Genomic DNA, 57,671 nt, shown 5'->3' on the forward strand with positions numbered 1-57,671 from the left:
AGGCGAAAAGGTATTTTGTTTCTTCATAGCTTCATTCTCTCAGGAAATGAAGCCTCCTCAAAACCCGGTTTGATTCACTAATCCGTGCCGCCATGTCCCGAAGTATCGGGAGGATGGCTCGACGCGGTTCATCACCAACAGTGAGCTTGCCCAACTTTATAAGTATCTCGACCGTGCGGACGAGGAAGGGTTGGAGCACCCAACAGTGATGTTGGCTGTTCGTTTGCAATTCGAGTTTTCGGCACGTATGTCGGAAATTCGTCTGTTGGAGTGGAAGTGGATCGACTTTGAAAACCGCCGCGTTGTCTGGCCGGACAGCAAGACAGGTGACATATCCAAGCCAATGAGCGAGGTGGCCTATCAGCTATTGAAGAATGCGTATCGCATTGATGATTCGCCTTATGTCTGCCCGGCCATTTTCGATCCTCAGACGCCACTGCCTAGCAGTACCTATTACAACGGATGGAAGCGCATCTTAGGTCGGGCCGGAGTGCCGCATGTCGGCACGCACGGCATCCGTCACCGTGCGGCAACCGATATTGCCAACTCTGGTACGCCGATTAAGGTTGGCATGGCATTGACCGCACATAAAACGGTGTCCATGTTCATGTCGTATGTCCATACGGAGGATGACCCGATTCGAGCGGCTGCGGAGAAGGTTGCCAATATGCGTCAGGAGACAATTGGTAATCAGAAACCTGCCGATACGCAAGCACCCGTTGCAGTGGAGGTCAACGAGCCGACCAAAACCAGCCAAGGCAACTACCGTCCATACCGACATCGCAAGCGCCCAACGCGCGCCGTACCACCAGGAACGAAGCGGGCGGCTGCGTCGTCTGAAGAGGGTGTGGTATGACAACGAGCAACAAACCAGCCCCTTCCAAACATGTGCGGTGCGTTTCAAAAGGTGCGGCCTGATGCAGTGGATACGCTATTTGCGGCAGGGCTTCATTGACGTTGCGTGCACCCGATATGATCTGACGCACATGCGTGGCCCTGTCTTTGAGCTTGCTATTGCCGCAACGACGCGTTATCCCGCTCTGACGCTGCGTATTGAAGTGGAGTTCACTTCGCATTGTGTGTCGTTTGGCCCCAAGCCAGGTGAAACGCTGGACTTCGATGTGTTGGGGCATGATCGGCTGATACTCGATCATCGAGCTGTCGCCCGCGCTTTCTGCTTCGACCGTTACCGCTGGTCGCTATCACTGCCCGCTCTGGTGCAAACGCTGAATGACCACTATTGCAACTTTACCGGACATGGCAATTGGCTGGTCATCCGCAGTATCGACGATCAAGGGCAAGCGGTGGACTATGAAATTTACTTTCGGCTACGTCGCCATGAAGGCAACACGCTACGGATGGTGGTTGAAAGTGCTTACGTGCGGTTGGCTGGGACGCCAGGGCCAGGGGTGCCTCACGAACGCAAGGGGCGTGTGCGCTTTCAGGTGATGGCGGCCAAGGTGTTCCGAGGGGAGCCGGTGCGCGATCCGAGTCGACAGCGCCGATAGTCGGATTTCGAGCGTTGAAAAAGATGAAGCCCCGTAGAACGGGGCTTCATGTCGCGGGTGCTCTTTGGATACCAGCACGGCTGGACCCTGTTGCCAGGGGGCAGATAGACGCCTTTTCAGACCCCGATATATCTATCTGGCAACTAGCATACGCACTTTTGATCGCTTGGTCAAGATACTCCATGCTGACTTGCTCTTCTGGCGCCCCTGCGGTGCAGATCGCACTGCTCGTAGCTCACGCTCATCTGAGTGGGGGCAAGAAGATACCCACCCTACAGACATTTATATCAAATGGAGTTACGATATTTAACCATTAGAAAAATATCTATGGAGGTGACAGGTGGCGGAAAAGAGAAACGTGTTTATCAGCCATGTACATAAGGACGATCATGGGCTTCAGAAGCTCAAAGATCTCCTGGCTCCGAAGGGTCTGGATGTCAGAGATTCCTCGATCCATACAGGGAAGTTCAACAAGGCCACTGATGAGCATTACATAAAGACCCAAATTCTGGCACCTGCGATCAACTGGGCTGGTGTCTTTATTTGCTACGTTTCCCCCCAAACAAAAGACAGTGATTGGGTTAATTGGGAAATCGAATATGCCGCAAAGCAGGGAAAACGTATTGTGGGCGTTTGGGAACACGGCGAAAAAGAATGTGATATTCCCGATGCCTTGGGGGAATATGCGGATGCCCTGGTTGGTTGGAACGGCGACGCAATCATTGATGCGATTAATGGCAAAGACACATGGGAGAAGCCTGATGGTGGCCCTTGTGACATCGTTCATCTTAAGCGACACCCCTGCTGATGGCTCGAATTTACTCCTACGTGGTGCGCTACGACAGTGGTTTTGCACCCAATCCCTTCTATGGTCACTGCACGTTAGTAACCTGCAAGCCAGGCATTCGCCGTAAAGCCGAACCTGGTGACTGGGTAATCGGCAGCGGTAGCAATTCTCGCGGTGTGAGGCGGGGAGGATACCTTGTGTATGGTATGCGCGTTACTGAAGTGATGACAATCGACGAATATGCCGTGAGCCCCAAGTTCGAATCGAAAAAACCTTTTCGCAATGGGAGCCGAAAGCAAAGCTGTGGGGACAATATCTATTTTAGAAATGGGCCAGAGGCAGCCTGGCAGCAACGAGATTCTTTTCATTCCCAGGAAGACGGAACACTGAATGTTCGGCACGTACAGCGCGACACTAGGGTAAACAGGGTTTTGGTCAGCAATGATTTTGTTTATTTCGGAGGAGCGGGGCCAAAATTCCCTCCAGGTCTGCAAGACCGAAATGGCCGGCCCCTGTGCAAAAGTGGCATAGGGTTGACTTGCTTTGATGATCCTAAACTGGTTGCCAATCTAGAGCAGTGGCTACGTAGTTTGGGTGTTACCGGTTATCAAGGGCCTCCATTTGAATGGCTCACTCTCCGCGGATAATTTGACATGCAAAAAGAAGGGTCTATTCTGCTCTCGGATTATGCTGCAGAAATTGAGACTACCGATGTACTCAATTCGACCGATTTTTTCCCCGTTCTCCAAGGTTTATACGGGGAAGTGGGTGGAATTATGGCTACGGCCAAAAAACATATTCGGGAGACATCTGCTTATCCTGGATTTAAGAAAGCAGCCGAAGAAGAATTTGGAGACACGCTCTGGTATCTGGCTGCGCTTTGCAGGCGTATGCAAATTCCTCTGGAAGAGGTTTTCGCCGAGGCGGCGAACCATGGGAATTTTAAGAATGTTGGGGCCGCAAGCGACATGGCCGAGGGGGCGTTGGCGTACATTGCCATGCCGATCACTGAACCGGGTTCGGTGGATACCACGTTGGTCGTGCTAGGTCAGTCCGCCGCAGCATTGCTAGGCCACTCCCCTACGCGCAGTGATGTGGTTTCCTTTGCGCGTGCCTATTTGGATGCTATTCGTACTGCCGAATTGGTATTTTCAGATGTGGCGCGAGGCAACCTTCGAAAAGCTCGTGGAGCATTTTTAGATCCACAACCTGCCGACTTAATTGGTCTTGATTTCGATAGAGGTTTTGGCGATGAAGAACAACTGCCCCGACATTTCAAAATCAAGGTCAATCAACGAGGGAGTGGCAAGAGCTACCTTCAGTGGAATGGGGTATTTATAGGGGACCCTCTAACTGACAACATTGCTGACCGCGATGGTTATCGGTTTCATGATGTTTTTCATTTTTCTTATGCGGCCATACTACATTGGTCACCCGTGATTCGAGCATTGATCAAGCATAAAAGAAAAAGCAAGCCGAAGTACGATGAGGAGCAGGATGGCGGGAGGGCCATTGTTGTTGAAGAAGGTCTGACAGCCTGGATATTTTCTAAAGCAAAGGAATTGAATTTCTTCGAACATCAGGAGAAAATTTCTCTCGGGATTTTGAAAACGATTGGTGAATTCGTTAGTGGCTATGAAGTAGAAGCGTGTCCGCTGAAGTTATGGGAGAGAGCAATCCTTGATGGCTATGCCGTTTTTCGGCAGCTCAAAGAAAATCAGGGGGGCTGGATCATTGGTGATCGCGAACAGCGCACGATACAATATATGCCGCTGGAGCTTGAGAAATGAAGACTCACCCCTTTGTCGAGGCAGTGGCCTCGCTGCAGTTTGAAAACTGTTTTAACCCTTATTCAGATCGTTGCGAAGTGCATGATCGTCGTGATGCACCTCGACGCCGAGCTGCGGCGCTTTCAGCCATGCTACGTTCCGCGTTAGAGGAACCGGTCGATGCGATATGGATTGGTCGAGACCTTGGATACCGCGGAGGGCGCCGCACGGGGCTGGCCCTGACTGATGATGTTCACATGGTCCACCATGTCAAGCGCTGGGATCTCGATTCAATGGCAGAACGACCTACTGTAGGAAGTGCAGTGGCTGAGCGTACTGCTGCAGTCATATGGAACATGCTGGAGCACATTGATGCTCGTATCTTCCTTTGGAACGTTTTCCCACTTCATCCGCATGAATCGGGTGATCCGTTTACCAATCGGCAACACAACGCTCGTGAAAGACGTGCAGGCGAAAAATTGTTGCAGCAGCTCATCGACCTATTACGGCCATTTCGCATCGTTGCTATAGGAAATGATGCTGCTGCTGCGGCCCATCGCATCACGGATACTGTGCCCGTTGTTTGTGTGAGGCATCCGAGTTACGGTGGCCAAACACAGTTTCAGGCCCAAATTTCGGAACTCTACGGGCATTCACTTCGGACTCAATCACTTTTCTGAGCTGGCATTGGTAGTTTCTTCAACGAGCCGCAATTGATGCTGCGAATCAGCCGGTCACTGGTTGGTGCTCGTCAGCATCGCCTATTGTCTTGAGGTGAGAGTGAAAGAGCCGAGCGAAGTCCACGTCGGTAAGCGCTTCATCGGCGAAATAGCCCCGATCCTTGGCTAGATTCAACGCTGCTCCTCCCGGAGAAGGGACGGGCAATACTTTGGCTGTGGGGTGGAAGTGTCTGAACAGTTCATGTTCCTCCTCTATACCTTCCATTCCTCCGATGAACACTGCTGCAACTAAGTCCTCACGTGACAGCATTTGCTCGCGCATGGCCAACAGGCTTGCTCCCCGGTCATCGGGAATCGCGTCGGTATAGACAACATTCTGAAAATGCTTGTTCTCTTCGGGATAGCGATCTTCAAAGAATTTACTCTGATACAGAATTACTGACTGCGAGTAGTCCACACCCAAGTCTTCGCAGATTGTCCAGATCATTGGTGTGATGGCGGGATGGCCACCCCAGACGATTTTGTGCCGACGAATCACAGCTATAGCCAACTCGCGTACTGCACATTGGATAAGAAACGGATTAGCCGTTTCATGATAAGTGCCACGGCCAACAAGCGGCACACTGGCTGAAAGGAAGATGGCACTCATGCTCAAGCCTCCCAATCCGCAAATTGCCAACCCGCCTCGCTCGACTTGACCCATCGTGCGGAATGGATGTACCGGCCCAGCCAGTCCAAATGTCCTAGCCATCGGGGATGCAAACCGACGGGATCGTAGACAACGGCGACGGACTGATCGGGTGAATTTGTTGACGCCTCATGCAGTGTTGTCGATGTAGGAACACCGACGGTGGGATACACCACAACTGCCCGACCATCTGGCAATCGGATATGAACTGCTCTGTTGCTTCCCACCCCGATTATTTGACCGCCGATCGTCTCAATAGCGTTACGCAGATTGCTTACAAGATTGACGGAACGCACTGCATGGCTTTGACTGCGGATATCCTCAAGTTGCAAGCAGATGCGCTCTACTGCATCGTCAGCCAGCCGACCAGTGTGCGAGTCTACTTCCTCGGGCAACAACTCTGCTCGGCTTGCAGTAGCCGTGCGTGCGGAAGGCGTGGAGTCCGGCCAACCGACACGGAGAACGCTGATACCCTTGGCCAGCGCACGTCCAAACTCCGCACTCGTCCAGCGACTTTCGAAATAACCTGGTGTGTCCAGCATCACGAGCACATCGGAATCGCAGAGTCGGTGCCACAGCATGGTCTGGAAGTCCTCGGCAGGTGGGATGCCGTGCGTGTCGAGGAATACATCGAAAAGTCGAACTGACAAAGCGTCAAACAATTGCAAAGCAGCTTCTCGGGCTTCTCCTCGGCGGTAGCTTACAAAGACCCGCCGTTGTCGAGGGAGTAATCCTGCACATTCCAGCAATGCGGTCGCAACGCGTTGTGCACCACCTGCTGTATATGCTAGGCAGTTGAGCGGTTGCATTATTGCTGGAATCTCTACATTGACTCTACTGACATCTGATGCCACCGGCAGCAATGGGATGCCACGCTCCAACAGTGTTGCAACATTGGCAAGAGGGGCATTCTCCCCACCAAAAAAAACGGCGGCGGCTGATCTTTGCTGGTGGGGCTCGAATGATTCGGGACAAATATCCCATCCGACCTCATGACCTAGCCGCAGATTGAACATGCTTACGGCTTGAGACACGATATTCTCAAGCTCAGAAATCTGAGCAGCACTTGGTGCTCCAAGTATTGCAAGCTGATATAGAGAAGACATGTCTACCTTAGTCGCATAATTAAAAAATATCGAGAGAAGCCCCTAGTGTCAGGCAAGATTTCTGCAGATCTAAGGATAAATTAATACTTTTGCCATTCTGGTGCTAGCAGTCCATCCAAAAATCTAGATCGAACGGAAACAAAAGAATCCTTACCTATCTCATTTCCTCGTGCTGCCATATCTTCAATCGCTTCTGCATCATCAAGTTTAATTTCTGCTGGAGTCTGTTGATTAATCCGGAGATGGCGCGTTGGGCCCAAAAAACCTTCGGCCAAAATTAGTGCCCCATGCTCTTGAGCGGCAAAGAAGAGATCAGCACTAGTGGGTGCCCATCCGGCTTTACCTTTTCCAAGAGACTCAGTGAAATCACTTTCACTGCCCATGGTGCCGACACTTAAAACATCTATTCGACCCAGTGGTATTTTCAAATAACGAACCGCTTCTGCCAGCGCCGGGAGAATTGGATTATTCGCCCAAACGCCACCGTCGAGAAAAGATTCAGGAGCAACCGGCCCATCCCAGACAGATTCGTCAAAATATGTTGGAGCAGCTGAAGACGCAAGTGCCGCATCGACGGCAGAGATGTTTCGGAATGCTGTTCTATCTGGGCTATGGGCGGTAACAATAGCTTCAGCCTGCCCATGCTTGGCTCTTACTGTAGGAATTACGAGCCTGCAGCATGAAGCATCAGTGATTTTTCTATCACCGTATACTTTGTGTAGCAAATCTCGGAGCGTAGAGGACTCGTGTTTGGATCTTAACCAATGTCGGAGCTTTCTATCCTTGGGGAAAATTAGCGGCCCTTGCTCTTGGTAGAACTTTAATATATCGCGTGGCGTAATTCCGAGAGCGAGCCCGATTGCGAGTATCGCTCCTGTCGATGTGCCAGCGACTAAATCGAAGTGTGATATTAGATTGTTTCCACCACCACTCTTCAACATGTCATCCCACTTCGCCAAAACGGCGGCAGTGAACGTCCCTCGCAAGCCTCCTCCATCAAGAGCAAGAATTCGAAAATTGCGTCCTCGCGAAACACTACGTCGCACTAGCGGGAGGAGCTTTAGCTGATTGACAATGGTCTCTACTATACGTTCGATAGACGTATCATTCGCAATCCCTCGGTTTGCATCCTCGGATAGCCCATTCTGCAGTCTTGAAGGCAAGCTGGGATTGTCATTTAGATAACCCGCGATTGCTCCCCCAAATCCTGCAACCACGAAACCTGGCTTTCCAAGATCCAGCATCGTATCAAGCTCAGTGGGGACTCCTGCGTTAGCCTTATTTATGTCCCACCACTTGCCTCCCACGCAGACAACTGCATCCGATCGCTCGGCCATCCAGTCTCGCATTGGAGTTAAATCACTATTTCCTACGCCATCAGTTTCTGCGGGAACTATTTGTACCGCGGCGAATTGGCGTTGAGTTTCTATTTCCGTAATCTGTGCATCTGTTTCGGAAAATTTTTGAGCGCGAACCAGTGTTAACGCTCCTATCTCACCCCCCGCTTGTAGGAAATTTCTCGCCGCATCTTCTAAAGGCTGAGATAGGGAGGGGTGGCTTCCATGAATCACGGCTCCTCCTTCGCTGAATATTCGCGAAGCGAGTGTCTTCACAAACAAGCATATTTCTTCTTGTCGCTCATCTGTAGCAGTGCCTGAAAGATGAACTCTCACTCCTGCAAGAGGCAGTCTTGGAATCATGTGATGACCCTGCTTGGCTGGAATGATTTAATTACGAGTAATTTCCTCGAATCTCAATAGCTTTTTCGATCCAGTCTTCAAGGTTTTCCTTGATGTGGCTGTATACATTGGTGCTGGTGGAGTACGGTGGATCGTAAGTTTTTACAATCTCATCCATGGAAACTTCGCCTATAGTGAAATTCGAAAATGGATTGCTTCCCTTTTCCGATTGATCTTCGGCGCTATTCTTAAGATTATGAATGTATATTCCAAGAACTCCTTTCTTATCACCCCAGGCTTTCTTTATTTCATAGTTAATCCACTTTCTTCCGGCGGTATTCTGTCCAATAAGAACGATCGCAACCGCCTTCCCGGATAGTTGACCATCAATCCACTTCTGAATTGCACTATCTCCGCCTGCCTTCACATCTTCCCAGTCATTATCGGAAGCGGGTTTGTTTCCCTCAATAACGCCCATACTCCTGACTTGGGCAGCTCTCCAGTTGTCCGGCTGGTAGTGAAAGCTATAAAAGGCTCTGCGCGTCATTTTTTTCTCCTGATGTTTCGTTACCGATAAAGATGCGATTGTCATCGAGTCACAATTTACAACAAATATATTCAATTTTTGAGGTTTTGGCGACTTGTGTGGGCGTCCCCGGCCAAGGAGACATGGCCGGTCGTGCTGTCGTGCAGTGCATCGAGCCTCGCTGAACGAGTCTCGCCCATACGGGCTTTCATCCCTAACGCCTCCGGCTCGGACAGTGCCGAGCCTGCGCGCTGCGCTTGCCAAAAAATAAGTGGGAGAGTGTGTAGGCGGTCTTGCTGTTCCCTTCACCGTCTCACTGCGTTCTCGCCGTCAATGACTGCGCGTGCCTGGCACGCTTACGACCTGGCAGTCGTCTTCGATCTTTGACGGCTTGCGCTGCGCCGTGCTGGTCACTATACCGATAGCGTAAAAATTCACGTGCATGCGAAGTCGGTAATTAAGGAAGATATTTCCAAGTTTTATCCGAGCGTGAGCTTCGATGTCGTGTACGACATTTGGTCATCTTTTTTCGGCTTTTCCAATGGGTAGCAGAATTGCTAACGATGCTGACTACGCGAGATGGGCACCTGGAGCAAGGGGCTCCCACAAGTGGCTATCTAGCCAATATGGCGCTATGGGACATTGAGCCACCACTTGTTGCAAAACTTGCGTCAATTGGAGTGACGCACTATTCCCGCCATGTAGACGATATTACGTTGTCCAGCCCTGATCATTTGAGTGCATCTCGTGTTGATTGGGTTGTGAGAACTGTTGCAACAGCATTGGCCAGTAAAGGCCTGCTTGTGCACCCAGGTAAGCACGAGGTTATGCATGCGGGCCGTCGTGCGATCGAGGTTCTGAAATTAGTAGGCAACACCAAACCATCATTGCCTTCGAAAGAGCGCTCACGGGTTCGTGCGCTTGTCCATACCTTTTGCCGTCGTGTTGAGGCTGGCGACTCTGTTGAAGATTTGGAGAGGTTGTTGCCCCGTGTTCGGGGGCAGGCCTACAAGGTCAAAAGATTTCATCAGCATATAGGTGAGCAACTCGTTTTGCAGGTCGATCAAGCAGCCAAGTTGCTTCGTAACCGCGTAAGTGGCGTTGGGTCGAGGTAGAAGCTCTGAAAAGCAGGGAACTGCAGCGCAAAAGATATTGCGCAGATAGCTAAGGGACCACCTGTACTGTGGGGTGGATGGTGAGAATGAAATGATGTTGTTTTGTGAATGATGCCAGAAAACTGCACAGTAATTTCTTCGTCTGCTGGAAGTTCGGTAGGATGTCTGTTGTTCTAGACTTGTTTGTCGGGAGAAATTATGGCAGCCGATTGGTTCAATTATCAGGAAGAAGCGGCGGCATTCTTTCGAGGCCTCGGTCTAGACGCTCAAACCAATGTAACGGTGCAAGGAGTCCGGACGCAACATGATATTGATGTGCTTGTGAAGATGCATCATGTCGGTTTCGACGTTACGTGGGTGATCGAATGCAAGCATTGGAAGAGCAAAGTGTCGAAGCTGCATGTTGCTGGGCTACGAACTATCGTCCAGGAGATCGGTGCCGATCGCGGAATTCTACTTTGCGAGGCAGGCTTTCAAAGTGGTGCAATTGAAGCCGCGCAACTCACAAATGTTGTAGTGACCTCCTTAGCAAACGTCATGCAATCAGCTCAAAACGACGTGTACAACCTGCGTATTCGAGAACTGTTGGAGCGTATTGAGTCTGCAAAAGATAGGTACTGGAACATCCCTAAGGGAGTAAGAACCGAGCATGGCCTTCGCCAGGAGGTGGGCGATGTAGGCTATTCAGCATTTCTGGTTCTTCACACCGCCAATGAAATTATGGGTAAGGCCATCCGAGGCATTTATCCGATAGCTGAGGTGACTCCGGTCGAGCTCACGCTTACGAAGCGCCCACCGGTGCTTTCCAGCCCGCAGGAGGTGTTGGCCTATCTGGAGCCGATTATTGTCGATCTAGAGAATCGGCTTGCAAGCTGTGACAATGCTTATGATCGTGGATGCTATTGATGTCCAGTGAGACGGACAAGCTCCGGCTATGCATCAGGAATCGGTGATAAATGTTGAATCTGAGTGTGTAGATGATGCGTATCCCCCGTTAATGGAGAACAGCCCGAAATCCGGAACAGCCTGATTTTAAAGCTGGTGCCCGGGGCCGGAATCGAACCGGCACGCCTTGCGGCGGGGGATTTTGAGTCCCCTGCGTCTACCAATTTCACCACCCGGGCATGTTCGAAGTGGATCGGTATGAAGAATACATACCGTGGCAAGAAAGGCAAAATTATACGTGTTCTGCGAAAACTTTGCACGCGCCGCTCTTAAGCGCCGCTCTTAACGCCGTTCTGGCCCAGTCAATTCACACTCATCCCTGCGAACCAAAGCTCACCCACACCCCCATTTCCCCCTATTGAATTTCCCTCAACCACCCCCACTTACCCTCCCATGCGATGGCGGCCTCGCGTGTAGTCGCGTGCGCCTTTTTCACTAACTAACCAAATGTGGCAAAAAATGACGCAAACCGATTCGAATACTGCGCCTTCTGAAACCCTGGGCTTTCAGGCTGAAGTAAAACAGTTGCTTCACCTGATGATTCATTCCCTGTACAGCAACAAGGAAATTTTCCTGCGCGAGCTGGTCTCGAACGCGTCCGACGCCTGCGACAAGCTGCGTTTCCAGGCAATCGACAACCCTGAACTGATGCAGGGCGATGCCGATTTGCGTATTCGCGTGGAGTACGACGCCGACAAGCGCACGGTCACCATTTCCGACAACGGCATTGGCCTGTCGCGCGAAGATGCGGTGCAGAACCTGGGCACGATTGCCCGTTCAGGCACGAAAGAGTTTTTCGCCCAGTTAACGGGCGACAAGCAGAAAGACGCCAACCTTATCGGTCAGTTCGGGGTGGGTTTTTATTCTTCCTTTATTGTGGCCGACAAGGTGTCGGTGCTTAGCCGTCGGGCCGATGCGTCCGAAACCGAGGCGGTGCTGTGGGAATCCGACGGCCAGGGCGAGTTTTCCGTTACCCAGGTGGAAAAGGCCGATCGCGGTACGTCGGTAACCCTGCATTTGCGTGAAGAGGAAGACGAGTTCTTAAGCGGTTGGAAGTTGCGCGAGATTCTGCGCCGTTATTCCGACCACATCTCTTTGCCGATTCAAATGCTCAAGGAAGAGTGGAGCGAAGAAAAGTCGGCCCAGGTGAAAACCACGGAATGGGAAACGGTGAATCAGGCCAATGCGTTGTGGACGCGCGCCAAGAATGAGATTACCGACGAGCAGTACAAAGAGTTCTACAAGCACGTTTCGCACGATTTTGAAGATCCGCTGGCCTGGACGCACAACCGGGTGGAAGGGCGTAGCGAGTACACGCAGTTGCTGTTCGTGCCCAAGCGCGCGCCGTTCGACCTGTGGGACCGCGATGGTCGCCGGGGTGTGAAGTTGTATGTGAAGCGCGTGTTCATTATGGACGACGCCGACCAGCTATTGCCCACCTACCTGCGCTTTGTGCGCGGGGTCATCGATTCGGCCGATTTACCGCTGAATGTGTCGCGTGAAATTCTGCAGGAAAGCCGCGATGTGCGTTCCATTCGCGAAGGGTCAACCAAGCGCATTCTGATGCTGCTGGAAGACATGGCTGAAAACAAGCCTGACGATTACAAAGTGTTCTGGGAGCAGTTCGGCCAGGTATTGAAAGAGGGCGCAGGTGAAGATGTTGCAAACCAGGAGCGCATTGCCAAGCTGCTGCGTTTTGCGTCTACGCATGAAAATTCCGCCAACCAAACCGTGTCGCTGGCCGATTACGTGTCGCGCATGAAAGAAGGGCAAGACAAAATCTACTATGTCACGGCCGAGTCGCATGCGGCGGCTTCGAATAGCCCGCACCTGGAAATTTTCCGCAAGAAGGGTATCGAGGTTCTCTTGATGTCCGACCGGGTCGACGAGTGGATGTTGTCTTTCCTGCGTGAGTTCGACGGAAAGTCGCTGGTGTCCATTGCCAAGGGCGGGTTGGATCTTGAGCAGTTGGCCGATGAAGACGAGAAAAAGCGCCAGGAGGAAGTGGCCGAGCAAAGCAAGCCTTTGATCGAGCGTTTGCAAAAAGCGCTGGACGGCAAGGTGAAGGAAGTGCGTGCCACGGCGCGTTTGGTGGATTCACCGGCGTGCGTGGTGGTGGACTCCAACGAGCTCAGCCCGCATATTCTGCGCATGTTGCAGGCGGCCGGTCAGGAAGCGCCTGAAGTGAAGCCGATTCTGGAAATCAATCCCGAGCATCCGTTGCTGGGCCGGGTGAAAGATGCGTCGGATGACGACTTCGGTGATTGGGCGCAGGTGCTGCTGGATCAGGCCATGCTGGCTGAAGGCGCGCATTTGAAAGATGCCGCCGGCTTTGTGAAGCGGCTCAATGCGTTGCTGCTGAAAGGCTGATTCAGCTTATTCAGGCGTGGGGCAATTGGCGCAAAAGCCATTGTCCTTCCCGCGCATAGCGGTGCCATTTAAAAGCAGGCCCCGGGTCGGTTTTCCGGCCTGGGGCAATGTGTTCGTGGCCGCGTACTGCCTTCAGGGTGTGGCGTGCACGTATCACCTGGGTAAGCCGTTTCAGGGCGTAGTATTGTTCTTCGGTGTAGGGCTGGGTGTCGGTGCCTTCCAGTTCAATGCCAATGGAAAAATCATTGCACTTTTCGCGGCCGTTGAACGATGACACCCCCGCATGCCAGGCTCGGTGCTGCGTTGAAACAAACTGGGTAATGGTGCCTTCGCGGTCAATTAAAAAGTGGGCCGATACCTTCAGGCTACGGATGTTCTCGAACCAGGGGTGCAAATTGCAATTGAGCCGGTTCAGGAAAAAATCCACAATGTGTTTTTTGCCGAACTGACCCGGCGGCAGGCTAATGTTATGTAGCACCAGCAAGGTGGGGTCAACCCCTGCGGGGCGCTTGTCGTAGTTGGGCGAAGGGCGGCATTGCACTTGCCCATGGGGTTTCAGCCAGCCGTGTCGGTCTAGCATGAGTCCCATCATTGGCGTACTCCCAGCTTGGCGTGTTCCGGGCTGCACCATGTTTTTCCATCAGACAGCACCGCTTCCGAACGGGGCATGTGAATGCCGCAGTGGGCGCAGCGCACCATGGCTTCGGGTTCGTCGGCCCCAAGCGATTGCTTTTCTTTGGCCGCTTTGCCCGCCTGGCTTTTGGGCGCCTGCCTGGGCGCGTTTTGCCGTTCGTTGTGGCGGGCAATCAGGCGCACCGCCACCAACCCGGCCAAAATAACAAGAATCCAGAATATCAGCTTACCCAATTCATCCTCTTTGCAAAATAACGTCAATTACGAAGCGGCTGCCCGTGTAGGAAAGCACCACAAAAGCAAACCCGGCCAGTGTCCAACGCAGGGCCTGGCGGCCGCGCCAGCCGCGCGCGTAGCGGCCGATGAGCAAGGCCGCGAAAGTGAGCCACGACAAGACGGTGAAAATGGTTTTGTGATCAAACGGAACCAGGACACCCAACAAGCTTAGCGACACCATCGAGCCGGTAATGAGTGTGAGCGTGAGTGCGATGAAACTGATCCAGATCAGGCGAAACAGCAATCTTTCCTGAACCAGTAAAGGCGGCATGCAATCAAGCGCGTGGGCCACCAACGAGCTTTTTTCAACCTGTTCCACGGGGCGGTGCAAATAACCATGCAACATGGCCATTAGAATGGCTTGCAGGGCAGCCACAGTTACCAGCCCATATGCCATCAGGGCAATGAGCAGGTGAACGCGCAAGAGCTCGCTGCTGGCGTGGGCCACCAGGTGGCCCCAAGGGTAAATAGCCGCCAGAACCGTGGCAATGACACTGGCCGGGAGTAAAATAAGCAGGAGTCCATCAATATTGATGACAAAGCTTTCCAGCCAGAATATCAACATACCAAGCCAAATGGCGGCCGACAGGGCCAGGGCCCAGCCCAGGTAAAGGCCGTTGGGCGGCAGTACGGTTTGGTACAGGGCGGCGCCGTGAAGCGCCAGGGCGCCTAATAAGCCGGCCCGGCCGGCCATGCCCATTTTCAGTGTGTTCTGGCCTTTGGCAAGCGAGCGCCACAGCCCCAGGGCCAACAGTGCGTAGGCCAGGGCGGCCAATGAGTGCAATACAATGCCTTCAGACATACTTCCCGCAATAATGGATTAAGGTGTAAGGCATAATGCCTTATTCGGTCATGAATGTTGTACTTAGTCATTTTAGACGGTATCACCAGATACTAAACCAGTTTTAACGAAATCATTGTCATGCTAGAAAATCTTACGCAACGGTTGTCCCGTGTTGTGAAAACCATGAAGGGCGAGGCGCGGCTTACCGAAGCCAACACCCAGGATATGCTGCGTGAAGTGCGCATGGCCCTTTTAGAGGCCGATGTGTCCTTGCCCGTGGTGCGCGATTTCATTGCCCGGGTCAAGGAACAAGCCTTGGGCACCGAGGTGGCCGACAGCCTGAATCCGGGTCAAGCCTTGGTAGGGGTGGTTCATAAAGAACTTACCGCGCTCATGGGGGGCGATCAGGAAGAGCATGCCAATGAGCTTTCGCTGGCCACGCAGCCGCCGGCCATTATTCTTATGGCGGGTCTGCAGGGTTCCGGTAAAACCACCACCACGGCGAAATTGTCGAAGTGGCTGCACGAGGGCGGGCATACCGCCAAGGGCCGCAAAACCGGCAAGAAGAAAGTGCTGGTGGTCAGTGCCGACGTTTATCGTCCGGCCGCTATCGACCAGTTGAAAACGGTTGCCGCGCAGGCCGGGGTCGATTTCTTCCCCTCCAGCGGCGACCAGAAACCCGAAGACATTGCTCGTGCGGCGCTGGACCACGCCAAGCGTCATCACTATGAAGTGCTTATTGTCGATACGGCCGGGCGCCTGGGTATCGATGAAGACATGATGCGCGAGATTCGCGCTTTGCACGATTTGCTGCAGCCCATTGAAACCTTGTTTGTGGTGGATGCCATGCAAGGGCAAGATGCCGTAAACGTAGCCAAGGCTTTTGGTGAAACCTTGCCGCTTACCGGCGTGGTGCTCACCAAGCTCGACGGTGATGCCCGTGGCGGTGCGGCGTTATCGGTACGCCATGTTACCGGCAAACCCCTGAAGTTTGTGGGGGTGTCGGAAAAGTTGGATGGCCTGGAACCGTTTCATCCGGAACGGATGGCACAGCGCGTGCTGGGCATGGGCGACATTGTTTCGCTGGTTGAGCAGGCGCAAAAGAATATTGATGTAGCCGAAGCGCAGAAACTGGCCGGCAAACTCAAGTCGGGCAGCAAATTCGATTTGAATGATTTTCGCGATCAGCTTCAGCAAGTGAAGAAAATGGGCAGCATGAGTTCCATGTTGGAAAAATTGCCGGCCCAGTTCGCCTCGGCCGCCAGCCAGTTGCAAGGCGGGCAGGCGGAAAAGCAAATGCGCCGAACCGAAGGCATCTTGAATTCCATGACGCCGCAAGAGCGGTCCAAGCCCGAATTGCTGAAAGCCTCGCGCAAGCGCCGTATTGCAGCCGGGTCGGGCGTGTCAGTTCAGGAGGTGAATCGTCTGCTGTCGCAGTTCGACCAAATGCAAGGCATGATGAAGCAAATGAAAAAAGGCGGCATGAGCAAAATGATGCGCGCCATGGGCGGGATGAAAGGTATGGGCCGTGGCGGCGGTGGCGGGGGCTTTCCGTTCCGTTAAGCGTCAGCCGCCACCCACTGCCACAACAATTTCAATTTCATCGCCGTCGGTCAGGGCTTCCTGGGCGTGCCGGCTTTTGGGTACGATTTCGCCATTGCGCTCAACCGCAATGCGTTTGCCTTCCCAGCCCATGTGGCGAATCAGGTCGGCGACAGTCTGTACATTATTCAGTGGCGTTGGCTCGCCGTTCAGTGTGATCTTCATACGTGTTTAATGGCTGTTTACTTGCGCTTGAAAATGAGGTCCCACACACCGTGGCCCAGTTTCAGCCCGCGGTTTTCAAATTTTGTCAGCGGGCGGTAATCGGGGCGGGGCGCATACGCTTTGGCCGTGTTCTGCAGCGTCGGTTCGCCCGATAATACCTCCAGCATTTGTTCGGCGTAGTGCTCCCAATCGGTGGCGCAATGCAGGTAGGCGCCGGGCTTCAGGCGCGACGCCAATAGAGCAATGAAGGGCGGCTGAATCAGGCGTCGTTTATGGTGCCGTTTCTTTGGCCAGGGGTCGGGAAAATAAATATGCACGCCATCCAGTGTATCGGGTGCAATCATGTCGCGCAGCACTTCAACGGCGTCGTGCTGAATAATACGAATGTTCTGAATCTGTTGCTCATCGATACGTTTAAGCAACGAGCCGACCCCGGCGTTAAACACCTCAACCCCCAGGAAATTTTCGTTGGGTCGCGACTGGGCAATTTTGGCTGTGGTTTCCCCCATGCCGAACCCGATTTCCAGAATCGTTGCGGCGTGCCGGTTGAAGGCGGCATCCAGGTTTAAAAGCTGGGCCTGGTAAGGGATGCCCCAGATGGGCAACAGCCGATCAGCCGCATCTTGCTGGCTGGGCGTAATGTGGCTGCGGCGATGCACGAAACTGCGAATATGCGGGTACTGGGCCGCAGCGCTGGAAAGGGGGCGTTCTGTAGTCATGGGCGCCATTATAATGAAGGCGCTATAATTGCGGGCGCTGCGGGTGTAGCTCAATGGTAGAGCAGAAGCTTCCCAAGCTTAAGACGAGGGTTCGATTCCCTTCACCCGCTCCAGCTTTCAAGCGTGTTTACAGCCCGCCCATGGCCATATACTTAATTTCCAGGTATTCCTCCAGGCCATAGTGCGAGCCTTCCCGCCCCATGCCGGAATTCTTGATGCCGCCAAACGGCGCCACCTCAGTGGAAATAGAGCCGGTGTTGATGCCGACCATGCCGTACTCCAAGGCCTCGCCCACGCGCCATACACGGCCAATATCGCGTGCATAGAAATAGGCGGCCAGGCCGTATTCCGTGTTGTTGGCCAGTGCAATGGCTTCGTCTTCGGTGTCGAACTTGAACAGTGCCGATACCGGCCCGAAAATTTCCTGCTGGGCAATATCCATGTCGGGCGTCATGTGGGTTAACACCGTGGGTTTGAACCACAAGCCGTCTTTTTCCAGGCGTTCGCCGCCTGTTGTAATGGTGGCGCCTTTGCTTTTGGCATCGCTAATCAGGCGTTCCACTTTTTCCACCGCGGCCGGGTTAATCAGCGGCCCTTGCACGACGTCTTCTTCCAACCCGTTGCCCACGCGTAGCTTGGCGGTTTCGGCGGCCAGCTTTTGGGCAAACTCGTCGTAAACGCCGGCCTGCACAATAAAGCGGTTGGTGCAGACGCAGGTCTGGCCGGTGTTGCGGTATTTCGAGGCAATGGCCCCGGCCACGGCAGCGTCGATGTCGGCATCGTCGAACACGATGAAAGGCGCATTGCCGCCCAGTTCAAGCGAGAGTTTCTTCAACGTGGGGGCGCATTGCTCCATGAGTAGTTTGCCTACGGGGGTAGAGCCGGTGAACGACAGCTTTCGCACGGTGGGATTGTTGCAAAGCTCCTGGCCAATCACTTTTGGGTCGCCCGTCACAATATTGAAGACGCCGGCTGGAATGCCTGCCTGTTCAGCCAGTTCAGCCAGGGCCAGGGCCGACAGCGGCGTGAGTTCTGCGGGTTTCAACACCATTGTGCAGCCGGCAGCCAATGCCGGTGCAGCTTTGCGGGTAATCATGGCGCAGGGGAAGTTCCACGGCGTAATGGCGGCGCACACGCCCACGGGTTGCTTAATGACCACGAAGCGTTTGTCGGCCACGGGGGTGGGAATGACTTCACCATAGGCACGTTTGCCTTCTTCGGCAAACCATTCAATGAACGATGCGCCGTAAACAATTTCCCCGGTGGCCTCTTTTAAAGGCTTGCCCTGTTCCAGTGTCATTAACCGGCCCAGGTCGTCTTTGTGTTTTAGCAGCAGTCCGAACCAGCGCCGCAAAATAGCCGCGCGTTCGGCGGCGGTTTTGGCGCGCCAGGCGGGCAGGGCACGTTCGGCAGCTTCAATGGCGCGCCGTGTTTCAGCTTGCCCGGCATACGGCACCTGGGCAATGACCTGGCCATTGGCCGGGTTGGTGACGTCCAGCGTCTTACCGCTGTCGGCATCCCACCATTGGCCGTCTATATAGCATTGTTGTCGCACCAATGTTCTATCGTTCAGTTTGAAATCAAAATCAACAGGCATGGCGGACTCCTTGCGTTAGGGTATAGGGTTAATGGTCAGGTGCATCGTGGCGTGCTTGCATTTTCTTTTGTACACGCTCTGGGTCGTTCACGTCGACCGGGTCGAAATGGGTCATGACTTCCAGCACGTCTTCATTTTCCATTACGCGCTCACGTGCGCGAACGGCAATGTCGTGCCCTTGGGCAATGGTCAGGCGGCTGTCCATTTCAATATCAACCTCAACCCAAATCATGTCACCCATTTTGCGGGTTTTCAAATCGTGCAGGCCTTCAACCCCTGGCGTCGATAACAATAGATTACGAATGCGGATTTCAGTTTCTTTGTCGACTGCTTTGTCGAGCAGGTCGCTGAAGGAGGTATAGAAGAATTTCCAGCCCATGCGCCCAATCATTAACGCCACGATGAGTGCCGCAATAGGGTCGGCCAGCGGAAAGCCCGCTACGCTGGCGCCCACGCCCAGCAGAACGACCAGCGACGAAGCGGCATCGGAGCGGGTATGCCATGCGTTGGCAATCAGCATGCTCGATTTCACTCGTTGCCCTACCCGCAGCAAATAGCGGAACAAGCCCTCTTTGGCAACCAGAGTAATGGCTGCGGCGACTACGGCGGCGTAATGTACCGGCGCAATGGCGCTGGGGTCTTGCAGTTTGTTAATGCCGGCCCAAAGCATGCCGGCAGCCACCGCCAACAGCAATACGCCCAACGCCAGCGAGGCGGCTGTTTCAAAACGCAAATGGCCGTAATGGTGGTCGGCATCGGGTGCTTTCTGACTATGCTTGTTGGCAACCAGCACCACAAAATCAGACAGCAGGTCTGAGAGCGAGTGGATGGAGTCGGCAATTAATGCCTGCGAGTTCGCCAACACCCCAACAATGGCCTGGGCAATACTCAAGAACAGGTTAACCACCACGCTTACCCAAGTGCTGAAACGCCCTTCGGTAAACCGCGTCGTGCCGATTGTGCGCTCGTAGCGCGCCTGTCTTGATTTGTCCATTTAGCTTATACGCATGCCGGGCTGCGCGCCGGGGAAGGGCTCCAGAATATAAATGCCGGGGTGTTGTTTTTCATTGGCGTGGCTGGCCGCCAATACCATGCCTTCCGACACGCCGAACCGCATTTTGCGCGGTGCCAGGTTGGCCACCACGACAGTGAGTTTTCCGGCCAGGTCTTCCGGCTTGTACATGGATTTGATACCGGAAAAGATCTGCCGTTCGCGGCCTTCGCCCAAATCGACCATTAAGCGCAACAACTTGTCGGACCCTTCTACCGCATCGCAGGAAACAATCTTGCCGATGCGCAAATCCACTTTGGCGAAGTCTTTAATGTCGATTGTGTCGGCAATGGCTTCGCCGCCGGGGGTCGGGACTTCTTCAACCGGTGGTTCGAACAGGGCGTCGAGCATTTTCGGGTCGACCCGCTGCATAAGGTGTTTGAATGGGTTGATGCGTGTGGGCAGGGTCGAGGCATCGGCCCATTGGTAGTGCCGCCCGTCATTGAAAAGCTCTTGCGCCACGCGCGCGGTAAGTTCGGGCAGAATAGGGCTGAGCATCACGGAAAGCGCCTTGAACCCTGCCAGTGCGCGCGAGCAAATATCTTGCAATTGTGCTTTCTGTTCGCCTGAGGCGTCGGCAATGCCTTTGGCCATCACCCACGGTTGGGCGGTATCGAATGCCTGATTGATGCGGTCGGCATAGGCCATGACCTGGCGAATGGCACGCCCATATTCACGCGCCTCCAGATCGCTTTGAACCGCTTCGGTCACGCTGTTGATTTCGTCTTTTAACGCTTGCGTATCGCCTGTGTAAGCCAGTTCGCCGTTGAAATGTTTACTGATGAAGTTGGCGGCCCGGCTGGCGATATTGACATACTTGCCGACCAAATCACTGTTGACCCGGGCGATGAAGTCATCCGGGTTGAAGTCCAGGTCTTCCACGCGCGCGTTCAATTTGGCGGCAATGTAATAACGCAGCCATTCGGCATTCATGCCGATTTCCAGGTAACGCAAGGGCGAGATACCGGTGCCCCGGCTTTTCGACATCTTTTCGCCGCTAACCGTAATGAAGCCGTGTACATGCAGAAGGTCGGGTGTTTTGCGGCCCGCGAATTTCAGCATGGCGGGCCAGAACAAGGCATGGAAGTACACAATGTCTTTGCCGATGAAGTGCACTTGTTCGGTGGTGCCGTTCGGGTCGAGCAAGGCGTCGAAGTCAATGCCCTGTTCTGCGCAGTAGGCTTTTAATGACGCCAGGTAGCCAATAGGCGCGTCGAGCCACACATAAAAGTATTTGCCGGGCGCGTCGGGAATTTCAATGCCGAAATAGGGGGCGTCGCGGGAAATGTCCCAGTCGGCCAGGTTGGCTTGGGCGCCGGCCTCACCGTTGCCCAGCCATTCGCGGGTTTTGCCCAGAATTTCGCTTTGCAGGTGTTTCTGGCCTTGCGCGTTGGCGCCGGTTGTCCATTCCTGCAGGAACTTTACGCAACGTTCATCGGACAGATTGAAGAAGTAGTGTTCGGAACTTCTCATGACCGGCGTGGCGCGCGTAATGGTGGAGTAGGGGTTAACCAACTCGGTTGGTGTGTAGACTGCGCCGCATACTTCACAGGAGTCGCCGTATTGGTCGGCTGCGCCACACTTGGGGCACTCGCCTTTTACATAGCGATCAGGCAGGAACATGCCTTTCACCGGGTCGTAAAACTGTTCCACCGTGCGCGTGCTGATAAGGCCTTCGGCTTTCAGGGCTTTATAAATGCCTTGCGAAAGTGCCACATTTTCAGGGGTGTCGGTGGAGTGCCAGTGGTCGAACTGAATGTGAAAGCCGTTCAGATATTGAGGGCGCTCACTGGCATAGCGGTTAACGAGTGCCTGGGGCGAAATGCCTTCCGATTCGGCCTTGAGCATGATCGGCGCGCCATGGGCGTCGTCGGCACCCACAAAATGCACGGTGTGGCCGGCCATGCGCATGGTCCGAACCCAGATATCGGCCTGGATATATTCCATGATGTGGCCGATGTGAAATGAACCGTTGGCGTAAGGAAGGGCGGTGGTAACGAAAAGGGTGCGCGGCATGTTTGGGCAAAACGTTAATATTGGTAACAAAAAACAGCGAGCCAAAAGGATCGCTGGTGGGCGCTTCAAGCGCCCGCTTGCCCTCTATTGTAATGAATCGCCCGCCGCTTTTTCGGGGAAAGCCGCTGTGTTAAGGAATTTCGCGCATTTCGACGTCGACGACGTCTTTCTTGTTGTAGCGCGGTGCGCCGCCTGTGTTGCGGCTTTCGGCGCGCGGTCGGCGGCGCTCTTCCCAATAGGCGCGAACGCCGAATGGGCGACCGCGTACCTTTGCAACAATGTACAGTACGCCCACGGCAATGGCGGTGGACACCATGAATATGAAGGCCATGGCCATGCCGAAAATGGCAAGCACGAAGAACAACAGGCCACGAAGAATTTGATTAAATGTATTCATATGAGCAAGTATGACAGCATTACAGCTAAAAGTTCCGTAACCCCGGTAGTCAACTGAATCCGCTATCCTTCAGGTTTGGAAGTAAATAAACGACAAGCAAGGCAGATATATGAGTATGTCCCCCGATGAGATCCGCACGATTTTGTCTGATGTAATCGACCCTAACACAAACAAAAAGTTGGCCGCAAACATGAAGCACAGTGTCATTCATGTGAACGACGCTTCGGTTAGTCTTACTTTAGCGCTGGGTTACCCGATTCACAATGGGTTAAATGCAATAAAGCAACCAATTGAAACGGCTCTTGGCGCTCATGGCCTTTCGTTGGGGCAGTTCGAGTGCGCGTTGCGTGTGGAAACCCACGCGGTTCAGCGCGGTTTGAAGCCCCTGCCGAATGTGCACAACATTATTGCCGTGGCCTCCGGAAAAGGGGGCGTGGGCAAAAGTACCACGTCAGTGAACCTGGCCCTGGCGCTAAAAAGTCAGGGTGCCCGTGTGGGTTTGCTCGATGCCGACATATACGGTCCAAGTGTTCCCATGATGCTGGGCTTGTCGGGCAAACCCGAAAGCCGCGACAACAAAACCATGGAGCCTCTGGTTGGGCATGGTATTGAAGCGAACTCCATTGGTTTTTTAATTGATCCCGACTCAGCGGCTATTTGGCGCGGGCCCATGGTAAGCCAGGCGTTGGAGCAGTTGCTGCGCCAAACCAATTGGGGGGACCTGGATTACTTAATTATCGATATGCCGCCGGGAACCGGCGATATTGCCTTGACGCTTTCCCAGAAAGTGCCGCTTGCCGGCGCGGTTATCGTGACCACGCCGCAAGATCTGGCGTTGGCCGACGCCCGCAAGGGGCTGCATATGTTCCGTAAGGTTGAGGTGCCGGTGCTGGGCGTGGTCGAGAATATGTCGATGCATGTCTGCTCGAATTGTGGTCATGCAGAACCCATTTTTGGTGTTCATGGTGGGCGTGATATGGCGGCTGAGTTCAATTTGCCCTGGCTTGGCACCTTGCCGCTGGCCATGGCAATTCGTGAACAAACCGATTCCGGGCATCCTACAGTGCAGGCCGATCCGCACAGCGAGGCGGCCGCCATGTACCAAACGATTGCAAACGGCGTTGCCATTCAGGTTGCAAAGTTGCCGCGTGATATGGCCGGTAAAATGCCGCCGGTGGTTGTGAAGCCGTAAGGCATTTGAATGCGATTGCGTGTACTTGCGTTCGTGTTGGCCTTATTGCTGCAACCGGTTTTGGCGGCGGAGCCGCCCGACGTCGTCATCGACCCGGGTGGTGTGCCTCCCGAGGCCTTGCAGGCCATTACCGGGGCAGTTGATGCCATTACGCGTCTGGCCGAAGACCAGGACGGCGGGGAAGTGACGCGTTTAAGACGTCGGGCGCGTGACGCTACGGTTTCCGCCCTGGAAACGCAGGGGTATTTTTCCTCCAAGGTCGATTTGCTGGTGGGGCGGGATACCTTGGGTGAAACGTGGGACATCACCATTGAGCCTGGGCCGCGTACCGACGTTCGTTCCGTGGATATTGGTTTTCGCGGCAAAATTGCCGAACCCGAATTTACCGGAAAGGTTAGTACTTTAAAAGAAGATTGGCCGTTGGATGAAGGCATGCCGTTCATCAACGAGCAATGGAGCCAGGCGAAAACGGCGTTGCTCGATGAGGTGAGCCGCAAAGATTTTTTGCTGGCGCGCATTGCACATTCACAAGCGACTGTCGAGGCGGTTGAGGCCAAAGCCGACCTTAAGGTGCAGGTTGATAGCGGGCCGCGGGTGCGAATGGGGAAATTGCGCCTTATCGGCCTGAAGCGTGTGCCGGAATCATTAATTGAGCGTTACGTGCAATACACGCCGGGCGAACCGTACGACCAAGATCGCCTGGATGAATGGCAACAGGCGTTGCAAACCACGGCGTTTTTTCGCGGTGCGTTTGTTGTAATGGACAGTCGCGAACAGTCGCGCGAAACGCTTGACAACGGCGATGTTGAAATGCCACTTGTTGTGCGGGTCACCGAGGCGCCGGCCCGACGCTATGGGGCGTCGCTGGGGGTGGATAGTGATAACGGCGTGCGCGCCGAGGGCTTGTACCGTCAGAATGTGGTGTTTGGGTTGCCTGTGTGGATTGAAACCGGGGTCGGGGTGGATAAAAACCGGCAACGGTTTTTCTTCGATGTGCACTTGCCCCCCTCTGCCAGCGGTTATCGCGACAGTTTCGGCGTGCTGGCAAGTCATTCCGACATCGAAGGCCTGGATACCACACGCTATGGCCTGGGGTGGCGGCGCAACCAGTCGCGCAAGGCCGCCGGCGACAGTCGGGTTGAATACGAAACCCAATGGAGTATGTTGGTGGCGCATGACCGAACCCGAATTGAAGGCGCCGAAGGGTACGACGTGCCCACGTTGGTTGGCGGTTGGCAATGGTTGCGACGCGACGTAAACGATAAATATGATCCTCGCGAGGGAAATCTGGTTGAACTGGATTTGGGCGCCGGTGTCACATTGGATAAGCGTGAGCCTTTTTATCGTACGGGCTTACGGGCGCAACAATGGTGGCCGATCGGCAAGCGCGATGTTCTGACTTTCCGCGCCGAGGTGGGTAAGGTCTGGTCGCAGACCGATCGCCTGCCGGAAGATTTCGGGTTTCGCACCGGCGGCGCACGTACGATTCGCGGGTATCGCTATAACAGTATTGGTCTGCCACGCGGCGACGCCATTATCGGGGCGCCCGCGCTGGCGGTGGCCAGCATTGAATACATGCATTATTTCAACGACCTGTTCGGCATGAGTGTATTTTTCGACGCGGGCGATGCCACGACGTCGTTCCGTGATATGGACATGCATTACGGCTACGGCATCGGCGCGCTCTTGCGCACGCCTGCGGGTCCGTTCATGATGGATCTGGCCTACGGCCAGAAAGATCGCCGTCTGAGGCTGCATTTTTCCCTGGGTGTTGCATTTTGAGATTTATTCTACGGTTCTTGCGTAGTGTGCTTATCTGGCTCGGCCCGGCTTTGGTGCTGTTGCTCATGGTCGTTGCGGGTTTTGGATTTTGGGTGGTGAAATCGGAACCGGGCACTCGTTGGGCGCTTGGGCTGGGCGTAGGGCTGGTTGGCGGGCAGGTTGAGCGCGTGGATGGCAGCTTATGGGACGGTTTGGAGGTTGGTCATCTGGTGCTTGACACGCCCGCAGCCAAGGTCGAGATTCACGATCTGGCCCTTAGCGTTGATTGGCCGGATCTTCGTGAGCGTCGCTTGCATGCAAGCAATCTGTCGGTGGGTGAGCTGGCGTTGAATATTCTCGAGTCAGACGAGCCGCCGTCTGAAGCGCCTTTCTCGATGCCCGCATTACCGGTTACCGTGGCGCTCGACCGCTTTTTCCTGGGTAAACTGAACGTATCTTTGAATGACGAGCCGGTTTTGCTCGACGTGCGCAACCTTGAAGCATCATTGGCCGTCTCGAAAGAAGATGCGCAATTGGTGTTCCGTAAGCTGGAATTTGGGCGGCAGGATATCGAGGCCAGCGTTCAGGGGGAGTTTCGTTTGTTGGCGCTTGCCGACCCCTGGCCGTTCCGGGTTTGGGTTGAAACCGATGCTAAAAGTAAAGAGCCCGACTCTTTGCTGTGTGCCCGACGTTTTCTGCCTGATTTACCCCTGGTTTCCACCGACGCTGAATCAACCAACACTGATTCAGCCGCCGGCTCAAATTCTGAGTCCGCTACCGAACTGGATGCCGTCAGCACGTTCTGCGCCGTTGATTTGCGCGCGGAGGCCGAGGGGTCTATGCATGCGGCCAAAATAACGCTGCAAGGTGAGGGTCAAGACCTGCAGCTTCAAGCGGCTGCGCAATTGTATCCGCAACAAGCATTTCCTTTGCATTCGGCAAATTGGTCGCTGGTTTTGGGTGATGGGTCCTCTCTTAAGGGGGACGTTAACTGGGCGGGTAATGATCAGGGCGGGGTCAATCCGAATCATTTGATTGGGCAAGTGGCCTTGCAGCGTTTGAATCTGGGTATGGTTTTGCCGGAAGCGCTCCCGCAGGCCAGTTTAACGGCCACGTTGGATTTTGACGTACAACTGCGCAATGCGGCCATGCTTGAGTCGGCTGCAGTGAAATTGGCGATTGACCCCAGTTCGTCCTGGAACGGGCAGCCTCTGGACGGGCACCTGGATTTTCGTGCGGTGAATAACGATCGCGCTCAGGCGTGGGTGCCGGCGCCTGAGTTTGTTGAAATTCAGAATCTGGATTTGGCATTGCGTTTGGGGGCGAATCAGGTAAGTGCAAAAGGGGGCCTGGGTTTTCAGCTGAGCGCACTTGAACTTAATCTGGATGCCCCTCGTCTGGCCGATTTCTGGCCCGACCTTGAAGGCAGTGCGGCACTAAACGCCGGCCTGGACGGCAATATGGCGCAGCATCAACTGAAGTTGCAAGGCCGTTACGATGCCGGGGCGCAAGGGGGCGATGTGCTGGGCGACGCGCCCATTGCAGTGCAAACTGAATTGCAGGGGGGGTGGAAAGCCAGTGAAGAGAATCCCGGCCAAGGCGTTTGGTCGGGCCGGCTGGCAAGCCTGGATATTGAACATGCCGGAATCAATATCGCAACCCAGCGCCCGATGGCATTAAACGTGGCGCCCGAGGCGCAATCGCCCGATTATCTTTTAACGCTGGGCGATACCGCGATTGATGTGGCTTTGCCGTCGCGCAACAGCGTGGTCATTGAGCACCGGCAAACCCGTTTTTCACCTGGGCGGTGGCGCACACAAGGTGAAATTGAACGTTTAACACTATCGCGACGCCTTATCGATGAGGTCGCGAATTTGGTGGGCGAGCAACTGCCGGAAGATGCCCCCGGGCAAGAGCGGGGGCGGGTGATTGTCGATGTGGATGACCGCAATGACATGGTGGATATGACTTACGGCCTGAGTTGGGATTTGGGGTTCGAGGGTGCCTTGTCGGGCAAGGCGCAGGTTCGCCGCCTTGGCGGCGACATGATTGTTCCCGGCGATCCGCCGTTTCCGCTGGGTTTGCGTACGCTTGAGGCTGCTTTAACCGCAACACCTACCTCAAACGGTGCAAGTCGTATCGACGTTGATCTGAACATTGAAACCCAGAGCATGGGGCAGGCCCAGATTCAGGTTGAAACATTATTACGTGCGACGCCCGACGGCGGCTTCGTTTATAACCCCGATGACGGCACCACCGTGCGGGTTCAGGCGGCCATGCAGAATATTGGCTGGCTTAGCCTGTTTGTTGGCGACGCTACCGAGATTGGTGGAGCTTTGCAGGCTGACCTGACGGCACGCAGCCGCCCCGGCGGCGAGTGGGCGATGCAGGGGCAGGTACAGGGCAGTGATATTCGGTTTATTCGTATCGATGACGGCGTGCGGTTGGTTGAGGGGACACTCGACGGGCATTTCGAGGGCGACCGTTTTGTGCTTGATCGACTCGAGTTCCCTGCTGTGCGGCGCGCCGTTCCAAAGGAATGGCGGACCGAAACCTGGACGCGCGAAAACCCCGATGCTCAGGGTGGAAAACTGACCTTGTCAGGTTATTGGGATGTGTCGGACTCCGTTGGTAAAGTGGCGGTTGATTTGTATCGATATCCCATTTTGCAGCGCTCCGACCGGTTTGCCATGGTGACGGGCAAACTGAATGTCGACATGCCTTCGCCGGCCTTGAGTATCGACGGGGAACTCAACGTGGATGCGGGTTGGGTCGATTTGGACATGCTAAGCAGTGTGCCCACGGTGGATGGTGATGTTGTTGTGATTCGGCCGGGGCAAAAACAGGAGGAATCCGCGCCGCTCGATATTACGTTGAATATTCTGATCGACCTGGGCCCACGTTTTTACATAACCGGCTATGGCGTTGATTCGGGTCTTGTTGGCGAGATGCGCATTGTGATGGCCCCCCAGGGGCGCCCCATGGCTTATGGCGTGTTACGTACCCGCGGGGGGGCAATTGAGGCGTATGGCCAGCGTTTGCAGTTGCGACGGGGCACGATTACGTTCCAGGGCCCGATTGCCAGTCCGGTATTGAATATTGAGGCATTACGAACGGGCGTGGCTGTTGAAGCGGGGGTTCGGGTTTCCGGTACCGCGCGCAAGCCGCAAATTAATCTTATTTCTTATCCCGATGTCACCGATGTGCAGAAACTTTCCTGGTTGTTGCTCGGCCGCGGGCCGGATGATTCGGGCGGTGATGCGGCGCTGTTGTTTTCGGTGGGTACGTCGTTTCTTGGCGACGGTGAGCCGTTCTACAAGAAATTCGGTCTGGATGAAGTCAGCATGCGTTCGGGCGAATTGGGAAGCGTAGGGAGTATTCTGCCGGCGGAAACCGTGGTGCGTGGTCTCGATAGCGGCGCCAGCGATATTGAGCGGCAGTTCGTTGTGGCGGCCAAGCATTTGTCCAGCGGCTTTACGTTAAGTCTGGAGCAGGCGTTATCGGATACGGGAACCGTAGGCCGGGTAAGCTATCAATTGGCGCGGGGACTCTCGGCACAGTTAAGCGCAGGAACGGTAAGTGGCCTGGCATTGGTCTGGCGTGCTTTTTCGCGCGATTAACCGGGTTGTACTATAAAATAGACCCCCATTCAAAAAGGGAAACGCATGTCCATTAAAAGTGATCGCTGGATTCGACGTGTCGCGCAGGAGCACGGCATGATCGAGCCTTTCGAGCCGGGCCAGGTTCGAAGTGTGAACGGAAACAAAATTGTGAGCTACGGCACAAGCAGTTATGGCTACGATGTGCGCTGTGCCGACGAATTCAAGATTTTTACCAATATCAATTCCACGATTGTCGATCCCAAGGCGTTCGACGAAAAATCGTTTGTCGATTTCAAAGGCGACGTGTGCATTATTCCGCCCAATTCGTTTGCGTTGGCGCGCACCGTGGAATATTTCCGTATCCCGCGCAGCGTGCTTACCGTATGTCTGGGCAAAAGCACATATGCGCGCTGCGGGATTATCGTGAACGTGACGCCTCTGGAGCCCGAGTGGGAAGGCCACGTTACACTTGAGTTTTCCAACACCACACCGTTGCCGGCCAAGGTGTATGCGGGCGAAGGTTGCGCCCAAATGTTGTTTTTAGAAAGCGACGAGGTTTGTGAAACCTCGTACCGTGACCGTGGTGGCAAGTACCAGGGTCAGCGGGGTGTCACGCTGCCGCGCGCATAGGAGTTGCCGCATGAAATTTCGATTCCCCATCGTCATTATCGATGAAGACTACCGCTCCGAGAACGCTTCGGGTCTGGGTATTCGTGCGCTCGCTGCGGCCATTGAGGCCGAAGGGGTGGAAGTGCTGGGGGTCACCAGTTATGGCGATTTAAGCTCCTTTGCCCAGCAGCAAAGCCGCGCCAGTGCTTTTATTTTGTCGATCGACGACGAAGAGTTCGACGTTGACTCGCCTGAGGATGTGGCCAACGCCATCAAGAACCTGCGTTCGTTTATTGGCGAATTGCGGTTCCGTAACGAGGATATCCCCATCTACCTTTATGGGGAAACGCGCACGTCACGGCATATCCCGAACGATATTTTGCGTGAACTGCATGGCTTTATTCACATGTTCGAGGATACGCCCGAATTTGTCGCCCGGCATATCATTCGCGAAGCCCGCGCGTATCTCGACGGCCTGGCGCCGCCTTTCTTTCGCGAGTTGCTCAAGTATGCCTCCGACGGTTCCTATTCCTGGCACTGCCCGGGGCATTCGGGCGGGGTGGCGTTTCTGAAAAGCCCGGTGGGGCAAATGTTTCACCAGTTTTTTGGCGAAAACATGTTGCGTGCCGACGTCTGTAACGCGGTCGACGAGTTGGGTCAGTTGCTTGATCACACCGGCCCGGTAGCTGAATCCGAACGCAATGCCGCTCGTATTTTCAACGCCGACCATTGTTTTTTCGTCACCAACGGCACGTCGACATCGAACAAAATTGTCTGGCATGCCAACGTGGCGAACGACGACATTGTGGTGGTCGACCGCAACTGCCATAAGTCGATTCTTCACGCCATTATCATGACGGGCGCCATTCCGGTTTTTTTGCGCCCCACGCGTAACCATTTGGGCATTATTGGTCCTATTCCGCAAGAGGAATTCGAACCCGAGTCGATTCGCGCCAAAATTGAAGCCAATCCGTTCGCGCGCGATGTAAAGAACAAGCGCCCACGCATTCTTACGATTACGCAAAGCACATACGACGGTGTGAGCTACAACGTGGAAATGATCAAAGAAAAGGTGGGGTCCGAAATCGACACCCTGCATTTCGATGAAGCCTGGATTCCGCATGCGGCCTTCCACGACTATTACAAAGACATGCATGCCATCGGTAAAGATCGTCCGCGCAGTACCGATGCCATGGTGTTTGCCACACATTCCATTCATAAATTGCTCGCCGGTTTGTCGCAGGCGTCGCAAATTACGATTCAGGAACCGGAAAATCGCAAGCTCGACCGGAACGTATTCAACGAAGCGTTCCTCATGCACACGTCTACTTCGCCGCAGTACGCCATTATTGCTTCGTGCGACGTGGCGGCGGCCATGATGGAACCGCCCGGTGGGACGGCCATGGTGGAAGAGAGCATCAGCGAAGCGCTGGAGTTCCGTCGTGCGATGCGCAAGGTGGAGTCCGAGTTCGGCAAGAATGACTGGTGGTTCAAGGTGTGGGGCCCCAAGCGCCTGGTTTCGGAAGGTATTGGCAGTCGGGAAGACTGGATGCTGGAAGCCGACGACGAATGGCACGGGTTTGGTCCGTTGGCCAAGGGCTTCAACATGCTCGACCCCATCAAGGCCACCATCGTCACCCCAGGGCTGGATATCTCTGGGACGTTTGCTGAAACGGGCATTCCCGCTGCATTGGTCTCGAAATATTTGGCTGAGCATGGCGTGGTAATTGAAAAAACCGGGCTTTATTCTTTTTTCATCATGTTCACCATCGGTATTACAAAAGGCCGTTGGAACACATTGCTGACTGCGCTTCAACAATTCAAAGACGACTACGATCGCAATCATCCGTTGTGGCGGAGTTTGCCCGATTTCTGTAAAGAGAATCGTCGTTATGAGCGCATGGGCTTGCGTGACTTATGTCAGCAGATTCACGAGTCGTATCATGAGTTCGATGTGGCCCGGCTAACAACGGAAATGTACACCAGCGATATGGAGCCGGTGTTGAAGCCGTCCGACGCTTATGCCAGGATGGCTCACCGCGAGGTTGAGCGTGTCGCCATCGACGACCTTGACGGGCGGGTGACCGGGGTATTGTTAACGCCCTATCCGCCGGGTATCCCCTTGCTCATTCCAGGCGAGCGTTTCAATAAGAGAATTGTTGACTACTTGCGCTTTGTGCGCGAATTCAACGCCCGTTTTCCCGGTTTTGAAACTTATGTGCATGGTTTGGCCGAAGATATCGGCCCCGATAATCAGCCGCGCTATTACGTCGATTGTTTAATTGAAGATTCACAGTGACCGCTGCGATTTATGATGTTGCCGTCATCGGTGCCGGCGCCGCCGGCATGATGGCTGCGGCGGTTGCCGGGCAGCGCGGCCTTAAGGTGGTATTGCTGGATCACGCCGAGCGTCTGGCGGAAAAAATCCGTATTTCGGGTGGTGGGCGTTGCAATTTCACCAACAAGGGAACAACGGCGGCGAATTTCATCTCCCAGAATCCGCATTTCTGCCGCTCGGCCTTGGCCGGCTACACCGCCAATGACTTCATTCAATTGGTGAATCAATACGGCATTGGCTGGCACGAGAAACATCGTGGGCAGCTATTCTGTAATGATTCCAGTGAATCCATCATCGCCATGTTGCGCAGCGAGTGTGACAAAGGCCGTGTCGCATGGCGCATGCCGTGCGCGGTACATGAAGTTGGTCAGCAGGCAAGTTGTTTTGTATTGCGTACCGATGCGGGTACCATTCGTGCGCACAATCTGGTTGTTGCAACGGGTGGCTTGGCCATTCCCAAGTTGGGCGCAACCGACTTTGCGTTGAAGCTGGCAAGGCAGTTTGGCTTGAAGGTGGTGGAGCCGCGTCCGGCGCTTGTGCCGCTGTTGTTCGATGCGCAGCAATGGCAACCTTTTTCCACCTTAAGCGGTGTGGCGTTAGAGGCTCGTGTGTCGACGTCGTCACCGGTTTTGGGTAAACCCACAGCCAAGCCGTTGCTCACGCAGTTTGATGAGGATTTGCTGTTTACCCATAAGGGTTTGTCGGGGCCGGCTATTTTGCAAATTTCCAGTTACTGGAATCCAGGTCAGCCTATTGTGTTGGACTTGGCCCCGGATGCCAATATTGAACGAACGTTGCAAGAGACGCGTCAGGGCAATCGGCAACTGCTTTCTTCGGTTCTGGCGTCCATCTGGCCGAAAAGATTGGCGGAGCAATGGCTTAAGAACACGCCCGATTTACCAAAACAGATTGGTGATATGAGGTTGGCGGATGCACCTAATGCGGTCTTGAGCAGTCTGGCTCGTCATATACATGAGTGGTCTTTGGTGCCTTCGGGTACAGCCGGTTATCGCAAAGCCGAAGTGATGCGCGGCGGTGTTGATACGCGTTACCTTGATCAACGCAGCATGGAAGCCAAGCCAGTGGCGGGTTTGTATTTTGTCGGTGAGGCTGTTGATGTCACCGGTTGGCTGGGCGGCTACAATTTTCAGTGGGCCTGGTCCTCGGCAGTGGCCTGTGCCCGGGCAATAAAAGCAAAGGAATTTCAATGAACTTACCGAACGATCGTAAATACACGGAATCGCATCAATGGATCAAGCAGGACGCAGAGACATTCCTGGTGGGAATTACCGACCATGCGCAGGAGCAACTGGGCGATTTGATGTTTGTGGGCGAGGTTGAGGAAGGCCGGGCGGTAAAGGCCGGCGACGTGGTGGCGGTGGTCGAATCGGTTAAATCGGCGTCTGATGTTTATGCCCCGATTAGCGGAACCATCATGGCTTTTAACAAAGAGCTGGAAACCCGCCCTGAAAGCCTGAACGAGGCGCCTTACGAGACGTGGATTCTTAAGCTCAAGGCAGACAACCCTGCCGACCTTGACGCCTTGCTGGATGCGGCTTCTTACGCTGCCTTAACCGACTGATACGTGGCGATTTCGTACGCGTAGCCGTTTTCTTCTACGCGTGGCAGGCGGTTGGTTTCCCGCCATTCAGACGCGGAAAGTTCGGGAAAAAACACATCACCGTCGATCTCGGCCATGATTTCCGTGGCAATAATTTCATCGATGAAAGGCAAGGCGTCGTTAAAGATTTGGGCGCCGCCAATGATGCAAACCGACGGTTCATTGTGGCAGGCCTGAACAGCCTGTTGAACCGAGGAAAAGACTTCCGCACCCGGTGCCTCGTAGCTTGCATTGCGGCTCACCACAATGTTGCGTCTTCCCGGCAAGGGGCGACCCAGTGATTCCCACGTTTTCCGACCCATGATAATGGGTTGGCCCATGGTGACTTTCTTGAAATGCGCCAAGTCGGATGGCAGGCGCCAGGGCAACGTATTGTCGCGCCCTATGACACGGTTTTTCGAGTAGGCGACAACACATTTGATATGGGGGCGGAGCGTATTCATAAATGCTTCGATAAGGCCCGGAAGGCCGTTATTCAAACGGCGACGGGCGCCTTGATATGCGGGTGCGCCTGATATTCCGTGATTTGGAAGTCTTCATACTCATAGTCGAACAAAGACGGTGCGCGACGCAGGATAGTTAACTTGGGATAGGGGTAGGGCTCGCGCGAAAGCTGCTCCTCAACCTGGTTGAAGTGGTTGCTGTAGATATGGCAATCCCCGCCCGTCCAGATAAACTCACCCACTTCCAGGTTGCATTGCTGGGCAACCAAATGCGTGAGTAATGCATAGCTGGCAATATTGAAGGGCACCCCCAGGAAGATATCGGCGCTGCGCTGATACAACTGGCACGACAATTTGCCGTCGGCCACGTAAAACTGGAAAAAAGCATGGCAAGGGGGCAGGGCCATGTTGGGAATATCGCTGACATTCCACGCCGACACAATCAACCGGCGCGAGTCGGGGTTGCGCTTTATTTCCTCGATCACCTGCGCCAACTGGTCGATGTGGCCGCCGCCCGGCTTTGGCCATGAGCGCCATTGAACACCGTAAATGGGCCCCAGGTCGCCGTCCGGCCCGGCCCATTCATTCCAGATGCTTACGCCGCGCTCTTGCAGCCATTTTGCATTGTTGTCGCCTCGCAAAAACCACAAGAGTTCAATAAAAATACTCTTGGTATGTAATTTTTTGGTGGTAACCAGCGGGAACCCTTGCGCCAGATCGAAACGCATTTGATAGCCGAAAACAGAGCGCGTGCCCGTGCCGGTGCGGTCGGTTTTCAGCGTGCCGTTTTCATACACGTGGCGCATGAAATTTTCGTACTGTTGCATAGTGATTACTGTGACGGGGTTTCAGGTTCGGCTTGGTCGAGCACGGTGACCGCATGGGTGATGTCGGCTGTTTTGGCCAATATGGCCGAGGCCGAGCAGTATTTGTCGTGCGACAGCCGTACCGCTCTTTCAACGGCGGCTTGAGGCAGATTGCGCCCGCTTACCGTAAAGTCGAAATGAATTCGGGTGAAGACTTTGGGGTCGGTTTCGGCGCGTTCGGCCGAAAGCTTAACGCGGCAGCCTGTTACAGCATGCCGGCCGCGTTTTAGAATGAGCACCACGTCGTAGGCGGCACACCCGCCGGCCCCCGTGAGCATCATTTCCATCGGGCGAGGGGCAAGATTATTGCCGCCCCCCTCGGGTGCGCCGTCCATGGCGGCGACATGGCCGCTTCCTGTGCGGGCCACAAACAGCATTCCGTCTGGGCCACCCCAGTCGATCGTGCATTCCATTGTGTTTGACACCTATAATTCGGCCCCTGGCGGGGCGTGGAACTTAAAAGAAAGATAGTAATGCATAACGCCGCGACGGTGCAGGAGGCAGAGACACGGCAGGCTTGAGAAGCGTTATTGCGTTATTTCAGAGCAGCGGGTTTACCAAGATTGCAAATCTCGTTGTACCATTTTCATATTGATGGTTGTGTGCATAGCCCTGTTTGTGCAGGGAAGTGCTTATGTTTAAGGTGATTATATGCAGGCAGGCCAAGACGTTCGTCGTCACTTCAACCCGGTTGATAAAGGTTTGATTGAGTTGGGTAGAGCCCTTGAAGTGCTTAGTGGTGTGGCGCATGCGGTGCGCCCCAATCCGGCAGGGCCACCACAGGCTGATGAGGCGCAGCTTAATGATACCGATCGTCGTCACTCGGCTGGTTTAATGCGGGTTAACCATGTTGGCGAAGTTTGCGCCCAGGCCTTGTATCGCGGGCAGGCTTATTTTTGTCGCGACGCATCAACCCAGGCTGTACTGCATGCGGCGGCTCAGGAAGAGGTGGACCATTTGGCCTGGTGTAATGATCGTCTGACCCAGTTGAATAGTCATCGCAGTTATTTGAATCCGTTCTGGTATGCGGGTTCTTTCGCATTGGGTGCGTTGGCCGGCCGCGCCGGTACGGCGTCGAATCTCGGCTTTATGGCTGAAACCGAGGCGCAGGTTGAACAACATTTGAATCGCCATTTAAAAGCATTACCGGCAGATGACGGTCGCTCGCGCGCCCTTGTGGAGCAGATGCGGCAAGATGAAATTGCGCATCGTCATCAAGCTGAAGCAGCCGGTGCACGAAAATTGCCTTTTCCGCTTCGATGTGCCATGAAGCTGATGTCTAAAGTCATGACGACAACGGCGTACCGTATCTAGGTAGGGTGCTAATTTTGCAACAAATTGCAATTTGTATGCATGCTGAGTATTGACCTAGGATTAACCCTAGGTTAAACTGAGTTCGTCGTTAGGAATTTATGTGTATTTGAAGACGGCAATGTTGTAAAAAAGTTGTAGGACAAAAAATATCTTGCATCGCAACATTTTTTCAAATACAATTTGCTTATCGGATGTCGAAACGTGATTGCAAAGGGTTTTCCCCAGTTGAATCATGGTGGCTCAGACAAAAAGTCTTTGTAGCCCGACATGCCAAGGTTGTCTCCTCCACCCTCCTCCTTTGGTGGATTTAGCCCGAGATCTAAGATCTCGGGCTTTTTTTTTGCCCGGATCAGGGCTAACCCCTATTTTTCCCCTGTTTTGATGTAACATTTCTCGTTGCATCTGCTTGCACGTAGCAAGGTAGAGCCAAGAAAGTCACTTCATAATGTAATCAATTTCATCACGCATGGTAATAATGTGACCAATCCTCAAACTTGGGATACTGTAACTTGGCTCTACATTTGTGTTGTCGCCTTCATGGTGGGGGGGCTGATTGTTGCCTCGGAACGCTGGCATGGCAAGCTTACGGGCGATGTGGATTTCAAAAAGCCACAGGCGTCTCACAGCCGTTCAACGCCTCGCGTAGGGGGCCTGGCGGTTGTTGCGGGTAGCCTGGCAGGGTTGTTGGTGCTTGGCCCAAGCAATATGACACTCACCTGGCTTTGGCCGGTATTGTTTATTGCCGCCATGCCCGTTTTTGTTGCAGGATTGCTTGAAGACATAACGAAAGATGTTGGCGCCGGCAAACGCCTGTTGGCGGCTTTTTTGTCGGCGGCAATTGCCTGGTGGCTTATAGGGGGTGTGTCACGTGTCGGCATACCCAGTGTCGACTGGTTGCTGGCTTGGTGGCCGGTATCGCTGGTTTTCACAATGCTGGCGGTTGGCGGCTGTACCCACGCGCTGAATATTGTTGACGGCATGAATGGGCTGGCCGGCATGGTAGCGACCTTAATGGCCGTCTCCATTGGTTTGGTGGCGTTGCAGGTACAAGACATTCCCATTTTTCTGATTTCAGCGGCATTGGCCTCGGCGACCTTGGGTTTCCTGGTTTGGAATTTCCCTTTTGGTCGTGTATTTTTGGGCGATGGCGGGGCTTATTTCCTGGGCTTTATGTTGGCCGAACTGGCGGTGCAGCTCGTGGTTAGAAACCCTGGCGTATCGCCATTCTATGCGCTGGCAGTCCTGTTTTATCCGGTATTCGAAACACTGTTTTCCATATGGCGCCGTCGGTTCAAACGCGGTACGCCCATTGATCAACCCGACGCCTTGCATTTGCATCAACTGGTTTTCCGACGCTTGGTACGTGTGACATTCAGCCGCGACAGCCGTCATGCCGTGCCGGCGCTATGTAACGCCATGGCGTCGCCGTATTTGTGGGTTCTTACGTTAATTGGTTTGGTGCCTGCAACGATTTGGTGGGACAGCACGCTGATTCTATGCATCAGCCTGCTGGTGTTTTCTTTGGTATACATCTGGTTGTATTCGCGTCTGGTTTCCTGGCGCGGCCCCTCCTGGCTGTTGTTGCCGTCTATCGGTAAAACAAAAAAGCCGGATTAAACGAAATTGAATTTTTGTGTGTTTGCGCAAACAAGGAGAATAAGTTGCAGATTGCAGACGTGAAATTGGCGGTTGTCGGCCTGGGATATGTTGGCTTGCCGTTGGCCGTTGAGTTTGGCAAAAAACGCCCGGTGTTGGGGTTTGATATTAACGTGCGCCGTATTGCCGAGTTGCAGCAAGGTAAAGACCACACCCGGGAAGTAGAGCCCGAGGAATTGGCACAAGCATCGCACCTGAGCTTTACGCACACGACGTCTGAACTGGCTAAGGCCAATGTATTTATTGTGACGGTACCCACCCCCATTGATGATTACAAACAACCGGATCTCACGCCATTGGTGCGGGCCAGTGAAACAATTGGCAAGGTGCTTAAGCGGGGCGATATTGTTATCTATGAGTCAACTGTTTATCCCGGCGCAACCGAAGAAGATTGCGTACCTGTCCTGGAGCGTGTGTCGGGCTTGAAATTCAATGAAGATTTCTATGCCGGTTATAGTCCTGAACGCATAAACCCGGGTGATAAACAGCATCGTGTAGCAACAATTAAAAAGGTCACGTCGGGCTCAACGCCTGAAGTGGCCGAGTTGGTTGATGCTCTTTATCGTGAAATTATCGTCGCCGGCACGCACAAGGCTTCATCTATTCGTGTTGCGGAGGCGGCCAAGGTTATTGAAAACACCCAGCGCGATGTCAATATTGCGCTCATTAACGAGCTTGCCCTGATCTTCAACAAAATGGGCATTGACACTCAGGCGGTGCTGGAAGCGGCCGGAACCAAATGGAACTTTTTGCCGTTTCGCCCCGGTTTGGTTGGGGGGCACTGCATCGGCGTTGATCCTTATTACTTAACGCACAAAGCCCAAGCCATTGGCTACCATCCAGAAATTATTCTGGCCGGCCGTCGGTTGAATGACTCAATGGGCGGCTACGTGGCGTCGCAACTGATCAAGGCCATGACCAAACGACGCATCCAGGTGCAGGATTCCCGCATTCTTGTGATGGGCCTGGCGTTCAAGGAAAACTGCCCCGATTTGCGTAATACACGGGTGGTGGACATTGTGAATGAGCTAAGCGACTACAGCACGCAGGTTGATGTATACGACCCCTGGGTTGATGCTGATGAGGCTCGCGAAGAGTACGGCATCACACCTGTGAAAGAGCCGCAGCAAGGCGCTTACGACGCAATTGTGCTGGCGGTGGCACACAATGAATTCGTGCAAATGGGCGTCGACAAAATCCGGGCGTTGGGCAAAACCCCGCATGTGTTGTACGACCTGAAGTACCTACTAACGGCGCAAGAAGCCGACCTACGTTTATAAGAAAGAGCAGGGCGCTATGAGTGAACGCTTTCAAGCCGTTGTTAAGCAGTTTCAAGACGAGCCGGGTGTTTGGCTGGTAACCGGATGCGCCGGATTTATTGGGTCGAACCTGCTTGAGGCATTGCTGAAAATGGGTCAAACAGTCGTGGGTCTGGATAATTTCGCCACCGGCTTTCGGCACAATCTTGAGGAAGTGCAGCGAAACGTTGGTGACCAGGCATGGGGTCGTTTTCGATTTATAGAGGGTGACATTCGGGATCCCGAACATTGTCACGCGGCGGTTCAGGGAGTGGATTACGTGTTGCATCAGGCGGCGTTGGGCTCGGTGCCGCGCTCCCTGAATGACCCGGCCACCACGAACGCCGTCAATATTTCCGGTTTTCTTAATATGCTGATCGCGGCGCGCGACGCCAAAGTGAAGTCTTTCGTGTATGCGGCCTCCAGTTCAACGTATGGCGACCACGAGGCATTGCCGAAGATCGAAGAACGTATTGGTCAACCGCTTTCCCCTTACGCGGTAACCAAATACGTGAACGAACTTTATGCCGGCGTTTTTGCACGCTCATACGGTTTCAACAGTATTGGCTTGCGGTACTTCAATGTTTTTGGCCCTCGCCAAACCCCGGATGGCGCTTATGCGGCGGTGATACCGCGCTGGATTGGTGCGATGATTCGTAACGAGGCCGTGCATATCAACGGGGATGGAGAAACCAGCCGCGACTTTTGCTTCGTAGAAAATGTCGTGCAAATGAACGTGCTTGCTGCAGCCGCTTCAGGCGATGCCGTGAATCAGGTTTACAACGTGGCGTTTAACGCGCGCACCAGCCTGAATCAGTTGTTTGATTACCTGGTCACAACGCTTGCCAAAAACGGGGTTTCATATGATCGCCGCCCCGAATACGGCGATTTCAGGGCCGGCGATGTGCGCCACTCACAGGCCGACATCGCCAAAGCCCGGAAGCTGTTGGGATATGAGCCACAGTTCAGCATTATTCAGGGGCTTGAAAAAGCCATGCCTTGGTACATTCAGTTTTTAAGTTAATTTGAAAATCATTCGTGACCGCCTGACCCGCCTGGGATCCGACCATAAGCGCATTGCGCGGGGTGCCATGCGGGTCGCCTTCTTTCTGCTGTTGGGCAAGTTCGTCGGTGCATTCAAGGAAATGGCCGTCGCGTACCGCTATGGTATTTCCGACGTGGTGGATGCGTACCAATTCACGCTAACCATGGCAGGGTGGTTGCCGGTTACCGCCATTGGTGTTCTTTCGGTGGTTTTGATTCCGGTTCTGGTGAAGTTAAAGCGCCAGTCGCAGCAAACGCGTGAGCGCTTCTTGCAGGAGCTGTTCGGCGTCACTTTAGCCGTTGGGGCCTTGTTGGCAGTGGGTTTGTATTTTGCCTGGCCCTGGGTGCTCGAATGGGTGGGTGCCGACTTAACGGCCAACACCCGGGCGATGAGTCAGGAGCTTATGCTGGCGTTCGCTCCCGTGGCCTTGTTAACGCTGGTTGCCGGTGTGAGTTCTGCCCGGTTGCGGGCGCACGAGCGGCATATCAATACGCTGCTCGACAGTATTCCGGCTTTGCTGATTTTGGTTTGGGTCATGTTGGCGGCAACGGCGGCCGATGTTGGGCCTTTGCTTTGGGGTACGTTAGTTGGTTACATGATTCAGTCTGCCTGGTTGCTGTGGTTGGCCTCTCACGCCGATAACGTGGGCGTCAAGCCCCGGCTGGGTTTTCAATCGCCTTATTGGCCTCAGCTGGTGGCTGCCGCGGGCATTATGCTGGTAGGGCAGGTTGCCATGAGCATAGTGGGGCCTTTGGACCAATATACCGCGGCCGAGTTAGGTCGCAATGCCAACGCCACGCTGGGTTATGCAAACCGCATTTTGGCGTTGTTGCTAGGTTTGGGCGCGGTGTCTGTTGGGCGTGCCGCCTTGCCTGTGTTGTCGGACATCCACAGTCGGGGTGACGCCGCGCAGGGCCGGCGCATGGCTTTGAAATGGTCTGTTCTCATGCTGGGCATGGGCATGGCGGCTGCGCTGATGGGATGGTTGCTTGCGCCGTGGGGTGTGAGTTTATTGTTCGAGCGTGGCGCTTTTACGGAACAAGACACCATGAGGGTTGCCGGCGTGTTTCGTTGGGGCTTGCTGCAAATGCCGTTTTATTTCGGCGTTCTGGTGCTGGTTCAATTACTTGCAAGCCAGAATCGTTACCGCATCATGGCGGTCATTGCATTAGGGAATTTTGCGCTCAAGGCGCTATTGAACCCCATACTGGGTTCAGCCATGGGCTTGCAGGGCGTGATGTTGGCAACAGCATGTATGTATGCATTGTCATATGGTTGCTATGTTTTGGCAGCGCTCAAGTCTGTTGCAAACGAAGCGCCGTCCGGCCCTGCGCAATAATCGTATTCAGAAGGAATTGGTGTGGTTAGGTTGAAGCGTTCCCCGCATTTGATGATTGTGATTCACTCGCTGCATGGCGGTGGTGCTGAGCGCGTGACGGTTGATTTAAGCGAGTTTTGGCGCGCCCGAGGCTATGAGGTAACGGTTGTCACGCAAGCCGGGCCCGAACATGATGCTTACCAGCTTCACGCTAACGTGCGTCGCGAAGTATTGGGTACGGCCGGGGCCAGCGGCAATAAATTGAAAGCGCTTTACTCGAATTTACGTCGCTTATGGCGTTTGCGGCGGCTGATCCGAAAGTATGAACCCACCATTATTCTGGGCATGATGACAACGTCTTCGGTGCTCGCCATATTGGCGGCCAGAGGCCTGTCATGTCGCGTGATCGCAACCGAACACACGCATCCGCCGTTTCAGGATCTGCCGTCGGTGTGGAAAAAAATGCGAAAGAAAGCATATCCGCAAGCGTATAAAGTGGTCGCGCTCACGTCGGATACCGCCCGGTGGGTTAAAGAAAACATTCCCGGCAGCCAGGTTTGCGTCATTCCGAATGCCGTCGTCTGGCCGCTTGCGCAAACCGATCCCGTGGTCGAACCACCTCAGCGCGGAACGCGCAGACGATTGCTGGCGGTGGGGCGCTTGCATTCGCACAAAGGTTTTGACCTTCTTTTGACCGCTTTCGCGTCGATTCAGTCATACTTCCCAGATTGGGATCTTGTGATTCTGGGTGAAGGCTCCGACCGGGAGTCGCTTCAGGCACAAGTGCAACAGCTGGGCTTGGATGAGCGCGTTGCCATGCCGGGTCGGGTCGGTAATGTGGGGCAGTGGTATCAGTCGTCCGACCTTTATGTGCTTAGTTCACGCGTTGAGGGCTTGTCTAACACGTTGCTGGAGTCAATGGCAAGTGGCTTGCCGGTTGTTGCGTTCGATTGTGATACGGGGCCGCGTGAAATTGTGCGTCACGGGATTGACGGCGCATTGGTGAGTCCGCCCGAGGATGTCGATGCCCTGGCCGCACATCTTTCCGATTTAATGGCGCATCCCGATAAGCGCAGAATGTTGGCCATGCGCGCGGTGGATGTGCGTGACCGGTTTTCGTCGGTCAGGGTCATGGCCTTGTGGCGACAAGTATTTGAGGGGGGCAATACCCCGGAGCAAAACAAAGGAAGTAGCTCATGTGCGGAATCGTAGGAGTTTGGGGTGGTATTCCCGACAAAATGGCGGTATTGGCGCGAAGTCGCGCAGCGATGCGCCATAGAGGGCCGGATGACGAAGGGTTCTGGGAAGATATTGAAAACGATCTGGGCCTGGCCCATGTTCGCTTGTCCGTTCTGGATGTCTCGCATGCCGGACACCAGCCCATGGTTTCCGCTTGCGGGCGATACGTACTCGTGTTGAACGGGGAAATATACAACCACTTGGCATTGCGTGAGCTGTTAACGATTCAGGGGCAGGCGCCCGATTGGCGTGGCCACTCTGATACAGAAACCTTATTGGCCGCCATGGTCGCCTGGGGGATTGAGGCAACATTGAAATCTGCCGTGGGCATGTTCGCCCTGGCGTTGTGGGATCGCAGCGAGCGTGCGTTGTATTTGGCCCGCGACCGGATGGGAGAGAAGCCGCTGTATTACGGGTTTACCGGTTCAACTTTGTTTTTTGCATCCGAATTGAAAGCGCTGCATCCCATTCCGGGTGTTGATTGGACCCTTAACCGGGATGCGGTCGCATTAATGATGCGGCACAACTATATTCCGGCGCCGCATTCCATTCATCGGAATGTGCGCAAACTCATGCCGGGCAGCTATTTGCGCTATACGCGTGACACCCTTCCAAATCAGTTCGACCAGCAGACAGTTTCGTATTGGTCTGCCTACGACGTCGCGCTTGATGGTGTGAAACAGCCCCTTGCCTTTAGTCGTGATGACGATGCGCTGGATGCACTCGACGGCGTGCTCGCTACATCGATCAGGGGTCAAATGATGGCCGATGTACCGCTGGGCGCGTTTTTGTCGGGCGGTATCGACTCCTCACTTGTGGTGGCAATGATGCAATCGCAATGCGCCGATCCGGTCAACACTTTTTCCATCGGCTTTAATGAACCCCGTTTTAACGAGGCCGAACATGCCCGCGCCGTGGCGGAACATTTGGGCACCCGGCATACCGAGTTGTACGTGTCGGCGCACGATGCCATGTCCGTCCTTCCAGACTTGCCGAAAATCTACGACGAGCCGTTTGCCGATGCGTCGCAAATTCCCACCTGCTTGTTAATGCGTTTGGCGCGTCAGCACGTGACGGTGTCATTGTCCGGTGACGGAGGTGATGAGTTGTTCGGGGGGTATAGCCGTTATCAACGAGCGATGTCGTGGTGGGATCGCCGCGCATCACTTCCCAGCTCGCTCAGCCAGACCGTAGGGCGTATGTCAGGCGGTGCTGCCCGCTGGATGCCTGGGGCGAGCAGGTCGCAACGTCTGGCCAAATTGGGGCACATTCTTACGGCGTCGGGCGCGGGGCCGTTTTACCAGCAGTTCGTGTCGTATCAAGGCGACCCGGCCTCATTTGTGTTGGGTTCAAAACTGCCACCCACACCGTTTGATAAAGCGACGAATCTTGCATTTTTTGACCACATCACCTGGCTTGATGCCGTAACGTATTTGCCCGACGATATTCTGGTTAAAGTCGATCGTGCCGCGATGGCCGTTAGCCTTGAAACGCGGGTGCCGATGCTGGATCACCGCGTTTACGCTTTTGCCCGGCGTTTACCGCAACAGTACAAAATTCGCGATGGCCAGGGAAAATGGTTATTACGTCAATTATTGCATCGCTATGTGCCATCCGCCTTGGTCGATCGGCCCAAGAAGGGCTTTAGTGTTCCGTTGGGAGAATGGTTGCGTGACCCCCTTAGGGAGTGGGCCGCCTCTTTGTTGGATCCCGTTCAATTGAAGCACGATGGTTTGTTTGACGCCGATCGTGTTCAGCAGGAATGGCGTCGGCATTTGTCTGGTCGGGAGGACCGCAGCGGCCAATTGTGGGGAATCCTCATGACGCAAGCCTGGCTGGCGCATTATCGCGATAAAGGGTTAAGCGGTTTGTGATGAATATCCTGTTTTTTGTCAGTTCGTTGAATGCAGGGGGGGCGGAGCGGGTGGCCGTGACCCTGGCAAACGCCTGGGCAGGTCAAGGCCATCGGGTAACGCTGGTGCCTACTTACGGGAAAAAATCGGAAAGCTTTTATGAGCTTGGCCCTGATGTGCGAGTGCATTGGCTTATTGACACCATTGTCGGGTCGGTGCTTTATCGGCGGGCGCGGTATGCGGGAAAGTTGTTGGCTGTGCGAAAGACAATCCGTCGTGAGCAACCCGACGTCGTGGTGTCTTTTCTAACCAATGTCAATGTCACAGTGTTGGCGGCATCCATTGGTTTGAACGTACCCGTGGTGGTTTGCGAGCGTACCAATCCATCGGCCAGTCGCCATAGTCGCGGTGCGCTGCACGCTTTGCGAAAGATACTTTATCCGCGGGCCAGTGCAATATGTGTGCAAACGTCGGCTGCAGAAGCTTATTTTCAGGCAAGGCTGGGCAAAAACCTTCCGTTGTTTGTTATTCCCAATCCGTTACCGGACGCCCTGGGTGGCGGTCCGCGCGCATCGTTGAACGCCGACGCCATGGGGCGCTATCGCCTGGTGGCTTTGGGACGTTTGGTTCCCGAGAAACAGTTTTCGCATCTAATACGTGTCTTTGCCGGGTTGGCCAAGCAGTTTCCCGATTGGGATTTGTGGGTCTACGGCGAGGGGCCGGAACGAACACAGCTTGAATCATTAATTCAGCAGTTTGATTTAAACCAACGCATCTTCTTGCCCGGCACAACGGCGAATCCTTGGGATGTTTTGCGCGAAGGCAGTTTGTTTGCCATGACGTCTCGTGTTGAGGGGTTCCCCAATGTGCTGCTTGAGGCAATGGGCTGCGGCTTGCCCTGCATTGCTTACGATTGTCCAAGCGGGCCTTCAGAGATCATGGAGGGCGGTCGCGCAGGGGTGTTGGTGCCGCTGAACGATGAGCAAGGTTATGCGTCGGCGCTGGGCGCTTTAATGGCCAACCCAGGGACGCGTCGGCAGTTGGGCCAACTTGCGTTACAACGTGTTTTGCAGCGATTCAGCCGGCCGGTTGTCTTAACGCAGTGGAGCCAAATGTTTTCCAAGGTAGGGGTGCGTCATGATTAAATCCCCCAAGGTGCATGTTGTGCATATTATCGGTGGGCTGGGGCAGGGGGGCGCCGAGACGGTGATGTATCGTTTACTGACGCAATCAACCGCCCGGTTTGAGCACACCGTGATCTCTTTAACGGATGCCGGCGTGTTCGGGCCGCGCCTTGAACAGGCCAATATTGAAGTTATTAGTTTGGGCATGTCTTCGGGGCGTGTTTCTTGGTCGGCGTTAAAAGCGTTATACCGTTTGTTGAAACAGTTGCGCCCGGATGTGGTGCAAACCTGGATGTACCATGCCGACCTCATCGGCGGGGTGGTCGCGCGGCTGGCCGGCGTTCGACATGTTGTTTGGGGTATCCGGAACTCGGGTGCACACCTTGAGCGAACCAGCCGGGCGGTGCGACTTTCGGCCTGGCTGTGCGCGCGTTTGTCCGGATTGGTTCCGGCGGCCATTGTGGCATGCGCCAATGATGCAGCTGAACGGCATCAGAAGAAAGGATACGCAGCGGCGAAAATGCAGGTTATTCCCAATGGCTACGATATGGCGCGGTGGTCGTCCGATGCCGCCACGCGTATCAAGCTTCGTGCACAGTTGGGTGTTTCGCTTAATACGCCGCTGCTCGGTGCAGTGGCGCGTTGGCATCCTTTGAAGGATCACGCCAATTTAATTGATGCTTTCTCTAAAGTGGTTCAGGCGCATTCACAGGCCCGATTAGTGCTGGTGGGCGATGGGATGGATTCAGCCAATCCGGAGTTGATGGAGTTGCTCAGGCGGCACGGCGTCGAGGCGCAGGTGTTGTTGTTGGGTCGTCGTGACGACATTCCCGCGGTGATGAATGCATTGGATATTCACGTGTTGTCCAGTTGCGCGGAAGGGTTTCCGAACGTGGTGGCTGAGGCAATGGCAGTGGGGGCGGCCAATGTGGTAACCGACGTGGGTGATGCGGCATACATTGTTGATGCGTTTGGTTGGGTCGCGCCGCCCCGGGATCCTGCCGCGCTTGCTCACTCCCTGGGTGAGGCAATTTGCGCCTTGGGTTCACCGGCCATGGCCGTGCGCTTGCAGAAAGGGCGTGAACGGGTACAAATAGAATTCAGCCTTGGCGCTATGGTGTCGCGATATGAAGGGTTATGGGCGAAGTTGGCCGGCGGCCGCCGCTTACTGATGGTGGTGAATAATCCGGCCTTTATCATGTCGCATCGTCTGCCCATTATTCAGGCGGCCCGCACCGCCGGCTACGATGTTCATTTGGCGACAATGGATGGGCCGGCAGTGGCGTCGTTGCGGGCGTTGGGCTTTACGCATCATGTCGTGCCCATGAACCGTAGCGGCCGCAATCCCGTTAAAGAGATTTATACCGTTTATTCATTGTGGCGCCTGTTTCGTCGTCTGCGTCCGGCCATTGTGCATACCGTCACCATTAAGCCTGTGTTGTACGGTGGTATTGCCGCACGGCTGGCCCGCGTTCCCGGTTTTGTAGCGGCAATTTCCGGTCTTGGGTTTGTTTTTACCGGTGCCGGCTTCAAGGCGCGGTCGCTACGCGTGGTTGCCACGTTGCTTTATCGAGTCGCCCTGGGGCATGGCAACAGTCGAATTATTTTTCAGAATCCCGATGACAGCCGTTTAATGCAGAAGTTTGGTGCCGTTCGCGAATCGCAAGTCGTCATGATTCGGGGTTCAGGCGTTGATATGCAGGCGTGGCCAATCGAACCCGAGCCGCCGGGGCCGCTTGTTGCGCTGATGGTGTCGCGCCTTTTGAAAGATAAAGGCGTTGAAGAGTTCGTGGAAGCCGCGCGGCTTTCCCAAACTCATCCATTAGGTGTGCAATGGAAAATAGCCGGAAGCCTCGACCCAGGCAACCCGGCCAGCATTTCCCCTGAAACCCTGGCTCAGTGGCGCGCAGAAGGGGTGGTGACTTTTCTGGGTGAGTGCGACAACATTGCCGGGCAATATGCGCAGTCGCATATTGCCGTGCTTGCTTCGTATCGCGAAGGGCTTCCCAAATCGCTTATCGAAGCTGCGGCTTCCGGGCGGGCTGTTGTCACAACCGATGTTCCCGGTTGTCGCGACGCGATCGTGCCGAACGAAACGGGGCTTTTGGTGCCGGTACAAGATGCTCCTGCGCTTGCGGCTGTCGTGCAAAGGTTGGCTGAAAATAAGGTGTTACGGCAAGCCATGGGGCAGGCCGGTAGGCGGTTTGCCGAACGTGTATTTGATATTCGCGAAGTGCAACGACTGCATCTGGAGACTTATGCGGTGCTGCTTGCGCGTAAGCGGCATACCCAGCCCAAACGCATCGAGCCCCGTTTGCCTGAGTCTGAATAGCAGCGCGATCCGCAGAAATAGTCAGAACGGGAGTTGCGCAGCGGGAGCCAGTTTTTGCAATGCGCGGCGAAACTCCGCTTGAATGCGTTCCAGCGCCTGTTCGTTGTCGCCTTCAAACCGCAATACAACGACGGGCGTTGTATTGGACGCCCTTGCCAAACCGAAGCCATCTTTGTATTCAGCCCGAACTCCGTCGATTTTGATGATTTCAGTTGCGGTGTCAAATTGCCCTTGGGCTTGCAGTTTTGCAATCAGGGTGTGCGGTTCACCTTCCTGCATGTGCAGCTTCAGTTCCGGCGTGGATACGCCTTTTGGAAGTGCTTCGAGCACTTCAGAAGGGTTGTGTGATGCGGACACAATTTCCAGTAAACGTGCCCCTGTGTAAAGGCCATCGTCAAAGCCGAACCAACGCTCTTTGAAGAACGTGTGGCCGCTCATTTCACCGGCCAGCGGAGCCCCTGTTTCCTGCAGTTTTGCCTTGATCATTGAGTGCCCGGTTTGCCACATCAAGGGGGTGCCGCCTGCGTCAAGAATGGCCTTACCGACATGGCGACTGCATTTCACGTCGAAAATAATGGTTGCCCCGGGTTCGCGGGATAAAACATCACGGGCGTATAAAATCAATTGACGATCCGGCCAAATGATTTCGCCGGATTTTGTCACAACGCCTAAACGATCGGCGTCGCCATCGAAGGCCAGCCCCAGTTCGCATTCGGTCTCTTGTACAGTGCGAATCAGGTCTTGAAGGTTTTCCGGGTCGGCGGGGTCGGGATGATGATTGGGGAACCGGCCATCCACCTCGCAGAATAATTCGATTACTTCACATCCCAGCGCGCGAAACAGGGCCGGTGCTGCGACTCCCCCTACGCCATTGCCGCAATCAATGGCAATTTTCATCGGCCGCTTGAGCTTTATATCGCTGACAATGCGGCTGGTGTAGTCGGTAACAGGCGAGTAGATTTTCGTACTGCCTTTGTCTTTGTGTAAATGTGACTCGACGCCCGGCGCTTTGGCTGTTTGGGCCTGCTGCATCAAACCTTTCAAGGTTTGGATCTGTTCGCCGAACAGCGTTTTTCCGGCCATCATCATCTTGAAGCCGTTATAGTTCGAAGGGTTATGGCTTCCCGTAATGGCAACGCCCGATCCTGTTCCCAATGTGTGAGCCGCAAAATAAACCAGGGGGGTGGGCACACACCCCAAATCGACGGTGTTGATACCGGAGTCTGTGAGGCCTTTTTGCAGCGCCTGGCTTAACTCAGGGCTGCTCAGACGCCCGTCGTAACCCACAACCAGCGTATCAACTTCGGCTTGCATGGCCATTTCAGCTAAAGCTGAGCCGAGCGCATAGGCAAAGTCTTCATGGATTTGTTCGGGCACAGTGCCGCGGATATCGTAGGCTTTAAAAACGGCGTCGGAAACAGACATAAGGGTTGCTCGTGATGAATCGGTGAAAATGTTGTAGTGTATTGTCGCAGGCAATTATGTCACAGGCCTGAAATCTTAAAAAAACAGGAATATTTTTGATGGATCAGCTAGGTGAATTAGCCGCTTTGGTGGGGGCCGCCAATGTCATTACGGGTGATGACGCACAAGGGTATCTTACCGATTGGCGCGGTCGTTACTCCGGTTCGGCGCTGGCGGTTGTGCGCCCCGGCTCCACCCAGGAAGTGGCCGACGTCGTGAAATGGTGTGGGCGCCATCAGGTGCCGATTGTGCCGCAAGGCGGAAACACCAGCTTGTGTGGCGCCGCCACGCCGGATGACTCGGGGCATGCGTTGGTATTGTCGCTGGGTCGGCTGAACTCGGTGCGCGAAGTGGATACCGACAATGACACCATGGTGGTAGAGGCCGGCTGCATTTTGCAAACGGTTCAGCAGACGGCGCGCGATGTCGACCGCTTGTTTCCCTTGTCTTTGGCGGCTGAGGGCAGTTGCACGATTGGGGGTAATTTGGCGTGTAATGCCGGTGGAACCCAGGTGTTGCGCTACGGTAATGCCCGTGATTTGGTCCTGGGTCTGGAGGTCGTGACGGCACAGGGTGAAATATGGCATGGCTTGCGCGGTTTGCGTAAAGACAATACTGGCTACGACTTGCGCGACCTGTTCATTGGCAGTGAGGGCACCTTGGGCATTATTACGGCAGCCACATTAAAGCTTTTTCCATTGCCTGTTGCGCAGTGTACGGCGCTTGTCGGGTTGCAAAGTGTGGAAGCGGCAGTCAGCCTTTTGTCGATTGCGCGTAAGGGGTTTGGCCCGGCTTTAACCGGTTTTGAACTGATTGCGGGCAACTGTTTGCACCTGGTTACACACCACTTCCCGCAGCAAAGAATGCCTTTCGATGGCCCGTCGGCAGCGTTGCCCTGGTATGCCTTGCTTGAACTCTCCGACAGCGAAAGCGCCGATCACGCTCGTGAGCGGTTTGAAACGGTTGTTGGCGATGCAATTGAAGCGGAAGTAGTGGTCGACGCGGTCATTGCCGAAAATATTTCACAAAGCAAGGCTTTATGGCATTTGCGTGAAAGCATCCCTTTGGCGGAAAAAGAGCAGGGCAAAAGCATTAAGCACGACGTATCGGTTCCGGTGTCGTCAATGGCCGACTTCGTGCGCACTACCAATGAAGCGATTCAGTCGCGTTTTCCTGGTTTGGAGCACGTTATTTTCGGCCATTTGGGCGACGGTAACCTGCATTACAACATTGCACGCGGAACGGCGTTTTCAGAGGACGATTTGTTGGGCCAGCAAGAGGCGATTTACGACATTGTTCACCGCAGTGTCCATCATTATCATGGGTCGATTAGTGCGGAACACGGTGTAGGGCAGTTAAAGCGTGATCTGCTCGACCAGTTTAAAGACCCGGTCGAAATGAAGCTCATGCGCCTGCTGAAGCAAACGCTGGATCCACACGGCATCATGAACCCGGGTAAGGTTGTGATATCGGAGGCGGGATAAGGTCTTGCTTTACACCGCTGCCTTCTCGTTGGTTCCAGGGCGGTCTTATCGTGCCTGGCATTTGGGGCAGTAGTATGTGGTGCGCTGCCCCTGAACAATTTTTTTAATGGGTGTGTGGCAAACCCGGCAAGGCTGACCCGAACGGTTATAAACCGCGGCATGAATATCGAAATAGCTGCCGGGCGTTCCTGTAGCATTTACATAATCGCGCAGGGTACTGCCGCCTGAGTGCAAGGCGTCCGAGAGCGTACTTAGTACGGCTTCGTGCAATCGTGAACACCGCTCCCGAGACAAGCGGCCGGCTGCGGTTTTTGGGTTGATGCGTGCCCTGAACAAGGCTTCAGAAGCATAAATATTTCCCACGCCCACCACAACATCGCCGGCCAGCAATGCCGTCTTTATTGCCTGTTTTTTGTTTTTGAAGGCTTGGTGCAGCGTTGTTCCGGTAAAACCCGGGTCAAACGGTTCGATGCCCAAGTTGGCTAATAAAGGGTGGGTTTGTACAGGCCCGTTACCGTGGTCGTGCCAGAGTACCGCCCCGAAGCGCCGGGGGTCATGCAACAGAAAGCGCGCGTCATCGAATACCCATTCAACATGGTCATGTTTGCGTTTTATTTCGTCTAATGGCGCACGCCGAAGCGAGCCCGACATTCCCAGGTGAACGATCATGGTGCCGTTATCGAAACCAATTAACAAGTATTTCCCCCGTCTTTCACATCGCCGCACGATTTGGCCGGCCACCGTTTGGCTAAGATGGGCGGGCACCGGCCAGCGCATACGCGGCTCGTGAACCACCAGGGAACGCAAGCGTCGGCCGGGCATGACAGTCGCTATTCCGCGACGGGTTGTTTCAACTTCAGGCAGTTCAGGCATCGGACACACTACTAATTGGAATGTTTGTGTTATTTTGCCATCATGCGCAAATCCGCTTGGCGCACTTGTGATGGTTGTGTTGAATGAAACTTTCTAATTCTTTGTTATCCATTTTGTTCGCAGGTTTTTTTCTGCAGGGCGCAGCGCTTGATGCGAATGCGCAAACGGGCAGCCCGTTAGAGCCTACTCCTTCGGCTGAGCCTGTAGAGCATATACATCTGCACCCCGATTCGCTGCCTTCGGTGAATTTAACCGGCGAAATGTTATACAAGTTGCTAGTTGCCGAGTTTGCAGCGCAAAGGGGCGAGATGGGTGTGGCGACAGACGTATTCTACGAGCTGGCGCGCACGACCTCCGATCCACGTTTGGCAAAACGGGCATTTCAGTACGCCATGGTGGCACGCAATTTCCCCAAGGCGAACCGCGCGGCTCAATTGTGGGCATTGATTGCACCAAACGACCCTGAAGCGGTTGCCAGCTCGTTGGCGATGTCTGCGTCGAACGGGGAAACGGAAGGCTTGGCCGATGCGCTCTGGAAGCGCATTGAAAATGCCCAGGATAAGGAAGTGGCCATTGGTCAGGCTGCGGCAATCGTGGGCAAACTGAATGACCGTACGGCAGCCTACGACATTTTGCGCTCGGCATTGCGCGAGCCGGTACAGAATTTGCCGGTCACTTGGTTGGCGCTTTCAGACATGGCTTGGGCGGCGGGCGATCCAGGGCGCGCCCTGGCGCATGCCGAGCGTGCCCAGCAGCTTGACCCGGCGTCAGAGCCGGCGGCGCAACGTATTCTTGAATATGGCTTGAAAGTTGATCCCGACGCGGCGATCAGCGCGGCTCAACGTTACCTCGAGCGATATCCGCAAGCAGACGACCTTGGTTTATTGCTTGTACGGCGGCTAACAGAAGCGGGTCGTGTTGACCAGGCATTAATGCAGGTTCAGGCCATGCGTGAGGCAGCGCCGGAAAATTTTGATTTGCTTTACACCGAGGCGGAAGTGAATGCCCGGTCGGAGCGATATGACCAGGCCAAAGCGTTGTTGAATGAATATATCGCAGTGCAAATGCAGCGGCGCGAGTCGATTGACGATAAAGCCAGTAATGCAATAGCGGATGCCTCCGACGCGCGTCTGATGCTGGTGCGAATTGCAGAGCGCCAGGACAATCTCGAAGAAGCGATTGAACAGTTGAGTCTCATTGACGACCCTTCCTTGATTTTTCAATCGCAAATTCACAAAGCGGTGTTGTATGGCCGAATGGGCAAGCTGGAGCAGGCGCGTGGAGTGATTGATACGATTGCGCCCCAGAATGATCAGGAGCGGACAGTAGCGGCGTTAACGTTGGCTTCGATATATCGTGATGCCGGGCGTACAGACCTGGCGGTTGAAACGCTTGAGAAAGCCGACAAAGCCTTGCCTGATACACCGGAAATTAAGTACGACTTGGGGATGCTTTACGAGCGTCAGGGCAAGTACGACGCCTTCGAAAAAATGATGCGGCGAATTATCGATCTCACGCCCGACGACGCCAACGCATACAACTCTTTGGGCTATACGTTTGTTGAACAGAATACGCAGCTGGACGAAGCCCAGGCTTTACTGGAGAAAGCACTGCAACTGGAGCCTGATAACCCATACATTCTGGATAGTGTGGGTTGGTATTTTTATCGTACGGGCGATTATGAATCTGCGTTGCAATATTTGCAGCGTTCGTTTGAAATTCTGCCAGAGGCCGAGGTGGCAGCACATTTGGGTGAGGTGTTGTGGGTAATGGGCCGAAAAGATGAAGCGCGGGAGATCTGGAAGCAGGGGAAGCAAAAAGATGCAAACAACGAAACCCTGCTTAAGACCATTGAACGACTTGGGGCCGAATAAGCATGTCGCAGCGGCTTTTTATGCGTGTGTGGGTTTTCGTCTCGCTCTTGGTGTTCCTGGCGGCATGCGCATCGCCGCCGGCGATTCAGGGTACCGACCGTTCGGCATTCAGCAGAACCGGGCGGTTTGCGGTAACGGTCACTGAGCCGGGTACGGCGCCACAGGCCGTACAGGGGGGGTTCGCCTGGCGCGATTCGGGTCAAACACAACAGCTGGATTTGGCAAACCCTATGGGGTCGGTATTGGCCAGGGTGGAAATCAGCCCCGCGCGAGCAGTCTTGATTAGAAGCGACGGTTCCCGCGAGGTCGCGCCGGATGCCGATGCGCTTTTGGCACAAGTTGTAGGAACCGACATGCCGATACGCGGGCTTAAACAGTGGCTTCAAGGGGAAGTCGATACAGCGGCAGCCCAAGTGACGAGAGGCGAAAATGGGCGGCCGACGGCGCTTGTTTCGAATGGCTGGGCGGTCACGCTTTCCCGCTACGACACTGAGGGGCCTCGTATGCTCGTGCTTGAACGGCGTCATGATGCGCAACAGGTTCGTGTTCGTTTGGTTGTTGATGGGGCATAATTTTGTCTGCGCTTTACGACGTTCCGGCTCCCGCCAAATTGAATTTGTTTTTGCACGTCACAGGGCGTCGTCCCGACAGTTATCATCTCCTGCAGTCGGTTTTTCGCTTTATTGATTTGTGTGACTACCTGGATTTTGAGGTGCGTCCCGACGGACAAATTGTGTGTGAGTCGCCGTTGGCCGGGCTGAGTTCGGACGACGACCTGGTTGTCAAGGCGGCACGGGCGCTGCAATTGGCAACGGGCGTCAAGCTAGGGGCTCAAATTCAGTATCGCAAAGCCATTCCTTCAGGCGGTGGCCTGGGGGGCGGATCAAGCGATGCCGCCAGCACGCTTATTGCCCTTAACCGTCTTTGGAAAACAGGTTTGTCACGCGCCGAATTGATGCGTTTGGCTTTGCCGCTGGGGGCTGATGTACCGGTGTTTGTATTTGGGCAAAACGCTTTTGCGCAAGGAGTGGGTGAAGATCTGCAACGCGTTGAACTCGGCAACGCCGGCTATGTTGTTGTTCAACCTGCTCAGCACGTGGCGACAGGGCAAGTTTTTTCCGACCCTGATTTGACAAGAAACACAAAGTCCATCATAATTACGGACTTTGCTGAGTGGCAAAAGTTAGCCGATAACAGGTTAAGGTTGGCGCAACCGGCCGGTTTAAACGTTATTGGCACCAGCCAGGAAAATGGGGTGCGCCCCTTGTATGGTTGGAATGACTTGCAGCCTATTGTTTTGGCACGTTATCCTATTGTTAAGCAAGTATATAATTTGCTGCTTGAGCTAGGTGTAATGCCAAGAATGACAGGTTCCGGGGCTTGTTTGTTTGTTGAATTTGTAACAAGTGAGCATGCCCAGGCATTTCAACAAAAAATTGTCGCTAAAATAGCGTGCTATGGAAACGACAGTACAAAGGTGGTTAGCAACACCTGGGTTTGCTCGGGTTTGCAGGAACATCCTTTGTATCACTGGTTAAACAGTTAGGTGGGGAATCGCCAAGTTGGTTAAGGCACTGGATTTTGATTCCAGCATGCGAAGGTTCGAATCCTTCTTCCCCAGCCAGCCTTCTTGTATGAAGCCTATGCAAGGCTTGCAATAAATGCCAAGCTGTTGAGTCGACCCCGAATAGGGCGTACGGGTCAACAGCTTTTCTTATTTAACGCTTCGGAATCTATACCATTCATCATGGCACAAGACAGATTCATGATCTTTACCGGCACAGCCAACCCCCGACTGGCCGTTGACGTTGTCAATCATCTCGATATGTCGCTTGGCAAAATGACGGTAGGTCGTTTCTCAGACGGCGAAGTGATGGTTGAGATCAACGAGAACGTGCGTGGCAAAGACGTCTTTGTGTTGCAGCCAACCTGTGCGCCCACGAACGACAATCTCATGGAAATCATGGTAATGGTCGATGCGCTGCGCCGCGCATCCGCAGGCCGCATTACAGCGGCCTTGCCTTATTTTGGCTACGCACGCCAAGACCGTCGCCCGCGTTCTGCACGTGTTTCCATCTCCGCCAAAGTGGTTGCCAATATGCTACAGGTGGTGGGTGTGGATCGCGTCATGACGATGGATCTACATGCTGATCAAATCCAAGGCTTCTTCGACATTCCCGTTGATAACGTCTACGCCGGGCCTATTTTGCTGGGTGACATCTGGCGCCGTAACTATAAAGATGTTGTCGTCGTATCGCCCGATATCGGCGGTGTGGTGCGTGCCCGCGCACTGGCAAAGCAACTGGAAGCCGACCTGGCTATTATCGATAAACGTCGCCCGCGCGCCAACGTGTCGGAAGTGATGAATATTATTGGTGAAATCGAGGGGCGCACGTGCATCATTATGGATGACATGGTCGATACCGCCGGCACCCTTTGCAAGGCAGCGCAGGCGTTGAAGGAGCGCGGTGCGTTGGGTGTGTACGCCTACTGTACTCATCCGGTTCTTTCGGGTCAGGCGGTTGAGCGAATCACCACCTCCGATCTTGATGAGCTCGTTGTAACCGATACTATTCCGCTCTCGGAACCGGCTAAAGAATGTGGGAAGATTCGCCAGCTTTCGTGTGCCTCGTTGTTAGGCGAGACAATGTTGCGTATTTCGAATGCCGAGTCGGTAAGCTCGTTGTTCGTTGATTGATTTTTTGGCTGCGGGTTGCGCTGGTCGCGGCCTCCCGCAGGTGTTTGCAGCAATTTAGCTGTGTTTTTTTCTGGGTCTAAAGCCCGATTTGGAGTTTTCCATGAAATTTAATGCCACTTTGCGTAGCGTACAAGGTACGAGTGCGAGCCGCCGCCTGCGCCACGCAGGCCGTGTTCCCGCCATTGTTTATGGCGGTGAAGAAAAGCCGTTGAACATTGAGCTCGATCACAATGAAATTTTCCATGCCTTGCGCAAGGAAGAGTTCCATGCTTCTATTCTCGACATGAATGTCGATGGCAAAGAGCAGAAAGTATTGTTGCGTGCGGTTCAATGGCACCCTTACAAGCAGCTCGTTTTGCACATCGACTTTCAACGTGTAGACGCCTCGCATGTTATTACTACCAAAGTACCGCTGCATTTCGTGAATGGTGAAACGTCTCCCGCCGTGAAGTTGGGTGGTGCGGTTATCAGTCATGTGATGACTGAGCTGGAAATTACCTGCTTGCCCGCCAACTTGCCTCAATTTATCGAGGTTGATCTGGCCAAGATGGTTGCGGGTGAAAGTGTTCACCTTGATGCGGTTACCTTGCCCAAGGGTGTTACGTTTGCTGCGCACGGCGGCGATACGAACCCGGCATTGGCTGTGGCCTTGGTTAAGGGCGGCGCCAAGAACGCTGGTGGTGGCGATGACGACGAAGCCGAAGGTGAAGAAGCCTCGTCCGACGACGCTTAATTCATTCGCGTTTTACAGCCCGTTGCGACGGGTTCTGAAACCCCTGTCGGTCGTTGCCGTCAGGGGTTTTGTTTTACAGTTAGCGCTTAATACACAAAAGCATAGGTCAATATGACGACTGGCATCAGATTGATAGTGGGTTTGGGAAATCCGGGGCCGGAGTACGATGCAACCCGCCATAACGCCGGGTTTTGGCTGGCCGATCAGGTTGCGCGCGACCTTTCCGCTCAATTCAGCATTGAAAAATCTTTTTTCTCGTCGGTTGCCAAGGCACGTGTTCAAGGCGACGCCGTTATCATTGCCAAGCCGATGACGTTTATGAATCGGTCCGGGCAGGCAACGGGCGCGTTAATGCGATTTTATAAGCTCGTGCCTGAGCAAGTTCTCGTTTTGCATGATGAACTGGATTTGCTTCCCGGGGATGCGAAGTTGAAGCAAGGGGGCGGTCACGCCGGGCATAATGGCCTGCGCGACATCCAGTCCCAATTGGGTAGCGCGGCATTCTGGCGTTTGCGTATCGG

At 54.3% G+C, this 57,671-nt stretch carries 50 protein-coding genes, 3 tRNA genes and 2 pseudogenes (1 of these 55 running past the window's edge); 36 read left to right on the forward strand and 19 right to left on the reverse strand.

The features are described from left to right. Positions 1 to 76: 76 nt before the first annotated feature. The 6 genes and pseudogenes from CJO09_RS14360 to CJO09_RS14385 form a co-directional block, all read left to right on the forward strand. Positions 77 to 856: pseudogene (locus CJO09_RS14360) on the forward strand (site-specific integrase); the annotation flags it as partial. Positions 857 to 917: 61 nt separating this feature from the next. Continuing rightward, positions 918 to 1,508, forward strand: coding sequence for a hypothetical protein (locus CJO09_RS14365; protein ID WP_147404932.1), 591 nt, complete (start codon positions 918 to 920; stop codon positions 1,506 to 1,508). 340 nt (positions 1,509 to 1,848) lie between these two features. Continuing rightward, a complete protein-coding gene (locus CJO09_RS14370) occupies positions 1,849 to 2,316 on the forward strand; it encodes a TIR domain-containing protein (protein WP_119442980.1) in 468 nt (155 codons plus the stop codon). Continuing rightward, positions 2,316 to 2,942, forward strand: a complete 627-nt coding sequence (locus CJO09_RS14375) for an Nmad2 family putative nucleotide modification protein (protein WP_119442981.1) — start codon at positions 2,316 to 2,318, stop codon at positions 2,940 to 2,942. Before CJO09_RS14370 ends, CJO09_RS14375 begins: the two co-directional genes overlap by 1 nt. Positions 2,943 to 2,948: 6 nt before the next feature. After that, entirely contained in the window at positions 2,949 to 4,085 is a 1,137-nt protein-coding gene (locus CJO09_RS14380) for a nucleoside triphosphate pyrophosphohydrolase family protein (protein ID WP_119442982.1), read from the forward strand. Continuing rightward, on the forward strand, positions 4,082 to 4,744 hold the full coding sequence (locus CJO09_RS14385; RefSeq protein ID WP_119442983.1) for a uracil-DNA glycosylase: 663 nt from the start codon (positions 4,082 to 4,084) through the stop codon (positions 4,742 to 4,744). The genes CJO09_RS14380 and CJO09_RS14385 overlap by 4 nt, the downstream gene beginning before the upstream one ends. 46 nt (positions 4,745 to 4,790) lie before the next feature. Here the strand turns inward: CJO09_RS14385 and CJO09_RS14390 are convergent, their stop codons facing one another. The 4 genes from CJO09_RS14390 to CJO09_RS14405 form a co-directional block, all read right to left on the reverse strand. Further along, positions 4,791 to 5,393, reverse strand: a complete 603-nt coding sequence (locus CJO09_RS14390; protein WP_119442984.1) for a Thoeris type III anti-phage system protein ThcA — start codon at positions 5,391 to 5,393, stop codon at positions 4,791 to 4,793. Between the two features lie 2 nt (positions 5,394 to 5,395). Next, entirely contained in the window at positions 5,396 to 6,538 is a 1,143-nt protein-coding gene (locus CJO09_RS14395; protein ID WP_119442985.1) for a Thoeris type III anti-phage system protein ThcB4, read from the reverse strand. Between the two features lie 80 nt (positions 6,539 to 6,618). Next, on the reverse strand, positions 6,619 to 8,238 hold the full coding sequence (locus CJO09_RS14400; protein ID WP_119442986.1) for a CBASS cGAMP-activated phospholipase: 1,620 nt from the start codon (positions 8,236 to 8,238) through the stop codon (positions 6,619 to 6,621). Positions 8,239 to 8,269: 31 nt separating this feature from the next. Further along, positions 8,270 to 8,764 (reverse strand): TIR domain-containing protein, encoded by a 495-nt coding sequence (locus tag CJO09_RS14405; RefSeq protein ID WP_119442987.1) that lies wholly within the window; start codon positions 8,762 to 8,764, stop codon positions 8,270 to 8,272. Between the two features lie 542 nt (positions 8,765 to 9,306). Between CJO09_RS14405 and CJO09_RS14410 the strand changes: the two genes are divergently transcribed. Beyond that, positions 9,307 to 9,858, forward strand: a complete 552-nt coding sequence (locus tag CJO09_RS14410; protein ID WP_147404933.1) for an RNA-dependent RNA polymerase family protein — start codon at positions 9,307 to 9,309, stop codon at positions 9,856 to 9,858. A gap of 198 nt (positions 9,859 to 10,056) precedes the next feature. Beyond that, a complete protein-coding gene (locus CJO09_RS14415) occupies positions 10,057 to 10,764 on the forward strand; it encodes a restriction endonuclease (RefSeq protein ID WP_119442989.1) in 708 nt (235 codons plus the stop codon). Positions 10,765 to 10,897: 133 nt separating this feature from the next. Here the strand turns inward: CJO09_RS14415 and CJO09_RS14420 are convergent. Then, positions 10,898 to 10,982 (reverse strand) — tRNA-Leu (locus CJO09_RS14420). A 280-nt stretch (positions 10,983 to 11,262) separates the two neighbouring features. Between CJO09_RS14420 and htpG the strand changes: the two genes are divergently transcribed. After that, entirely contained in the window at positions 11,263 to 13,173 is a 1,911-nt protein-coding gene (gene htpG, locus CJO09_RS14425) for a molecular chaperone HtpG (RefSeq protein WP_119442990.1), read from the forward strand. A gap of 10 nt (positions 13,174 to 13,183) precedes the next feature. Here the strand turns inward: htpG and ampD are convergent, their stop codons facing one another. Genes ampD through CJO09_RS14440 form a run of 3 tightly spaced genes read right to left on the reverse strand, consistent with a single transcriptional unit; the run spans position 13,184 to position 14,884 of the window. Further along, positions 13,184 to 13,765 carry a 1,6-anhydro-N-acetylmuramyl-L-alanine amidase AmpD gene (gene ampD, locus CJO09_RS14430; RefSeq protein WP_484195856.1) on the reverse strand — a complete coding sequence of 194 codons (582 nt, stop codon included), beginning with the start codon at positions 13,763 to 13,765 and terminating at the stop codon, positions 13,184 to 13,186. Continuing rightward, on the reverse strand, positions 13,762 to 14,040 hold the full coding sequence (locus CJO09_RS14435) for a PP0621 family protein (protein WP_114421484.1): 279 nt from the start codon (positions 14,038 to 14,040) through the stop codon (positions 13,762 to 13,764). The genes ampD and CJO09_RS14435 overlap by 4 nt, the downstream gene beginning before the upstream one ends. Position 14,041: 1 nt before the next feature. After that, on the reverse strand, positions 14,042 to 14,884 hold the full coding sequence (locus tag CJO09_RS14440; protein WP_119442991.1) for a cytochrome C assembly family protein: 843 nt from the start codon (positions 14,882 to 14,884) through the stop codon (positions 14,042 to 14,044). Positions 14,885 to 15,004: 120 nt separating this feature from the next. On the opposite strand from CJO09_RS14440, the gene ffh reads away from it, so the two are divergent. Further along, positions 15,005 to 16,429, forward strand: a complete 1,425-nt coding sequence (gene ffh / locus CJO09_RS14445; RefSeq protein ID WP_119442992.1) for a signal recognition particle protein — start codon at positions 15,005 to 15,007, stop codon at positions 16,427 to 16,429. A 3-nt stretch (positions 16,430 to 16,432) separates the two neighbouring features. Here the strand turns inward: ffh and thiS are convergent, their stop codons facing one another. Together thiS and trmB are read right to left on the reverse strand one after the other, a co-directional pair. Then, positions 16,433 to 16,633, reverse strand: a complete 201-nt coding sequence (gene thiS / locus CJO09_RS14450; protein WP_119442993.1) for a sulfur carrier protein ThiS — start codon at positions 16,631 to 16,633, stop codon at positions 16,433 to 16,435. A gap of 17 nt (positions 16,634 to 16,650) precedes the next feature. After that, positions 16,651 to 17,361: a tRNA (guanosine(46)-N7)-methyltransferase TrmB gene (gene trmB / locus CJO09_RS14455; RefSeq protein WP_119442994.1), complete on the reverse strand. Its 711-nt coding sequence runs from the start codon at positions 17,359 to 17,361 to the stop codon at positions 16,651 to 16,653. Between the two features lie 30 nt (positions 17,362 to 17,391). On the opposite strand from trmB, the gene CJO09_RS14460 reads away from it, so the two are divergent. Continuing rightward, positions 17,392 to 17,465: transfer RNA gene (locus CJO09_RS14460), tRNA-Gly, on the forward strand. Positions 17,466 to 17,479: 14 nt separating this feature from the next. Here CJO09_RS14460 and CJO09_RS14465 read toward each other — a convergent pair. The 4 genes from CJO09_RS14465 to CJO09_RS14480 form a co-directional block, all read right to left on the reverse strand. After that, positions 17,480 to 18,949: an NAD-dependent succinate-semialdehyde dehydrogenase gene (locus CJO09_RS14465; protein ID WP_119442995.1), complete on the reverse strand. Its 1,470-nt coding sequence runs from the start codon at positions 18,947 to 18,949 to the stop codon at positions 17,480 to 17,482. 28 nt (positions 18,950 to 18,977) lie between these two features. Further along, a complete protein-coding gene (locus CJO09_RS14470) occupies positions 18,978 to 19,943 on the reverse strand; it encodes a cation diffusion facilitator family transporter (protein ID WP_119442996.1) in 966 nt (321 codons plus the stop codon). Further along, on the reverse strand, positions 19,944 to 22,016 hold the full coding sequence (metG, locus tag CJO09_RS14475) for a methionine--tRNA ligase (protein ID WP_119442997.1): 2,073 nt from the start codon (positions 22,014 to 22,016) through the stop codon (positions 19,944 to 19,946). Between the two features lie 130 nt (positions 22,017 to 22,146). Next, the gene (locus CJO09_RS14480) at positions 22,147 to 22,413 is read right to left on the reverse strand and encodes a hypothetical protein (RefSeq protein WP_119442998.1); all 267 of its coding nucleotides are present in this window, start codon (positions 22,411 to 22,413) and stop codon (positions 22,147 to 22,149) included. A gap of 109 nt (positions 22,414 to 22,522) precedes the next feature. Between CJO09_RS14480 and apbC the strand changes: the two genes are divergently transcribed. From apbC to gcvH, 7 genes are read left to right on the forward strand one after another with little or no spacing between them, the layout of a single operon-like run. Continuing rightward, a complete protein-coding gene (gene apbC, locus CJO09_RS14485; RefSeq protein WP_119442999.1) occupies positions 22,523 to 23,605 on the forward strand; it encodes an iron-sulfur cluster carrier protein ApbC in 1,083 nt (360 codons plus the stop codon). 9 nt (positions 23,606 to 23,614) lie between these two features. Beyond that, a complete protein-coding gene (locus CJO09_RS14490; RefSeq protein ID WP_119443000.1) occupies positions 23,615 to 25,387 on the forward strand; it encodes an autotransporter assembly complex protein TamA in 1,773 nt (590 codons plus the stop codon). Beyond that, on the forward strand, positions 25,384 to 28,986 hold the full coding sequence (locus CJO09_RS14495; protein WP_245961353.1) for a translocation/assembly module TamB domain-containing protein: 3,603 nt from the start codon (positions 25,384 to 25,386) through the stop codon (positions 28,984 to 28,986). The genes CJO09_RS14490 and CJO09_RS14495 overlap by 4 nt, the downstream gene beginning before the upstream one ends. 45 nt (positions 28,987 to 29,031) lie before the next feature. Further along, the gene (gene dcd, locus CJO09_RS14500) at positions 29,032 to 29,598 is read left to right on the forward strand and encodes a dCTP deaminase (RefSeq protein WP_119443002.1); all 567 of its coding nucleotides are present in this window, start codon (positions 29,032 to 29,034) and stop codon (positions 29,596 to 29,598) included. Between the two features lie 10 nt (positions 29,599 to 29,608). Continuing rightward, positions 29,609 to 31,876, forward strand: a complete 2,268-nt coding sequence (locus CJO09_RS14505; protein ID WP_119443003.1) for an arginine/lysine/ornithine decarboxylase — start codon at positions 29,609 to 29,611, stop codon at positions 31,874 to 31,876. Positions 31,877 to 31,884: 8 nt separating this feature from the next. Then, complete coding sequence (locus tag CJO09_RS14510) at positions 31,885 to 33,126, forward strand: BaiN/RdsA family NAD(P)/FAD-dependent oxidoreductase (RefSeq protein ID WP_119443054.1); 1,242 nt, start codon at positions 31,885 to 31,887, stop codon at positions 33,124 to 33,126. Next, positions 33,123 to 33,497, forward strand: coding sequence for a glycine cleavage system protein GcvH (gcvH, locus tag CJO09_RS14515; RefSeq protein WP_119443004.1), 375 nt, complete (start codon positions 33,123 to 33,125; stop codon positions 33,495 to 33,497). Before CJO09_RS14510 ends, gcvH begins: the two co-directional genes overlap by 4 nt. Here gcvH and CJO09_RS14520 read toward each other — a convergent pair. Genes CJO09_RS14520 through CJO09_RS14530 form a run of 3 tightly spaced genes read right to left on the reverse strand, consistent with a single transcriptional unit; the run spans position 33,476 to position 35,258 of the window. Next, entirely contained in the window at positions 33,476 to 33,979 is a 504-nt protein-coding gene (locus CJO09_RS14520; protein ID WP_119443055.1) for a dihydrofolate reductase, read from the reverse strand. The genes gcvH and CJO09_RS14520 overlap by 22 nt on opposite strands. Before the next feature lie 32 nt (positions 33,980 to 34,011). Continuing rightward, positions 34,012 to 34,806 (reverse strand): thymidylate synthase, encoded by a 795-nt coding sequence (locus CJO09_RS14525; protein ID WP_119443005.1) that lies wholly within the window; start codon positions 34,804 to 34,806, stop codon positions 34,012 to 34,014. Positions 34,807 to 34,811: 5 nt separating this feature from the next. Then, on the reverse strand, positions 34,812 to 35,258 hold the full coding sequence (locus CJO09_RS14530; RefSeq protein ID WP_119443006.1) for an OsmC family protein: 447 nt from the start codon (positions 35,256 to 35,258) through the stop codon (positions 34,812 to 34,814). Positions 35,259 to 35,496: 238 nt separating this feature from the next. Between CJO09_RS14530 and coq7 the strand changes: the two genes are divergently transcribed. The 10 genes and pseudogenes from coq7 to CJO09_RS15905 all read left to right on the forward strand — a co-directional run bounded on the left by coq7 (position 35,497) and on the right by CJO09_RS15905 (position 48,024). After that, positions 35,497 to 36,159, forward strand: a complete 663-nt coding sequence (coq7, locus tag CJO09_RS14535; RefSeq protein ID WP_119443007.1) for a 2-polyprenyl-3-methyl-6-methoxy-1,4-benzoquinone monooxygenase — start codon at positions 35,497 to 35,499, stop codon at positions 36,157 to 36,159. Positions 36,160 to 36,696: 537 nt separating this feature from the next. Continuing rightward, entirely contained in the window at positions 36,697 to 37,776 is a 1,080-nt protein-coding gene (locus CJO09_RS14540) for an MraY family glycosyltransferase (protein WP_114421567.1), read from the forward strand. A gap of 44 nt (positions 37,777 to 37,820) precedes the next feature. Continuing rightward, a complete protein-coding gene (gene tviB / locus CJO09_RS14545; protein ID WP_119443008.1) occupies positions 37,821 to 39,095 on the forward strand; it encodes a Vi polysaccharide biosynthesis UDP-N-acetylglucosamine C-6 dehydrogenase TviB in 1,275 nt (424 codons plus the stop codon). Positions 39,096 to 39,111: 16 nt separating this feature from the next. Beyond that, the gene (locus CJO09_RS14550; protein WP_119443009.1) at positions 39,112 to 40,137 is read left to right on the forward strand and encodes an SDR family oxidoreductase; all 1,026 of its coding nucleotides are present in this window, start codon (positions 39,112 to 39,114) and stop codon (positions 40,135 to 40,137) included. 1 nt (position 40,138) lies between these two features. Then, entirely contained in the window at positions 40,139 to 41,497 is a 1,359-nt protein-coding gene (gene murJ / locus CJO09_RS14555) for a murein biosynthesis integral membrane protein MurJ (protein ID WP_119443010.1), read from the forward strand. 51 nt (positions 41,498 to 41,548) lie between these two features. After that, positions 41,549 to 42,688, forward strand: coding sequence for a glycosyltransferase family 4 protein (locus CJO09_RS14560; protein WP_119443056.1), 1,140 nt, complete (start codon positions 41,549 to 41,551; stop codon positions 42,686 to 42,688). Then, on the forward strand, positions 42,673 to 44,589 hold the full coding sequence (gene asnB, locus CJO09_RS14565) for an asparagine synthase (glutamine-hydrolyzing) (protein ID WP_119443011.1): 1,917 nt from the start codon (positions 42,673 to 42,675) through the stop codon (positions 44,587 to 44,589). The genes CJO09_RS14560 and asnB overlap by 16 nt, the downstream gene beginning before the upstream one ends. Beyond that, positions 44,589 to 45,713 (forward strand): glycosyltransferase family 4 protein, encoded by a 1,125-nt coding sequence (locus tag CJO09_RS14570; protein WP_119443012.1) that lies wholly within the window; start codon positions 44,589 to 44,591, stop codon positions 45,711 to 45,713. Before asnB ends, CJO09_RS14570 begins: the two co-directional genes overlap by 1 nt. Beyond that, a pseudogene (locus CJO09_RS15900) lies at positions 45,706 to 46,707 on the forward strand (glycosyltransferase family 4 protein); the annotation flags it as partial. The gene CJO09_RS14570 and the pseudogene CJO09_RS15900, both read left to right, overlap by 8 nt. A 132-nt stretch (positions 46,708 to 46,839) precedes the next feature. Next, the gene (locus CJO09_RS15905; protein ID WP_342772202.1) at positions 46,840 to 48,024 is read left to right on the forward strand and encodes a glycosyltransferase family 4 protein; all 1,185 of its coding nucleotides are present in this window, start codon (positions 46,840 to 46,842) and stop codon (positions 48,022 to 48,024) included. A gap of 21 nt (positions 48,025 to 48,045) precedes the next feature. Here CJO09_RS15905 and CJO09_RS14580 read toward each other — a convergent pair whose 3' ends face one another. Further along, entirely contained in the window at positions 48,046 to 49,449 is a 1,404-nt protein-coding gene (locus tag CJO09_RS14580) for a phosphomannomutase/phosphoglucomutase (protein ID WP_119443014.1), read from the reverse strand. 98 nt (positions 49,450 to 49,547) lie between these two features. Between CJO09_RS14580 and CJO09_RS14585 the strand changes: the two genes are divergently transcribed. Next, the gene (locus CJO09_RS14585; protein ID WP_119443015.1) at positions 49,548 to 50,972 is read left to right on the forward strand and encodes an FAD-binding oxidoreductase; all 1,425 of its coding nucleotides are present in this window, start codon (positions 49,548 to 49,550) and stop codon (positions 50,970 to 50,972) included. A 45-nt stretch (positions 50,973 to 51,017) separates the two neighbouring features. On the opposite strand, the gene mutM is transcribed toward CJO09_RS14585, so the two are convergent. Further along, complete coding sequence (gene mutM, locus CJO09_RS14590; protein ID WP_119443016.1) at positions 51,018 to 51,845, reverse strand: bifunctional DNA-formamidopyrimidine glycosylase/DNA-(apurinic or apyrimidinic site) lyase; 828 nt, start codon at positions 51,843 to 51,845, stop codon at positions 51,018 to 51,020. An 83-nt stretch (positions 51,846 to 51,928) separates the two neighbouring features. Here mutM and CJO09_RS14595 point away from each other — a divergent pair, with 83 nt between their 5' ends. The 7 genes from CJO09_RS14595 to pth form a co-directional block, all read left to right on the forward strand. Beyond that, positions 51,929 to 53,719 carry a tetratricopeptide repeat protein gene (locus tag CJO09_RS14595; protein ID WP_119443017.1) on the forward strand — a complete coding sequence of 597 codons (1,791 nt, stop codon included), beginning with the start codon at positions 51,929 to 51,931 and terminating at the stop codon, positions 53,717 to 53,719. A 20-nt stretch (positions 53,720 to 53,739) separates the two neighbouring features. Beyond that, positions 53,740 to 54,291, forward strand: coding sequence for an outer membrane lipoprotein LolB (locus tag CJO09_RS14600; RefSeq protein WP_245961354.1), 552 nt, complete (start codon positions 53,740 to 53,742; stop codon positions 54,289 to 54,291). Continuing rightward, positions 54,288 to 55,265, forward strand: coding sequence for a 4-(cytidine 5'-diphospho)-2-C-methyl-D-erythritol kinase (ispE, locus tag CJO09_RS14605; protein WP_119443019.1), 978 nt, complete (start codon positions 54,288 to 54,290; stop codon positions 55,263 to 55,265). The genes CJO09_RS14600 and ispE overlap by 4 nt, the downstream gene beginning before the upstream one ends. Position 55,266: 1 nt before the next feature. Next, positions 55,267 to 55,343: transfer RNA gene (locus CJO09_RS14610), tRNA-Gln, on the forward strand. A gap of 123 nt (positions 55,344 to 55,466) precedes the next feature. Beyond that, positions 55,467 to 56,417, forward strand: coding sequence for a ribose-phosphate pyrophosphokinase (locus CJO09_RS14615; RefSeq protein WP_166132150.1), 951 nt, complete (start codon positions 55,467 to 55,469; stop codon positions 56,415 to 56,417). A gap of 100 nt (positions 56,418 to 56,517) precedes the next feature. Beyond that, positions 56,518 to 57,150: a 50S ribosomal protein L25/general stress protein Ctc gene (locus CJO09_RS14620; protein ID WP_119443020.1), complete on the forward strand. Its 633-nt coding sequence runs from the start codon at positions 56,518 to 56,520 to the stop codon at positions 57,148 to 57,150. Positions 57,151 to 57,261: 111 nt separating this feature from the next. After that, a protein-coding gene (gene pth / locus CJO09_RS14625) for an aminoacyl-tRNA hydrolase (RefSeq protein WP_119443021.1) crosses the window boundary here: on the forward strand, positions 57,262 to 57,671 show its 5' portion. It continues 187 nt past the right edge of the window; the window shows 410 of its 597 coding nt (coding positions 1–410); its start codon is at positions 57,262 to 57,264; its stop codon lies off the right edge, out of view.

It is taken from the genome of Neopusillimonas maritima (assembly GCF_003576595.1).
Lineage (GTDB): Bacteria > Pseudomonadota > Gammaproteobacteria > Burkholderiales > Burkholderiaceae_B > Neopusillimonas > Neopusillimonas maritima.

Coding starts and splice junctions, on each gene's coding strand:
- CJO09_RS14365 (WP_147404932.1), top strand. CDS start 918: ATGCAGTGGATACGCTATTTGCGGCAGGGCTTCATTGACGTTGCGTGC.
- CJO09_RS14375 (WP_119442981.1), top strand. CDS start 2,316: ATGGCTCGAATTTACTCCTACGTGGTGCGCTACGACAGTGGTTTTGCA.
- CJO09_RS14380 (WP_119442982.1), top strand. CDS start 2,949: ATGCAAAAAGAAGGGTCTATTCTGCTCTCGGATTATGCTGCAGAAATT.
- CJO09_RS14385 (WP_119442983.1), top strand. CDS start 4,082: ATGAAGACTCACCCCTTTGTCGAGGCAGTGGCCTCGCTGCAGTTTGAA.
- CJO09_RS14390 (WP_119442984.1), bottom strand. CDS start 5,393: ATGAGTGCCATCTTCCTTTCAGCCAGTGTGCCGCTTGTTGGCCGTGGC.
- CJO09_RS14395 (WP_119442985.1), bottom strand. CDS start 6,538: ATGTCTTCTCTATATCAGCTTGCAATACTTGGAGCACCAAGTGCTGCT.
- CJO09_RS14400 (WP_119442986.1), bottom strand. CDS start 8,238: ATGATTCCAAGACTGCCTCTTGCAGGAGTGAGAGTTCATCTTTCAGGC.
- CJO09_RS14405 (WP_119442987.1), bottom strand. CDS start 8,764: ATGACGCGCAGAGCCTTTTATAGCTTTCACTACCAGCCGGACAACTGG.
- CJO09_RS14410 (WP_147404933.1), top strand. CDS start 9,307: ATGCTGACTACGCGAGATGGGCACCTGGAGCAAGGGGCTCCCACAAGT.
- CJO09_RS14415 (WP_119442989.1), top strand. CDS start 10,057: ATGGCAGCCGATTGGTTCAATTATCAGGAAGAAGCGGCGGCATTCTTT.
- htpG (WP_119442990.1), top strand. CDS start 11,263: ATGACGCAAACCGATTCGAATACTGCGCCTTCTGAAACCCTGGGCTTT.
- ampD (WP_484195856.1), bottom strand. CDS start 13,765: ATGATGGGACTCATGCTAGACCGACACGGCTGGCTGAAACCCCATGGG.
- CJO09_RS14440 (WP_119442991.1), bottom strand. CDS start 14,884: ATGTCTGAAGGCATTGTATTGCACTCATTGGCCGCCCTGGCCTACGCA.
- ffh (WP_119442992.1), top strand. CDS start 15,005: ATGCTAGAAAATCTTACGCAACGGTTGTCCCGTGTTGTGAAAACCATG.
- thiS (WP_119442993.1), bottom strand. CDS start 16,633: ATGAAGATCACACTGAACGGCGAGCCAACGCCACTGAATAATGTACAG.
- trmB (WP_119442994.1), bottom strand. CDS start 17,361: ATGGCGCCCATGACTACAGAACGCCCCCTTTCCAGCGCTGCGGCCCAG.
- CJO09_RS14465 (WP_119442995.1), bottom strand. CDS start 18,949: ATGCCTGTTGATTTTGATTTCAAACTGAACGATAGAACATTGGTGCGA.
- CJO09_RS14470 (WP_119442996.1), bottom strand. CDS start 19,943: ATGGACAAATCAAGACAGGCGCGCTACGAGCGCACAATCGGCACGACG.
- metG (WP_119442997.1), bottom strand. CDS start 22,016: ATGCCGCGCACCCTTTTCGTTACCACCGCCCTTCCTTACGCCAACGGT.
- CJO09_RS14480 (WP_119442998.1), bottom strand. CDS start 22,413: ATGAATACATTTAATCAAATTCTTCGTGGCCTGTTGTTCTTCGTGCTT.
- apbC (WP_119442999.1), top strand. CDS start 22,523: ATGAGTATGTCCCCCGATGAGATCCGCACGATTTTGTCTGATGTAATC.
- CJO09_RS14490 (WP_119443000.1), top strand. CDS start 23,615: ATGCGATTGCGTGTACTTGCGTTCGTGTTGGCCTTATTGCTGCAACCG.
- dcd (WP_119443002.1), top strand. CDS start 29,032: ATGTCCATTAAAAGTGATCGCTGGATTCGACGTGTCGCGCAGGAGCAC.
- CJO09_RS14505 (WP_119443003.1), top strand. CDS start 29,609: ATGAAATTTCGATTCCCCATCGTCATTATCGATGAAGACTACCGCTCC.
- gcvH (WP_119443004.1), top strand. CDS start 33,123: ATGAACTTACCGAACGATCGTAAATACACGGAATCGCATCAATGGATC.
- CJO09_RS14520 (WP_119443055.1), bottom strand. CDS start 33,979: ATGAATACGCTCCGCCCCCATATCAAATGTGTTGTCGCCTACTCGAAA.
- CJO09_RS14525 (WP_119443005.1), bottom strand. CDS start 34,806: ATGCAACAGTACGAAAATTTCATGCGCCACGTGTATGAAAACGGCACG.
- CJO09_RS14530 (WP_119443006.1), bottom strand. CDS start 35,258: ATGGAATGCACGATCGACTGGGGTGGCCCAGACGGAATGCTGTTTGTG.
- coq7 (WP_119443007.1), top strand. CDS start 35,497: ATGCAGGCAGGCCAAGACGTTCGTCGTCACTTCAACCCGGTTGATAAA.
- CJO09_RS14540 (WP_114421567.1), top strand. CDS start 36,697: ATGGTGGGGGGGCTGATTGTTGCCTCGGAACGCTGGCATGGCAAGCTT.
- CJO09_RS14550 (WP_119443009.1), top strand. CDS start 39,112: ATGAGTGAACGCTTTCAAGCCGTTGTTAAGCAGTTTCAAGACGAGCCG.
- CJO09_RS14560 (WP_119443056.1), top strand. CDS start 41,549: ATGATTGTGATTCACTCGCTGCATGGCGGTGGTGCTGAGCGCGTGACG.
- asnB (WP_119443011.1), top strand. CDS start 42,673: ATGTGCGGAATCGTAGGAGTTTGGGGTGGTATTCCCGACAAAATGGCG.
- CJO09_RS14570 (WP_119443012.1), top strand. CDS start 44,589: ATGAATATCCTGTTTTTTGTCAGTTCGTTGAATGCAGGGGGGGCGGAG.
- CJO09_RS14580 (WP_119443014.1), bottom strand. CDS start 49,449: ATGTCTGTTTCCGACGCCGTTTTTAAAGCCTACGATATCCGCGGCACT.
- CJO09_RS14585 (WP_119443015.1), top strand. CDS start 49,548: ATGGATCAGCTAGGTGAATTAGCCGCTTTGGTGGGGGCCGCCAATGTC.
- mutM (WP_119443016.1), bottom strand. CDS start 51,845: ATGCCTGAACTGCCTGAAGTTGAAACAACCCGTCGCGGAATAGCGACT.
- CJO09_RS14595 (WP_119443017.1), top strand. CDS start 51,929: ATGAAACTTTCTAATTCTTTGTTATCCATTTTGTTCGCAGGTTTTTTT.
- CJO09_RS14600 (WP_245961354.1), top strand. CDS start 53,740: ATGCGTGTGTGGGTTTTCGTCTCGCTCTTGGTGTTCCTGGCGGCATGC.
- CJO09_RS14615 (WP_166132150.1), top strand. CDS start 55,467: ATGGCACAAGACAGATTCATGATCTTTACCGGCACAGCCAACCCCCGA.
- CJO09_RS14620 (WP_119443020.1), top strand. CDS start 56,518: ATGAAATTTAATGCCACTTTGCGTAGCGTACAAGGTACGAGTGCGAGC.